Raw genomic sequence first — 56,665 nt, forward strand, 5'->3', positions numbered from 1 at the left:
TGGTTTCAACACAATGTTCGTGAAAATCCTGTTTCTGACGGAAGCTCACGATATAGCGCAGCAACCCTGCCCGATCAATCTTCCTCCCGGAATAGCGAATCAGTACCGTGGCCCAGTCGGGTTGGCCGGTCACTGGACAGTTGCTTTTCAGAAGATGTGAACACAAGCCTTCACTGACCACCGGCTCGCTGGTTGTCAGCGACTCAGGCGCATAGTCGTAGGCCACCTGCTCTAGCGTTTCATCATCGATCAACTCGTATCCTTCGGGCCGGCCGATTGCAGGCGCTGAGTCATCCACACTCAGAAGCGTCACATCCACCGCCGCACCACAGGCACTCGAAAGATCCTGGGTAATGGTCTCGGCCACTTGATCCGGAGACGAGAACACCGCCTGATTCAGAGAGTTCAGATACAACTTCAGGGATTTGCTCTCAATAATGGCAGGCGATGCCGCAGGAAACCGGATTTCTCCCCAGGCCACGGCCGGTACACCGCCGGGCTTCAGCCAGGAGATTTCCCACGCCTGCCACATGTCCTCGCCAAACCAGGGCCAGCGACCATCGTCCAGGCCGATTCGCCGGCGGTTTTCTTCCCGGGCCACCGGGAACAGCAGAGACGGATCATACTGATCAGGGTATTCACTGGACTTGCCCAGTGGCGCGTTATCAAGAGCCATATCAGTTCCGGAATTAAATCAGTGTCGAATGCCCTTGCCACGGGCAAGCATGCGCAAGGCAACCGCCGCCAGCAAGACGATGAAAACCAGAATCATACCAAGAGACACGAACGGATTAACGTCCGAAACACCCAGTATGCCGAAGCGAAAACCGTTAACCATATACAGGATCGGATTCGCCATGGACACGCCCTGCCAGAACGACGGCAGCATGTCGATGCTGTAGAACACACCCCCAAGGTAAGTCAGCGGCGTCAGCACAAAGGTCGGGACAATGGAAATGTCATCAAACTTGGTCGCCAGCATGGCGTTGATGAAGCCACCCAGAGAGAACAGCGCCGACGTGAGAATCACCGTGATGATCACCATCAGCAGGTTATGAATACTCAACTGGGTGAATGCCAGCGACAGCAATGTCACGATCAGGCCAATACTCAGCCCCCTGGCCATGCCCCCGGCCACATAGCCCGCCAGGATGGTCCAGTTCGGCACCGGCGACACGAGCAATTCCTCAATACTGCGCTGGAACTTCATAGAGAAAAAGGACGACACCACATTGGAGTAGGAATTGGTGATCACCGCCATCATAATCAGGCCCGGCACAATGAACTGCATATAGTCGTAGCCGCCCATTTCACCGATGCGGGAACCAATCAGGTTGCCAAAAATAATAAAATACAGCGTCATCGTGACGGCCGGCGGCAACAGCGTCTGCGGCCAGATCCGGGTAAAGCGCCGAACCTCGCGGGTAACGATGGTTGTAAAGGCTGTCCACAGTGCTTGCGGTGTCATGCTGTCACCTCGCTGGCTTTCTCTGCCTCCCGGGCGTTCTCCTCAACCATGCGAACGAACAGCTCTTCCAGCCGGTTGGCCTTGGTTCGCATGCTCAGCACCCGAATACCAAGATTCTCCAGTTCGATAAACAGAGCGTTCAAACCCTGTCCCTTGGCAACTTCCACTTCAAGCGCACCATCGTCATCCAGGCTGGCGTTGAACCCACTCAGTTCAGGGGCCTTCTCTAACGGCTGCTCGGTATCCAGTACAAAGGTTTCTACACTGAGCTGTTGCAGCAGTTCCCGCTTGCTGGTGTGCCTGATGATTTCCCCGTGATCAATAATGGCAATGTTGCGGCAAAGCGCTTCCGCCTCCTCCAGATAGTGGGTGGTCAGAATGATAGTGGTGCCCTGGCGGTTCATCTCTTCCAGGAATTGCCACATGGAACGGCGCAACTCGATATCCACACCGGCCGTCGGCTCATCAAGAATCAGCAATCTGGGCTCATGTACCAGTGCCCGGGCGATCATCAGGCGGCGTTTCATACCACCCGACAACATCCTGGCCGGTGTGTTGCGCTTGTCCCAGAGCCCGAGCTTCTTCAGATACTTTTCCGCAGACACCCGTGCGGTTTTCAGGGGTATGCCGTAATAACCAGCCTGCGTGGTGACGATATCTTCCACCTTCTCGAACTGGTTAAAATTGAATTCCTGTGGAACCACACCCAGGGAGAGCTTGGCGCTTGAGAGGTCTGTATCGATATCATGGCCGAACACTCTGACCTTGCCGCCCGACTTGTTTACCAGAGAGGAAACAATCCCAAGAGTGGTCGACTTGCCGGCCCCGTTTGGGCCCAGCAAGGCGAAAAAATCGCCTTCCCGAACGTGCAGATCAATGCCTTTGAGGGCCTGAAAACCATCGCTGTAGTTCTTGGTCAGCCCTTCAATGTCCAGTGCGTAGGTCATACACCCCACCGTTGTTCAGAAACCGGGCTCCAGAGGAGCTAAAAAGATAGAGAGCTATTTGATTGAGGCAACGCCGGAAAATTCAAGGGACGAAGCCAATTAAAGCCAGGTGCCCCAAACCCTCAAACTGCGACAGGATTCCCGATATAGCCGAAGTGCCATCCCTATAATGCGGTTACAACAACTTACAAATCGGACACCGGCCACCGGATGCTCCAGGTCAACGCGAAGGGATTGTACGAAACGCCATGAAACTCGTTCACCTCACCCGCTTTATTCTGCCACTCTCTGCAGCCATCGCCCTGACCGGCTGCTTCGATAGTGGCAGCAGCTCCGGATCCGACGATACCCGCACCGGGCGAATTCATTTCCAGGGCGTTGGTGGGCTGACCTACCAGACTGCCAGTCAGTCCGGAAAGACCAACACCCGTGGCGAGTTCCGCTATTACCCCGGCGAGACACTCTCGGTCAAAGTAGGCAATCTCCCTATCGCAGAAGGGATTCCGGCAAGGGAATACGTGACCTTCCTGGAATTTCAGGCAGACACCCGCGCGGCCCTGCAAACCCCGGCCGTTGACGATGAAGGACTGAACAGCCACCAGGTCCGTGAACAGCTATTGTTTGAGAACAACACACTGATGAACCTGTCCCGCTTCCTTCTGGCCCTGAACTGGACCGAGAACGTAGACGACGACGAGGGCATCGACATCCGCGAGCGAGTCATCAACCAGCTCAACCAGGCGCTTGATGATCCTAACCTGCCGAACACCATAGATTTCAATGTCAGCATCGGCGAGTTTACCGCCGAGAATTCGCCGGCCAACCAGATCCTGGCGGAGATCTGCTTCCACCCGAAAGACGACCCACTGTGCGGTGAGCCGCCAACCCAGGAGGAAATCGACAACGCCGATGACCGCCCTGTAGATGGTGAGCTGGATCCTGATATCGACTACAAGGAAGATCTGGAGGCGCTCCGGGAACGAATTCTCCAGTCTGTGCGCAACATGGATGAATTCGACAACGAACAGGCCCGCAATTACCTTCGCAGAGAGCTCGCCGCTATAACCCGGAAGTTATCAAGGCAGTACTACCTGTCACCGGAAGACGCCACACACGCCGCCGGCGACACCAGCATCAAGTCCGTGAAAGTCAAAAAGATCAGGGGGGACGCTCAACTGGCCCAGCTGCAGGCCCAAAGCACACGCCCAACCGACGTTTATGTTAACGCCGAAAGCTGGCAAGAGGCAGAAGTGGAGTACGTGGTCGACGGCCCCACAGGCGGTGAATCAGAAATTCTGGTGAACTTCCGGCCGGAGGGCACCTATCGCTGGGTGCGCAAGCAGATACGCGTACTTATCGATTAATCAGTTTACCCAGGGACCAACGGGACTCGACACCGGTTACATCGTAGCCAGCCGGGTCCAGGCCCTCGGTGCCGTGAGGCAAACACTCGCGCACGGTCAGTAACTCCGAGGCGCCTCGGGACTCATTGTGCCGGGCCAGATCAACAATCTTTGCGGATTTCAGCGGCCGATGCTCGGCGTCCTGCATGACCATCACGCTGGGCCACAGCCTCCTTCCCGGTGAGTGGGATACCACAATGCCACGCTGGCCATCAGAAAGCTCCACCAGAGTACCGGTCGGATACACGCCCACACCCTGGATAAAAGCCTCAACAAGATCTTCCTGAAATTCGATATTGCGCATATCGTACAACAGCGATACCGCTTTTGCCGGTGTCATGGGATCCTGATCATCCCTGGGCGCAATCAAAGACTCAAAGAATTCTGCAATACCTGCAACTTTTGCCAGCAGCGGGATACGGTCGCCACGAATTCCCTGTGGAAAGCCGGAACCATTGTGCCGCTCGCGGTGCCCCTGAACCACGCTCATAACGGCTCTGGAGAGACCCGCGCCTTCCAGCATCTGACAACCACGTTCCACATAGGTGCGATAAGTCGCGTATTCTTCAGTGGATAGACGGTGCTCTCGGGCCAGCATCTCTTTAGGCAATGCGGTCTTACCCACCTGCGACAAAAGACACCCTACCCCGAGATGGTTCAGGAGCCCTTCGTTCAATCCTAGCTGCCGGCCACACACCAGAGCCCATACTGCGGTATTCAGGGCATGCCGATACACAAAATCATCATACTGGCGGGTGCGGCTCAGCCACAAAAGCGCGTTCGGCTGGCGAACGACGCTCTCTACCATGCGGCGGGTGACGTCCGCAGCCGGGCGCAGATCCGGCACCTGATCGTCCTGAACGGTCTCGAACATACGGCTTAATGCCAATTCCGCATCGTTCAGGAGCTTGCGGGATGCTTTGAGTTCTTTACGAAGGGGGACATCATTCTTGTAAACAACCGGTTCACGAATACTCAGTGGCGCCAGTTGCATTTCCTCACGACCACCCGCACGGGTGTTAGAACGTCGGGCAAAGGGGCGAACCTTGTCTGGCCCGAGGGTGATTTCCTCGCGGGTTTCCGCCACATCGACCATCACCCACTTACAGTGGGAGACAACGGCTTTCAGATCGTTTTCGGAACGGAGGTAAAAGCCCTGGATGGGAAACGGTGTTTGATGCCAGGGGCGATCAAGATCAGACACGAACATGCCGATCTCAAGATCATGTGCCGCTATTTTTTTCTGACGAACGCCCACTAGACACCTCGGGAACAGGGATTCTTTGACTGTCCCCAGTTTGCCACGTTAGCGGCAAGACTCCATTACGATTTGGTAGCCAAGCGTCACCAAACCGCAACAAGTCGTAACTCAGATTTTCACTCGGCAACGAAATGTATCAGTGTGACCAAACTCACAGGGAAAAGCAGACAGACTTCAATCTTCCAGACATTGTGTCTCGTCGAAATCCGGCAGACGGGCATTCAAAGAGCCCCGGGGCACCTTTCTCGCGTAGACCGTATAAGCGACAGCAGACGGGCGGATGTAATCTACATTCACCTCTTCGCCATCCTTTATCAGGTTGGGCTTTGCTGGCTGGCAGGAAACCAGAAGCTCAAAGCGGCTGCCGACATCGGCAACGCGGCCTTTCCCTTGAGGCATTTTCACCGTTAAACAGGCAGCCTGCTCTGTGGCCGGCGCACCCGTTGCCGCCAGAACGTCCAGCGACGGATCGCCACAAGCACGAATGCCATCACCACAATCACCAGCACTGTCATGGCTGCTGTCGGCAATACGCCAGACCCGTTCACTGCACTGGGTTTCCAGTTTCATGGTGGTAGCCTGATTATTGCCTGGCCACCACTCTGGATATTCCGCGCTTTGCCAGTTCACTCGCACCTGCCGGGTTTCACCCGCAGAGTTCTCCGCAGGGAACATCGCATAGTGGGTATAGTAGCTGACACAGCCCGACAGCATTACCACCGGCACAGCAAGCACCGAGGCCATCAATCTCAGGTAAGTGGGTGAACTCATCAGGCAAGACCTTTTCTTTTAACTGCGTCCATTATCGCCATCATGGAATCCACTTCCGCCAACTATTCGGCAGTATCGGCAAACTGCAACCCAAAGCCATCAATAGTGCGGCGCACCACCACCATATCCAGAATGGGGGCCGGCACAGGAAGCCCCTGCACCTGAACGGTCACGCAATCGCCTATGGAGGGCTCAAACACCTGTTCCCCCAACACAATGAACACACCGCCATCTGAGATGTCACGGGTAGAGAAAACGAATTCTCCCAGCTGCTCATGGACCAACTTCACTTTTGCACTCATTGCCGTGCGGCTATGCTCTCTGCGATCACTACCGACCATGCTCGGAAACCCTGCCATTTGCTGCGTTCTTATAGTGTTATGAAGCATAACACTATTTTCTGAAAAATATCCCCGAAGGGTTATTGACTCATTCGCGGTTAGCAATGAGAATAGTTGTCGTTTTTAACTGCCTGTAACATTCACTTACAGGTGAACGCTCACCTTTTAGCAACGCGACAGAAAGGATCAACATTATGCGAATGAAACTTGCCGCAACTGCCGCCATCGCTCTGGCCGCCATGCCGCTGTCCGCCTCTGCCGACGGCGAGGTCAATATCTACTCCTACCGTCAGGCTTACCTGCTGGAACCGCTGCTCAACGCCTTCACCGAAGAAACAGGCATTGAAGCGAACGTTGTCTTTGCCAAGCAGGGTCTGGCCGAGCGCCTTGAGCGTGAAGGCCGCAACAGCCCGGCAGACGTGGTGATGACGGTCGACATTTCACGGATCAACGAACTGGTTGAGAAAGACCTCGTTGCCGGCGTTGAGACCGACACGCTGCAGGAGAACATTCCGGAGAACCTGCGCCACCCGGAAGGTAAGTGGTACGCCCTGACCACTCGTGGTCGCCTGATCTTCGCATCCAAAGATCGCGTTGAAGAGGGTGAGATCACCACATACGAGCAACTGGCTGATGACAAGTGGGAAGGCCGCATCTGTACCCGCAGCGGCAAGCACCCGTACAACATCGCCCTGATCTCCTCCATGATCGCCCACCACGGTGAAGAAAAGACCGAAGAGTGGCTGCAAGGCGTCAAGGAAAACCTGGCACGCAAACCCCAGGGTGGCGATCGCGACCAGATCAAAGCCATCGCTGAAGGCGTCTGCGACATTTCCATTGGCAACAGCTACTACTACGGCAACATGCTGATGGACGAAAACCAGCGCCCGATCGCCGAACAGGTTAACCTGGTATTCCCGAATGCCGAAGGTCGTGGCACTCACGTGAACATCAGTGGCATTTCCCTCACCAAGAGCGCGCCGAACAAGGACAATGCCATCAAGCTGATGGAATTCCTGTCCTCACCGGAAGCCCAGCGCATCTACGCGGAAGCCAACACCGAGTACCCGGCGAACCCGGAAGTGAAGCCTTCTGGCCTGGTAGCCGAGTGGGGTGAGATCAACCCGGACGATCTGTCACTGCAGGAAATCGCCAACAACCGCGAAGCGGCTGTGAAGCTGGTTGACCGCGTTGACTATGACGGCTGATCAGCCTCACACCAACCGGTAAACCGAAGGGTGTCCTGTCCAGGGCACCCTTTTTTGTTGGCCACAAACATGACCGCAGTCATTGCAGGGAAGCAACGCACTATCTAAAATCGCAACACTTCTCATCACCACTACGCTAACAGGATCACCATGACCGAGGTCGTTTCCAGTGCAAACCCGGGGCTCTCGCAACCGCTACTGGCAAAACGCACCTCAAAACGGTGGCTGATCAGCGCCGTCCTTACCACCGCTATTGTCGCGCTTCCAGTGCTGTCGGTGATCTTCCTGGCCCTGTTCCCGGACGAGAACATCTGGCCTCATCTGATTGAAACCACCCTGCCCCGCTACCTGACCACCACCATCAAGTTGATGATCGGTGTGGGCGCGCTAACCCTGTTGATCGGACTGGCCACCGCCTGGGCCGTGACCATGTGCGAGTTCCCGGGCCGGAAATTCTTTGAATGGGCTCTGCTGCTACCTTTTGCCGTACCGGCCTACGTGATTGCCTATGTCTACACCAGCCTGCTGGATTACGCCGGTCCCGTGCAGCGAGGCCTGCGTGAGTGGTTTGGCTGGCAGAACGCCAGCGATTACTGGTTTCCGGAAATCCGCAGCCTGGAAGGCGCCATCCTGATGATCGGCCTGGTACTCTACCCCTATGTGTACCTGCTGGGGCGAGCTGCCTTTCTTGAACAATCACCCTCACTGTTTGCCGTCAGCCGCAGCCTGGGTCATTCGGCACTGAGCACTTTCTTTCGGGTAGTTCTGCCCATTGCCCGGCCAGCCATTGCCGTGGGCCTTTCTCTGGTGCTGATGGAAACCCTGAACGATTTCGGTACCGTCGATTTCTTTGCTGTGCAAACCCTCACCCGCGGCCTGTTCGATACCTGGATGAACCTGGGTAACCTGGGCGGCGCGGCCCAGATCGCGACCACCATGCTCATTTTCGTGGTGATCCTGGTAACCCTGGAACGTTATTCACGGCGCCGCCAGCAACAATACGCGGCCCGCGACAACCGTGACCCGATTCACCGCTTCACCATGTCTTTCCCGCGCCAGATGATCTGTGTCGTCGTCTGCGCCGTGCCACTGGTATTTGGCTTCATAATCCCCGGAGCCACCCTGGGCTATTACGCCTGGGAATACTTTGATGTCAGCTGGAACCCGGATTTTATTCAGAACGCGTTTAACAGCCTGTTCCTGTCCAGCGCAGCAGCGCTCACCACCCTGATCATCGGCGTTACGCTGGCCTATAGCCGCCGTCTGCACAACACCCGTGGCATGCAAATCCTGATGCGGCTTTCCAGTCTCGGTTACGCCATGCCCGGCGCAGTGCTGGCCGTGGGCGTCATCGTACCGCTGGCCGGCTTCGACAACTGGCTGGATTCCCTGATGCGGGATTATCTTGGCGTGAGCACCGGCCTGCTGCTGAGTGGAACGGCCTTTGCCCTGATTTTTGCCTACACCGTGCGTTTTCTGGCGGTGTCTGCCGGCAGTGTGGAGAGCGCCCTCCAGAAAATCACCCCCAGCATGGACATGGCCTCCCGCTCCCTGGGCCACACTCCGGGCAAAACCCTGATCAACGTACACCTCCCGATGCTGCGTGGAACCCTGGTCACCGCTGCCCTGGTAGTGTTTGTCGACTGCATGAAGGAACTGCCGGCCACCCTGATTCTTCGGCCCTTTAATTACGAGACCCTGGCCACCTACGTGTACCAGTTTGCCTCAGACGAACAGCTCTATCACAGCGCCCTTCCCGCCCTGATTATTGTGGTCGCCGGTATCATCCCCATCATTCTGATGAACCGATCCATCTCCAATTCCAGAACCATGGCCTGACCGCCAGAAATATCGGAACGCCAGAAACAAGAAGGCCCGGCAGCTTGCCGGGCCTTCTTGCACTTACCTTGTAAGCAGTCGCCTTTACTGCCAGATAACCGGCTGCTTCTTGGCGTACCAGCTGTCCACTTTCGCCTGATAGGCATCTTCCACCACGTTACGCTTAAGCTTGAGCGTCGGCGTCAGGAAGCTGTTCTCGATGGACCACTCATCGCTGACCACCGTAATGAAAGCCAGCTGTTCGTGGGGATCTACAGTTTTGTTTACGTCCTGAATCAGCTGCCTGAAGCTTTCTTCCAACTCCTTGCGGAAGCTCTCGTCAGCAGCTTTCGGGCGAATCTCCTCACCCAGAACCACCAACGCGTGGGGCTGGGTCTGGTTGGCACCCGACACACACACCATTTCGATGGCATCGTGAGACATCAGGCGGTTCTCGATCGGCGCCGGCGCAATGTACTTGCCCTTGCTGGTCTTGAAGATCTCCTTGATGCGGCCGGTCAGCTTGAGGCGGCCCATCTCGTCAATCTCGCCCTTGTCACCGGTACGCAGGAAGCCATCCTCGGTGAAAGCTTCAGCGGTTTTCTCCTCGTCCTTGTAATAACCCATCATGGTGGCCGGGCTCTTCACCAGCACCTCGCCCTGCTCGCTGATCTTCACTTCAACGCCCGGCAGGGCTTCGCCGACATAACCGGTGCGGGTACGGCCCGGTTTGTTCATGTGAGAGTAGGCAAAATTCTCGGACATGCCATAACCTTCCAGCAGTTCCAGGCCGAGATTGCGGTACCAGTCCAAAACATCGTTGGACAATGGCGCGGAACCGGAACCGGCCAGTTTCACCTTGTCCAGGCCCAGGCCTTTCAGCACCTTCTTCTTGATCAGCTTGTTCACTACCGGAATCTTCAGCAGGCGATCCAGCTTCTGCTTGGGCACTTTCTGCAAAACACCATGCTGGAACTTCACCCACAGGCGCGGAACCGAAAGGAAGAGCGTTGGCCGTGCCCGCTGAAGATCCTGAACGAAGGTGTCCAGAGACTCTGCAAAATAAAGCTGGAAGCCGGAATACAAAGAGCCCAGCTCCACAAAGGTGCGCTCAAACACATGAGCCAGCGGCAGGTAGGACAACATGCGCTCACCCGGCCCGACACCCAGAGTCTCGATACCGCCAGCAGCGGCGAACGCCATGTTATTGAAGCTGAGCATAACGCCTTTCGGTCGACCGGTACTGCCAGAGGTATACACGATGGTGGCCAGCTCTTCCGGATCACGCCTGGTTTTGCCTTCCAGCGGCGGGTACTTGGCAACAATGTCGTCCCAGGTCTCGAAATCGTTGGGCGGGCTCAGCGGATAGGAAATGCAGCGAACCGATTCCGGCACACCGGATTTCATGCCGTCCCAGTCATCCAGTTTACCCACGAACAACACATCGCACTCAGCGTGGTTGAGGATGTAGTTCACGGTATCGGCGTTCAGGGTGGGATACAGCGGCACGGAAATGTGCCCGGCCATCCAGATGGCCCAGTCTGTCATCACCCACTGGGCACAGTTCTTGGAAATCAGGCCAATCCGGCTTTTCTCCGGCAGGTTCAGTGATTTCAGGTAAGCCGCCATCCGGCGTGCCTCATCTACAGCGCGGCCCCAGGTGTACTCAACCACCTTACCGTCGCCAATGGGCTGCGTCATATAAAGGGAATTAGGGCTGGTGGCCTCCCAGTGGTAGACCATATCCAGGGGGAGCTTTTTCGTTGTGTCCATGGACCTTCCTGATTTGTCGTTATAGTTTCGGATTCGCTTTGTCGCGTTCTCGTATTATTAGACTTTAGTAGCCTATTTCAACACACCAGAGCCCGTCAAAACGTGATCCGTGCAAAATAATTTGCATCTGCAACCACTCAAACGATCGTCGCAACAAACTGCGTCTTCCCCTACACCGATTGTCGCATGGCTGTGTTAAACTTGCGCACCTTGAATTTTTGCCCCCGGTTTCACGGGAAAAAACAGTAACTGACTCGGAGATGGGCATATGGCCAAGAAATCCCTGCGCACCCTGATCGGCGCCTCGCTGCTGGCCGCAGCAAGCCTGGTTCAGGCGGACGACCCCCGTGTTGTTGCCATCACACAGATTGTTGAACACCCGGCACTGGATGCCGTCCATGAGGGCGTTAAGGACGAACTGGCCGAGCGCGGCTACCGCGAAGGCGAAAACCTGCGCCTGATGCACGAAAGTGCCCAGGGCAACTCAGCCATTGCCTCCCAGATTGCCCGCAAGTTTGTGGGTGAAAATCCGGATGTAATCGTGGCCATTGCCACACCGTCTGCACAAACCGTTGCCGCTGCAGCGCGTAACGTGCCCGTGGTCTTCTCTGCCGTGACCGATCCGGTTGCCGCCAAACTGGTACAAAGCTGGGAAGCCCCTGGTGCCAACATCACCGGGGTAAGCGATATGCTGCCCATCGAGAAGCACCTGGACATGCTGCAGCGTGCAATGCCCGACGCCAAGCGCATCGGTACCGTTTACAACCCTGGCGAAGCCAACGCCGCCGCGCTGATTGAACTGCTGGAAGAACGCCTGCAGGCCCGCGGTCTGGAGCTGGTTAAAGGTGCGGCCACCAAGACTTCTGAAGTGCTGGGCGCAGCCCGCTCCCTGGTAGGCAAGGCCGACGCCATCTACCTGACCACCGATAACACCGTGATCAGTGCCGCCGAAGCGGTTATTTCCGTTGGCGAACGGGCCAAGATCCCGGTGTTTGCTGCCGACACTGCCACCGTTGAGCGTGGCGCGGTAGCCGCTTTGGGCTTCAACTATTACAACCACGGCCGCCAGACTGGCGCCATGGTCGCACGCGTACTGGAAGGTGCCGGCACAGCCGACATGCCGGTTGAAACCATGGAAGAACTGGATCTGTACGTGAACCCCGAGGCCGCCGAGCGCATGGGCGTCACTCTGCCCGAAGACCTCATCCAGGAAGCCGTCAAAGTCGTCAAAAACGACAAATAACGCCTGACCAACACGGGCGGACCCCAAAAGGGCCCGCCCGTTTTCTTTCACGGTGAAAAACTACCCATGCTCAGTGAAATCGCATTCTACGGTGCTCTCGAAACCGGCCTGATCTACGGCCTGGTTGCCTTTGGTATCTATCTCTCTTTCCGTGTTCTCGACTTCCCCGACCTGACGGTGGATGGCAGCTTCCCCCTGGGCGCCGCCGTTGCCGCCATGTTGATTATTGAAGGCTGGAATCCCTGGCTGGCAACTGGCTGTGCGGTACTGGCCGGCATGGCCGCCGGTGCCGTAACCGCCATCCTGAATGTCAAACTCAACATTCTGAACCTGCTGGCCTCCATCCTTACCATGATTGCGCTCTACTCCGTGAACCTGCGCATCATGGGCCGGCCGAACGTGGCCTTACTCACAGAAGAAACCGTACTGACTCCCTGGTACGACCTGGGTCTGGCTTTCCATCAGGTGCCGGTGTTGCTGTTTACCCTGGTCGCTATTGTGTCCCTGATTCTGTTGTGGCGTTTCATGAAATCCGAGACTGGCCTGGCCATGCGCGCCACTGGCGCCAACGCCCGCATGGCTCGCGCCCAGGGCATTGCGACCGGCGGCATGATCATACTCGGAGTTGCTCTGTCCAACGGCCTGGTGGGTCTGGCCGGTGCTCTGTTTGCCCAGAGCCAGGGCGCAGCAGACGTCACCATGGGTGTAGGCGTAATCGTGATCGGCCTCGCCTCACTGATTGGCGGTGAAGCCGTCATTACCCCCTCCACCGTGGTACGCGCCCTGCTGGCGTGTGTGGTGGGCGCCATCATCTACCGACTGGCCATTGCCTTTGCCCTGAATGCCGATGTCCTCGGCCTGCAGGCACAGGATCTGAATCTGATTACCGCGGTTCTGGTTACCCTGGCCATCGTACTGCCTGGCGTTCGCACCAAGATCGCCAGTCGTTTCACCAGCAAAAAGGCCTGAGGAGGCACTATGATCAGCGCAACCGATCTGCGGCTTACCTTTGGCAAAGGCACCCCGCTGGAAAACCCGGCCCTTCGGGGCATGAGCCTGACGGTAAACCAGGGCGAATTCGTGACGGTCATCGGCAGCAACGGCGCCGGAAAATCCACCTTCCTGAACGCCCTCGCCGGCGAAGTCATGGTGGACAGCGGCCAGATTATCGTCGACAACCTGGACGTTACCCGGCTGCCCACCCATAAACGGGCGGCGCGGGTTGCCCGGGTGTTCCAGGACCCCTTGGCCGGCACCTGCGAAAACCTGTCCATTGAAGAAAACCTGGCGCTGGCCATCAAACGCGGCCAAAGCCGGGGCCTGACCAGCGCGGTGAAAAAACAGTATCTGGGCCAGTTCCGGGAAAGCCTTGCCACCCTGAAACTGGGCCTGGAAAACCGCCTGGGCGACAAAATGGGCCTGCTTTCCGGCGGCCAACGCCAGGCTGTCAGCCTGCTGATGGCCAGCCTCACGCCCTCCAGCATTCTGCTGCTGGATGAGCACACCGCAGCTCTGGACCCGAAAACCGCAAACTTCGTGCTGGAACTCACCCAGCAGATCATCGAGGAGCAGAAGCTCACCGCCCTGATGGTCACCCACAGCATGAAACAGGCACTGGAAGTCGGCAGCCGTACGGTGATGCTGCACCAGGGCCAGGTGGTATTCGATATTGCCGGTAAGGACCGGGACGGACTGGAAGTGAAAGACCTGCTGGGCCTGTTCGAGAAACAGCGCGGCCTGGAGGTGGACGACGACAGTCTGTTGTTGGGTTGAAACACCCGACAGACAAAAACGGGGCCCACGCGGCCCCGTTTTTGTTTCTACTTAGCCATTTTAGTGGCCGTAGATCACCATCTGGGTATTGGTAATGGCCAGGTCGTCCATAAAGATGCTGCCAATGGACGTACCACCCACCAGCACACCGCCAATGGTCATGTCAGCGCGGAACGAATCCATATCGACCGCAAGGCTGTCGACACCCAGGCTGTTAGAGCCCTTGTAGATATCGAGGTCCACCTTGGCGAACAGGTCCGGAATGTTTTTGTTGCGAACCGGATCATAGGTATCACCGGTCAGGCGCAAATCCCGGATACCCACCGCCAGGAACGGTGCGTCAAACTCCATGTTATCAATGGCGATATCGGCGCGCAGGTTCATCACGTCGGTATCGGCATCAATCTCGATGTTGGCACCGCCCATCAGGATATCGGCAGTGAAATTATCGAGGATGGTCGTGGAGTCCGTAGTGCCGACTAAGTTCCATTGGTCAGTCGAGACCCGCACATCCACCGCACCGAACATCTGCGGTAGCACGTTGATGATGGCATCACCGTCACTGAGCACATCGATTTCAATACGAATGTTATCCAGCAAATCGGTTTCCTGGGCGGCACCGCCCATCAGGTTAACACCCAACTCCGGGAACAGATCGCTACGGTTGGTACCGCCCACAAAGATGTTGTTGATCTCAAGCGAACCTTCATCGGTGTAGATAAACCGATCAATGTTCAGTTTGGTCTCCAGCTCAATGGTCACACCCGCCTGGCCGGTGATGTTTCCCATCGTGGTTTCATCCAACGGTTGAAACGCCAGGGCCGCAGGGGGCGCCCCGGCAATACACAGCGCAAGAACGGTAGGTTTCAGGCCTTTCATTGTTCTTTTCCTTTTATAGTCGTTATCACTTCCTGTGGGCCACTGCAGTATTACGACGCCACTGTCATACTCTACCGACACGTCGTTTTTGGATACGTGCAGAAGTCACAAAAACCTGCATTCCAGAACTTTTCAGACGCACACTTTTTAACCACAAGATGTAGTGACATGCGGAGAATCCGTTAATGGCGCGGCTTCCCGCAGATTCAAGAACTTTTCCATTGATTTTCTTTGCCCACAGGCGCCAATCAATAGTTGCTCTCTTATTCACAGAACACTATATCCTGTTATACTTCCCAAAAAATAAGCCCATATATAGGGTCAGCTACGCCAACACCTACTGATTGTCAAGCAGTAGAAATGCCAGCAGACACAAGGCTGGCTGCAGTGATCAACACAGAATTCCGGTTATGGAAGGCAGTCTTCCCGGCCAGGCACGGACACCATATATAGTGATTCTGCTGGCCCGATAACCCATGAAGTACCAGAAACACACAGGGGTAAGGCGCTGAGGACGGCGTCTTCAAAAAGAGACATACTGAAAACCGAGGGTGGCAATGAACGCTAAGGCACAGGCAGTGATCACAACGATTCCCATGCAGGAAGCTTCGCTAGATATCTGGAGCAGCAAGTACCAGCTCAAGACCAAGACCGGCGAGCCTGTCGACAAAGACATCAACGCAACCTACGAGCGAGTGGCCAAGGCCCTGGCCGAGGTTGAGAAAAAGAATGTACGCGACAAATATATGAAGGAATTCCTGTGGGCCCTGCAGAACGGCGCCATCCCCGCCGGCCGCATTACTTCCAACGCCGGTGCCGAAGCCCACAAGCCGGCCACCTCCACCATTAACTGTACCGTATCCGGCACCATCCAGGATTCCATGAACGATATCCTGGAGAAAAACCACGAAGCGGGCCTCACCCTCAAGGCTGGCTGTGGTATCGGTTACGAATTCTCGACCCTGCGCCCACGCGGTGCCTATGTCGCCGGCGCTGGTGCCACCACCTCCGGCCCGCTGTCGTTCATGGATATCTTCGACCGCATGTGCTTCACCGTGTCTTCCGCTGGTGGCCGCCGCGGTGCCCAGATGGCCACCTTCGACGTACACCACCCGGACGTGATCGAATTCATCCAGGCCAAGCGGGAAGACGGCCGCCTGCGCCAGTTCAACCTGTCCCTGCTGATCACCGAAGACTTCATCGAAGCCGTGCGCAACGGAGACGACTGGCACCTGTCCTTCCCGGTTACCCAGAAAGAAGCCGACGACGAAGGCCTGGACCTGACCGACGCCAGCCAGTTCGTCTACCGTGACTTCCCGGTACAGGAAGGCTACGTGGTGAACAACGAAGGCAAGGTCGCCTGCCGCATCTACAAAACGGTGAAAGCCCAGTTCATCTGGGACACCATCATGACCAGCACCTACGACTACGCCGAGCCAGGTTTCATCCTGATCGACAAGGTCAACCAGATGAACAACAACTGGTTCTGCGAAGACATCCGAGCCACCAACCCCTGTGGCGAGCAGCCCCTGCCCCCGTACGGCAGCTGCCTGCTGGGTTCCGTGAACCTCACCAAGTTCGTTGAGTACCCGTTCACCGAGAAAGCCAGCTTCAACTACGAGAAGTACCGCAAAGTGGTTGGCACCTTCACCCGCATGCTGGACAACGTAGTCGAAATCAACGGCCTGCCCCTGGGCGAACAGCGCCACGAGATCACCTACAAGCGTCGCCACGGTATGGGCATTCTGGGCCTGGGCTCCACCCTCGCCATGCTGCGCATGCCTTACGGCTCTGACGAGTCCGTGAAGTTTACCGAAGAAGTGGTTCGTGAAATGGCGGTAGAAGGCTGGCGCCAGTCCCTGGCCCTGGCCGAAGAGAAAGGCCCGGCGCCAATCATGGACGACGAGTTTGAAGTAACGCCGAAAATGATGACCAAGTGCCCGAAACTGGCCGAAGACGGCATCAAGGTGGGCGACAAGGTCAAAGGCAAGGTACTGCACGCCAAGTACAGTGCCTACATGGGCCGTATTGCCGAAGTAGAGCCGGAGCTGGTAGCCAAACTGGCCGAGAAAGGTGGCCGCTTCACCCACCACACCTCCATTGCCCCGACCGGCACCATCAGCCTGTCCCTGGCCAACAACGCCAGTAACGGCATTGAACCGAGCTTCTCTCACCACTACGCCCGGAACATCATTCGTGAAGGCCGTAAAACCAAAGAGAAGGTAGACGTATTCAGCTTCGAACTGCTGGCCTACCGCCACCTGGTGAACCCGGGCGCCATGCCGTTCTCCGATGAAGAAGACAAGAAGCTGCCCAGCTACTTCACTACCTCCGACGACGTAACGCCCACGCAACACGTCGACATCCAGGCTGCGGCACAGAAATGGGTAGATTCCTCCATTTCCAAAACCGCCAACGTTCCTACAGAATTCCCGTACCAGGATTTCAAGGACATCTACCTGTACGCCTACGACAAGGGTCTGAAAGGCTGCACCACCTTCCGCTTCAACCCGGAAGCGTTCCAGGGCGTACTTGTTAAAGAGAAAGACCTTGAGAACACAATGTATGAGTTCACCCTGGACGACGGCAGCAAAGTGACCCTGCGCGGCAACGAACAGGTAGAGTACGACGGCGAAATTCACACTGCCGCCAACCTCTTCGACGCGCTGAAAGAAGGCACTTACGGCAAGTATTAATCCGGGAACCGACAGACAGGAATTACGAACATGACAGTGAAAATCAGCAACAAGATCGTCGGCTACCGGGTAAAGAAAGCCGACGCCGAGACCACGGGTGAGCATCAGGCGCCGGTGAAAGCCGACACCAAACCGGTGGAGATGAACGAGAACATCGAACGCCCGGATTTCCTCCTGGGCACCACCTACAAGATCAAGCCGCCGGTGGCCGAGCACGCGATGTACATTACCATCAATGACATCCTGCTGAACGAAGACACAGACCACGAAAGCCGGCAGCCATATGAAGTGTTCATCAACTCCAAATCCATGGAGCACTTCCAGTGGGTTATCGCCCTCACCCGCGTTATCTCAGCGGTGTTCCGCAAAGGTGGTGACGTCACCTTCCTGGTGGAAGAGCTGCGCAGCGTGTACGACCCCAACGGCGGTTACTTCAAGAAAGGCGGCGTGTTCATGCCTTCACTCGTAGCCGAAATTGGCGCCGTGATCGAGAAGCACCTGAAGGCCATCGGCCTGCTGGAAAGCGACGAGCTGAGCGAGACCACCAAGCGCATCCTCGCTGAAAAGCGCGCAGAGTTTGAGGCCAGCCAGAACAAGGCCACCAACGACGACAGCGGCAGCGACTACCCCGCCAACGCCACCATGTGCGGCAAATGCAGCACCAAAGCGGTGATTGTGATGGACGGATGCGCTACCTGCCTGTCCTGCGGCGACAGCAAATGCGGTTGAGGTGATTGACCGCTGATTAACGACAAGGCCTGGTTGTGGAAGCTTCCGGGCCTTGCTGTTTAAAGGCAGCACACACAAGGAATGTTCATAGATCATGGCAAGGAATCAAGGCCAAGGTGGGCCGATTGAATCACGGCTAATCAGCTTATTGGCATCGTTGTTTTTCTCTATCCCAACAGCAGCCCTCATTTGGCTCTGGGTCAATTTGGAGTTAGCCATTTACTGGGATTCCTTTCTCAGTAGTGGTTACCTTATCGCCTGTATTATTGTCTTTGCTGTGTTGGCCATACTGCTCCCGCAATTGTTTCCATCCATTCTCGGGTCCGTTTGGCGTGGTATAGCCAAACTATGGAGCTGGTGGGGCTGGTAGCCCTGTGACTCACCTCGCGTTCAGGCTCCAATGGGTTTTCCGCTGCGTCCCCAACTAACAGCAACTGAAGACATTAAATGTCTGATGCAGTCAGCGCACGCTTTGATCAGTTTTAATAGGGACGTTATGAAGGAAATTCTTGTTGTTGGTTGTGTCTTGTTTTTGGCGGCTTGTAAATCAAGCAATTCAGATAATGACCAGCCAGATGTTGCCGCCGAAACAATCGCTCCTGAGGTAGGAAGCTGGATCAGGGCCTGCTCCCCAATTGATGACGTGATCACAGCATCAATATTTGGCGACGCCGAATTCTTGCCCGTTTGGTGGGTAGAACGACTCGACATTACAGAGAACGCTATTGCGGTTTCTCGATCCGTTTACGTCGATGAGATGTGCGAGACGCCTCTGTCCTACGAGGACGGACCCGAAATTGTACTTCAGTGTTTCGGCGAAACTCGTGAAAGAGTGCTGGTACAAGGCGTATACGAGGTGCTGAGCTTTCCCTACATTGATGACCGGTACAATCCCCAGGTTCCCGAAAGTTGTGATTTGGCATCTGAGCCGGGCATGAACGTTTATCCGGTGGGTGATGTGCTCTACAGGGCTTACTATACGGACGCGATGAGCAGTGAACCCTCGGAACTGGTGGTCGATTTCAATCAGGTTTTTGAAAGGGTCCAGTGATCTGAACCGCCCTTTATTCACCGGAAAGGGAACAATCTTTGGAAAGGAACACCGTGCCTGCGTCAGCCCCTCTGGTCAGCATTATCACCCCCACCTTCAACCGTGAGCGCACCATCACGCAAGCGGTCGAGTCTGTGTTGGCCCAATCCTATCCCCACTGGGAGCTCATCATCGTTGATGATGGCTCCCGGGATAGCACCCGTGAGAAGCTGGCCGGTTACCTGGATGATGACCGCATCCACTACCACTTTCAGGAAAACCAGGGCCAGAGCATTGCCCGCAACCTGGCGCTTCAATATGCCCGGGGCGAATTACTGTGTTTTCTGGATTCCGATGACCTGTGGGTGCCTGAAAAGCTGGAACGGCAAGTGGCGCTGATGCAGGCTCACCCGGAGGTGGATGTCCTTCACAGTGATGAAATCATGATCGATGAACAGGGCCGGGAGTTGTCCCGCAAGAATATGCGCCGATACTCGGGCCGGATTGCTCGCCAGATGTTGGTGGACAACAGCGTGAGCATCAACACGGTAATGGCGCGGCGGAAATGCTTCGATGCCATGGGCGGGTTTTCGGGCCGCTACGGCGTTGCCGACGATTACGACATCTGGCTGCGTTTTTCAGCCCGTTTCACCTTCCTGTATGTGCCCGAGTATTGGGGCTATTACCGGGTGATGGCAGACCAGATTTCCAGCGATAAGAAACGCCGATTTGCCGCCAACGAAGCGATCATTCGTGATTTTATAGGGGAATACGGAAGTACACTCCAACCCAGTGACATCCGCTGGGGTCTGGCCCGCTTCTACTGCCGGAAAGCCCGTCATTTTGCATCAGCAGGAGACTCGGCGACGCCCTGGGGCGCGGTTGCTCAGGCGTTGCGGTATGCTCCGCTGGATTCCGTGGTATGGCGCGCCGTTTATCGGGTGATCTTTCCGGGCAAAGGTGGCTAGAGCAATGAACCAAACACGATGGCAAACCCTGATGAGCGCTCTGGGGCTCCCGCTTTCAGAAGAGTGTTATCACGCACTCCATGCCGCCTACTCAGAGAAGCACCGGTTCTACCATACCGTCGATCACATTGATGCCATGCTTACCCACCTTGACGGCGTAAAGGAAATCGCTGAAAAACCGGAAGAGCTGGAGCTGGCCATCTGGTTCCACGATGCCGTCTACAAGCCCCTGTCGAAGACTAACGAGCTGGACAGCGCAAACTGGGCACAGGCGTTCCTGACTGCTCACAGTTACGGTAAGGCAGGCATCGAGCGCGTGCACAACCTCATCATGGCCACTCTGCACAATGGCAACGTGAAGACGCCGGACGAGCATCTGATTGTGGATATCGACCTTGCCATTCTGGGCGCCCCGCCTGAGGTGTACGATCAGTTTGAGCGTAACGTGCGCAATGAGTACAGGCTGGTGCCCGGGTTTATCTACCGCAAGAAGCGAAAGGAGCTGCTTCGGTCCTTTCTGAGTAGTGGCAGCATTTACAACCTTGAGCTGTTTAACGAAAGATACGAAGATCAAGCAAAACAGAACCTCCACAGGGCCATTAGCACGTTATAGACTGCCCTGCGTAATCAGTGGATAAAAAGGACTTTCAATGACTCTCGGATGGGTAATTACCGGCACAATCGGCCAGGTGCTTCTGGCCTACATGCTGTTTCTGCTGGGTGTATTCGGTTTCAGCGCCGTGGGTAACACCCACCGCCCCACTCCGTTCGATTTCTCGGTACTCAACTCGGCCCTGTATGCAGCGCCTGCAAGCTGTCTGATCAGTGCGGTGGTTGTTATTGGTCTCTACCGCTCTGGCGCGGGTGAAATGTCCTATCTCTGGTACGCAGCGCCGATTCTGTTGTTTGCAAGCTACTGCCTGTACGTCAAGCTGTGTATCAAACGCCAGTGAGTGGCGTTGTGTCGAAAATCTTCAATACCCGCTCGCCCGTAGTCATTATTGTGAAACTCCAACACTATTGGAGAACATGAACGATGACTGCACGCGCGAACTATATCGGCCTAGCACCCAAAGCCATGCAGATCCTATTGAATCAGGAAGCCTATCTGAAAGAGCAGTTCAGCGACTCCAGCATCCTGAGCACGGCGTTGTGGGATCTGCTGAAGCTACGGGTTTCGCAGATTAACCAGTGCGCCTTTTGCGTGGATATGCACAGCAAGGACGCCCTGGCCCAGGGCGAAACAGTGGAGCGTTTGATTGGCTTGAGCGCTTGGCGGGATATGCCGATGTACTCAGCCACAGAGCGCGCGGCTCTTGAGTGGGCGGAGCATCTTACCCTAGGCAAGCCGGTGGATGACCACTGCTATGACAAAGCGGCAACGGCCCTTGGCGAAAAAGGGCTGGTTGATGTAACCATCGCGGTGAACGCTATTAACAGCTGGAACCGGATCGTCAAAACCTTCAAGCCAGAGGTAGGCAGTTATAAACCAAAGTAGCCTTCGCAAACCTGCGTTCGACTTTCAGTTGTCGTGCCCATCGGGACCACTGTCGGCCTTTGTTCAGGGGCTTTGGTCTGCGGCTGTCTCAGAATCGGTAGCGGAACCTGTGGTAAAGCTGCTGCATTCTGAGGCGTGCAGCAGCATCTGGTTCAGTCTTGCGGGGGAAGTACGAATCGGGGATATAGCCATTCCTGAAGGGGTGGTAGTTTTACCGGTAGAGAAGGTGGCCGCCCAGGTATCACTGGCGCCGGGATCAGAGCTCGCGGGGATTCGCTTTCAGCCTGCCATCGGCTATGGCCTGATCCGCCAGCACTTTGGCCGGCCCATGGTACTGACCCGCGACCCGAGGCAATTGCCCGGTCTCATTCCGCTCTTTTCCCGCCTCAAAACCTGTTGCAACAACGTAAGCCGCGTGAGCACGATGCAAAGCTGGGCTGAGAACAACTTCCGGCTCACCCGGCTCATTCCGGGCGCGCTGCAGCAGGCTCTGGACTGTATAAGAGACGATGCGGAACCGGGCTCGCTCACGCAACACCTGGAAGTCAGTCAGCGCCATGTGGAACGCCTTTTCAAACACTGGATGGAAATGACGCCCAAACAGTACCAGCGCATTCTTCGGGTGAAACGGGCCATCAATTACATTCGTGAGCATGGCCAGGTTAACCTGGCTGAAATTGCTCATCAGTTCGGCTTCAGTGACCAGGCTCATATGACCCGGGAGTTCCGTACGATTGCTCGCATCACGCCGGGCAAGGTGTAATCACTGGAAATGAGGCATGAGGACTGGAATCCCCCTACTCATTTTTCGTAGCCTGTTACCAGGTTCATATGCAGCCCCCGACCAGTGCAGATCAGCAAACTTGGAGTTGTCTCTTATGAAGGGAATCAAAAGCGCCTGCGCGCTAATCGTCCTCACCTTTTTCTCCGCTCTGACTCAAGCCGCCACCGCCGTCGAAATGGCCAAGCAGGCGTATTTCTTGATTGAGCGTGACCCTCTCGATCTTGATCAACGCAATGAAGCGAGTTACCTGATTCAGCGCGCCAATGTGTTGGATGGCGACGAGCCGTGGGTGGCGGTTGCCCAATCCCGCCTGACTCTGGTGAGCGGCTACAGGGTTGGGCAACGACACGATCGCCGGGCCTACGAAGGAAGCGCCGTCAGCACCGCAAGGCAACAGGCGGAACGCGCAGTTCGTAATGGGCCGAACCTGGCCATGGCACACGTTCAGTTGGCCATGGTGCTCATTATTCAAGGCGAACTGCGTACGGCCTGGGATCATTTGAATACCGCAGACTCACTGGATGAACAGAGCTTCTACCCCTGGTACCTGCGGACGGTTATCGCGATACACCACAAAGACGAAAAATTCGCCGCAGAGGGTTTCAAAGAAATCGAGAGCAGAGCATCCCAGAAGTATCAGAAACGGCTGTTGCTTCAGGAGCGCATGCGGTTGGCCAAGGCTACTAAAAACCTTGAGGAGCGGGATAGGCTGTATCGGGAAATGATCGATCTGGACCCGGACTATGCCTACGCCTGGGGCAATTACGGTTCATTTCTATTGGGCCAGAAGCGTTACCGGGAAGCCGTGCATAACCTGGAGCGAGCCGTAGAGTTGAAACCCTACGGGCTCGCGGTGAGCCAGTTAGCGGAGGCACGCAGGAAGCTGAATCAGGCGTTTTGATTCGCTTCAAACACTCAAAACAATATCCTCATAATCAAACCGTACCTTCGGTAACTGCGCCGTGGTGTCCCAGACACTGCGGTACCCCAGCGCCACGATGGCGGTGCTCTCCAGGCCAAGTTCCGGCAGTCCCAGCACTTCGTCGTAGGCTTTATGATCGAAGCCGGTCATGGGGCAGCTGTCGATCTGCATGGTGGCGGCGGCGGTCAGAAGGGTGCCCAGGGCAATGTAGGCTTGCTGATGAGCCCAGGCTTGTTTCTCGGCCGCTGTTTTGCCCGAAAGCGCCTGTTTCATATGTTCCACATACCCGGCAATGTCGCTGGCCGGGACACCGCGGGTCTTCACGAACTGGTCTACGTAGCGATCAACGGTGTGGTCGCCAATCTCTGTCTGGGCCGCGAAAACGATCAGGTGGGAGCACTCCAGCACCTTTTGCTGGCCGAATGAGTGCGCCAGCAATGCCTGCCTCACCGGCCTGTTCTCCACTACTAGGAGCTTGTACGGCTGCAGACCGTATGACGAGGCGCTTTTCCGTGCCGCATCCAATAGAGTTTCGACAGTACGGGTATCAAGCTTTTCCGGTGAAAATTCGCGAACGGCGTAGCGCCAGTCCAGGGCTTGGTGGATATTCATGGTGAAGACTCCCTTAGCAGTGACGTGTTGCTGACCACTCTAGGGCGCGGTTATCTATCAAAAAACAGAGAATCCTGAAGAATACTCTTTCCAATATGGAAATAGTTGTACCAACACAGTCATCGGGTAATCGTTACCGCTCATTCCCAATACGGCTTGTCACCGAGGTGTTGGTCAATGTGCTCCAGCAACAACCGCACTTTGGTGGGCTGTTTTCGCCCCGGGGGAAACAACGCGAACACGGTATAGGTCTGGGGTGGGTATTCCGAAAGTAAGGCCACCAGCGCCCCATTGGCCAGGTCCTGTTGTACCAGGAAGCGCGGCACCAAGCCCACCCCTGCACCGTTGAGCAGGCTCTGCCGAATGGCCAGACTGCTGTCGGTACGGTAATTGCCGCTCACGACGACTTCTTTATCGCCCAATGCCCATACCCGGGGCCGGTCATGAAGATTGAACATCAGGCAATTCTGTGCGGCCAGGTCGGCGGGTGTGTGAATGGCGGGCGAATGCTCCAGATAGCCCGGCGCAGCACAGACAATATTCCGGGACTGTCTTAGCGGTTTGGCCAGCAGGCTTGAATCTGCCAGAGTGCTGCGAATGCGAATGGCCATGTCCACACCCTGCTCCACCAGGTCCACCATGCGGTCACTGAGCTGAAGATCGATCTCGATCTCCGGATACCGGGCCAGAAAGCTGTCGATGGCCCCGGTAATGTGGGTAAGCCCAAAAGACATGGGAACGTTCAGGCGGATAAGGCCACGGGGTTCCGCCTGAAATCCGCGAGCCTCCAGCTCGGCATCTTCAAGTTCATCCAGCAATGCCTGGGTACGCTTCAGAAAAGCCAGACCAGCATCCGTCAGGCTCATGCGGCGGGTGGTACGGTTGATCAGGCGAGTATCAAGATCTCTCTCCAGAAACGCGATGTGTTTGCTAACGGTGGCTGCGGTGATATCCAGGTCGTCGGCGGCCCGGGTGAAACTGCCCAGTTCTGCCACGCGCCTGAAGATGTTCATTGCGACCAGTTTGTCCGTAGCCATGGCTCGCCCCTCATTATTTCCAATTTGGAAGGAGTATTATTCGAATTAGACTGATTATCAAATCAATCCGAAAGCGCACACTGGTGGTCACCAGACATTTTTCACACATCGGAGTGCCAGCCATGCTTGCCACCACATCAAGATTCAGCCTTCCCCTCCAGGCCGTACTCTGGGGTTTACTGCTAATCAATGGCTTTCTGATTGCACTAATGCTGGCGCTGGCCAAGGCCGCAACGTCTCTCGGCCTGCCGGCCGTTGCCTACGCCTTCTGGCAAACACTCATTGCGGGCGTCGTGCTGCTGTTATGCACGGGGGAGCGCCGGGCGATTCATCAAGCAAGATTCGCCCGCTATTTTCTGGTCAGCGGCCTGACCGGCATTGCCGTGCCCAACGCCATCGGTTTCTTTCTGGTGACAAAGCTGGGGGCCGGTTACACGGGAATTATGTATGCCCTTCCGCCTATCTTTACCTTCCTGTTAGCGTGGGGCCTGGGGCTGGAAAACCGCAACTGGCTCAAGCTCGCCGGGTTGTCCATCGCGGTGATGGCCTGCGGCTGGATTGTGGTTCAACGCCATGCTGAAATGAGCAACGCCAGTCCACTCTTGTTTGTTCTTGGGCTGGCCATCCCTGTGATGTTGTCTGTGGGGAACGTATATCGCTCTGTGGCCTGGCCAGCAAAAGCCAAACCGATGATTCTTGCGGCCGGTACCCTGCTGGCGTCTGCCCTGGCGCTGGCTCTGTTCGCCGCTATGACAAACACCGAACTGCTTCCATCAGGCACATCGCCTCAGTTGATTGGCATTCTGATGCTGCAGGGGCTACTCACGGCCCTTACCTATCTGGTCGCCTTTGAACTGCAACGGCGCGCAGGCCCGGTATTTTACAGTCAGTTAGGCGCTGTCGCCGCCGTGTTCGGGCTGTTGATCGGCGTCGTCTGGTTCAGGGAGCAGTATTCTGCGGCCATCTGGCTTGGGGTATTTCTGGTGATTCTCGGCTTACGAATCAGCAACCATGCGGCGGCACCTGCTCCATCCTGAACGGAGCATTTTTCAGGCATTCAGGGTTACTCGATCGGCTGGCGTAACTTGCGAAGGAAGTTAAAACAGAATAGCTTGAACACCTCTGGTTAAACCTTGAATGGAGCTCAATCATGCAAAGGATCGCATCACTCAAATTCGGTTTGCTTGGCCTTACAACCCTGTCTTTGCTTCCCGGCATGACCCAGGCCGGCGGCCCGTCTCCCGAACACTTCCTCAATGACAGCGCGATGGTCCTGGAGATTCGCTATTGCGAATGCCAGGCCACAGAGCCGGGCAACGCTCCGACCGAATTACGCCCGGCGTTTCTGGAACAATCGCGCCTTCTGAAAGTTGACGTAGACCCTGAAGGCACGGGATTTGTATCTTCACCGGAAATAACATTGGGCTTTGAGCTCAAGGCGCGGCCAGAATCCCCCAGCGACTTCACCTTCAAGTTCGCCGGCCATTACGATCCCGTAAGCCAGAACGTTACCGGCACTGGAGAGGTATTGCTAACGAAGGATCAGTGGCTGAATCTGTTCAGCTCCAGGCATGAGAGAGAAAAAAATACGGAATACCGGGATGTTGCGGTAAGGCTAGTTTCCGGAGACTTGTAAGCCAGTTAGTAGTGTTACACTTGCAACTCGCCATTAAAACCAACTTTAAACGGGTTCCACGAGACACTCATGGTTAAATCGATCGCTTTGGCGGGGCTTCTTGTCCTGCTCCTGGGGCTGATTATCTTTCAGTACATCATAACCTCGGTGCCCAGCCTGGAACCGCCCATCACGGTAAGTGACGCCCGGCGCGTAGATGACAACAACTCCTTGCTGGTGTCGCTCACCGGAAGCGAAGGCCGGCGTTTCACCCTGGGGCTGCGTGGAGATATAGAAGAGAAACCGGAGGAAGCCGCGCTGTTTTTCATCAGCCGCCCGACCCTGGTGCCCTATGTGTACTGGCCAGGGTTCCGCAGTAATGACGAAAAACGGGTTCTGAATTTGCTGACGTCTTGGGAAAAAAACCGAAAGGCGCCTTCTGAAGATTCAGAACACGCGGCGTATCAGATTTATTCAGTGTTAAAGGGTCGAAACTAACCCCGGGCTTCAGCCCGGGGTTAACTTCAAGCTCCGGTTTACGAACAGGACCCGCAGCAGGTACCGCCCTCGCCGTGCCCACCCTTTTTTGGCTCGTCGTTCTGCGTCTCCGCAATACCACTTGCCTCGACGTGTTCAACGCCATTGCTTTCAGTTTCTGCGTCTTCTTTCTTGAAAATATTCACGAATGACAGGGCCATCTGGATACCTCGGTTTGCTACTGGATTTAACATTCATTTTTAATGTATGTTATTGGGTGGACATCTATTTGGTCAAGCGATTTACACCTCAGGTAACGTCAAATTTGATTCCGGTGCCGGAGCCTCTATACAGCGTTATGCGTAAAACAATACCATCGGGGTTTCCCCAAGACTCAGGGAACTCGACGGAAGCCGCACGGATTCCAGGCAGGCTTGCCTGGTTCAATTATTTCAAAGGAAGAAGCCACTACTATGAAAACCATAGGTCTCATCGGTGGAATGAGCTGGGAATCCACCCAAACCTACTATCAGTTGATCAACCAGAGAGTGCGAGACGAGCTGGGCGGGCTGCACTCAGCGCGACTGGTTCTCTACAGTGTGGATTTTGCCGAGATCGAAGCCCTGCAACATCAGGGGGACTGGGCGGCGACCGGGGAAATTCTTGGTGCGGTCGGAAAGGCGTTGGCCGCGGCAGGGGCCGATTTCATTGTGTTGTGCACGAACACCATGCACAAAGTGGCAGATAGTATTGAGAAGGCTTCTGGCCTGCCGATGCTTCACATCGCCGATGCGACAGCTGATGCGCTTCATCGCGATGGGATCCATTGTGTCGGCCTTCTCGGCACAAAATTCACCATGGAACAGGCGTTCTACAAGGAGCGTCTGGAGAACCGTGGCATCCGGGTTTTAGTGCCGGGTGACGCGCAGAGGGAATTCGTGCATACCGTGATTTATGACGAGCTATGCCGTGGTATTATCCGCCAACCTTCAAAACAGGGCTATCTGCAGGTGCTGGACTCACTGGCCGCACGAGGAGCGCAAGGCGTAATACTGGGTTGTACCGAAATTGGCTTATTGGTGCAGCAGGCTGATACTGCCATTTCGCTTTACGACACCACCCGCATCCACGCGGAGCAAGCCGTTGCGCACGCCTTAGCGTGACCAGCACAGCCGTTTCAGCCACCACAGTTTATTTAGCTCCTCATTCACTTGGTGATGGTTTTAACACGTTCTATGAAAAGCTGGCTGCTTCTTGGTCTGGCCATTGTGGCCGAAGTGATTGCTACCTCGGCACTGAAATCCAGCGAAGGATTTACCCGGTTGTTGCCGAGCGTTGTAGTGGTAATCGGTTACAGTGTGGCCTTCTATTTTCTGGCACTGGCTATCAAGGTGATCCCTGTGGGGATAGCCTATGCCGTCTGGGCCGGGCTGGGCATTGTATTAATTTCGCTCATTGGTTGGTTACTGCTCGGTCAAAAGCTGGATTTTCCTGCGGTTGTCGGTATGCTGCTGATTGTAGCCGGCGTATTGGTTATCAACCTGCTTTCCAACACAGGTGCACACTGAACCGACATGAGTACCGTAACTTCGATCACTATTCGTAAATACCGGATTCAGGATCTGAGCCCGGTGGTTCGCCTGTTCACCGATTCCGTGCACGAGCTCACGGCCGGTGCCTACGACGAAACCCAGCGTTATGCCTGGGCTTCACGCACGCCACATCTGGATACCTGGCGCGAACGGCTGGAGTCTCTGGAAACCCTGGTGGCAGAGGAAGGCTCGGATCTCGCCGGTTTCATTTCCTATGAAAAAGACGGCCACATCGACCTGGTGTTTACTGCCCCGAATTATGCTCGTCGCGGCATTGCTTCTGCCCTTTATCACGAGGCAGAGCAGCAGCTCAAAGAGCTGGGCGTCACAGAACTCAAGACCGAGGCCAGCGTGGTCGCTCGGCCCTTCTTCGAGCGCCACGGTTTTGAGGTGGTGGATGAACAGCGTGTCACGGTGCGTGGCGCCCAGTTCCTGCGTTATCTGATGCGCAAAAAACTCGACACCTAACCTTGACTCAAGCGGGCTCTTCGGCCTCTTCGGCCAGAGTCCGCACCCGCTCAAAGTCCTCCTCGGTAAACACACCATTCACGCCGGATATGGCGGCCAGCTCCATGCCGTGCTTGAGCCCGAGCTTGTAGATCTCCCGCACCTTCTCCCATTCAATATTTCGGCCGAGAGTGAAGTTCTCGAATCTAGCTTCCAGCGCCAGCACAATCGTCTCCGCCAGACAGGCGTAGGCGATGCCCCGGGGCAAGCCGATGTCCTTCATGCGCACGTCTCCCGGTAGCTGGATTTCCCCGGATTCGATTACCAGCACATCTGGCCGCTTGGCCACATCCCCCGCCGGGATATCCAATGGCCGGGCCACATCGGTGATCACACAGCCGGGTTTCACCTGCATGATGTCCAGGATGCGTTTACCGGCCCCGGACGTAGCGGTAACCACCATATCCATTTCGGAAAGATCCCGATCCGTGGTCGCGGACACGTGAACGATGGCCCCCGGTGTTTCCAGTTCGATGCTTTCTTTCAGTGCAAGTAACTTCGCCGCCTCCGGAGCAACCATGTAGATTTCATCCACGGCTTTTGCCAGCAGGCGCGCGCACACAGAACCAATGGCGCCTGTGGCCCCGACCACCATCGCCTTACCAGCCATTTTGCCGCTCTTACCAATACTCACGCGGCCGACTTTTTTGGCGGCGTCGTGGGCGGCCCAGAGCGCGCCGGAGGCACTGTAGCTGTTACCCGTGGTGATTGGTAACGGTGCTCGTTTGGCCACGGTGATGCCGGCGTCACCCACCACTTTGGTGAAGGCACCCAGTCCCATAATCTGGGCCCCAAGTTTCTTGGCCAGTTTTGCCGCCGCCAACAACCGGCTGTAAGTAAACTCCGGGCCGTGGGCCATGATTTCCCTGGGGGTGCCACCTACGGTGATCAACCAACCCTCGGCTTCGTCTCCGGTGGGGGATTTGATGCCGCTCACCTTGGAATAAATGAAAGGCGGGGCGTAAGCCACGGCCTTTTCCACCAGGTTCATCACGGTGGGCGGAGAAACATTGGCAATCCAGTCCAGCGGCGGAGTTTTGGTCAGATACTGCTGAGACAACGGATGAATCACGAAGGCAAAGCGGTTTACCCGCCGATAGCCGTTGGGGTACAGAATCCGCGGCTCAATTCCCAGGGTTTGAATAACGTCCAGGAAGTCATCTGCGCCCAGCTGCTCCGGCGTGCGAGACAAGGCCGCACTAATCATCGCCTCCATCACATTCACGCCCACGGGCCGACCTTCCAGCCAGGGACTGTAGTCCACTACCATGGCGACTTTCCGGGAGCGGAACCAGTCCAGGGCAGACTCCGTAACCCGGGAGGTGATCACGGTTTTACCGTCCAGCTCCTTTTCCGAGAAAGCTTCCAGATCTCCCATGGCACCTACAATCACATGGGAATCCTTCACCGACTCATGTAAAGAGCCGCGAATGAGCTTTTCACCCATGCGGTAAATTGGTGTTTTGTGCAGAGCTTCAATGAGCTTGACCGCCGCAGGACGAAAAGTCACCGGAGCGGTCAGCGATGTATAGGTTTCGAGTTGGCGCAGGGAAGTCAGCAGTCTCGGTACACCGAAATCCAGATAGGGGTCGGCAAAAAACAGGTTATCGGTGTGTTCAGACAACGCCTTGGCAATTCGGTAGCCAGCCTGGCCATTCAGAAACAGTACCCGGGCGTTGTCAAAAAAGTGCCCCAGCTCAGTCTGCGTATGGCGTACCGCCCATTCCTGCAAGATACCCCGGAGGCCTGCACCGGTCGTCACCGGTTTGTCCGGAATACAGGCCTCAAGGCGAGCCGTATCGGGATGTTCCAGCTGTTCACGGCCCACCTGGTAGTGATCATGAATCATGCTCAGGCCAATGGCATCGGCCTCCCCGCGAACCGAATCCAGCACGGCTTCGGCACGTTCCAGGTTGCCATCCGTGCCCACCCGAATAATCCGGAACGGCTGTTCCAGGAACGTGGTTTCCAGTTCGTAATCGTATTCCGATGATCCCTGGCTGACACTAACGACCGTTTTCATGGCGGGCATCCTTGTTGTTTTGTTATGCAATCAGTTTAGAAGATGGTGCGCTCGGCTGCTTTAGCTCAGATCAAATAGCGGGCACAAAATAACCGGCTAAACTCATGCTGTATCGAATCCTCAAACCCCAGTCCGATTCAGGGAGGCTCCATGACCATTCAGGAAGAACTTAACGCCACCATTGCTAATCTGGTCCAACCGGGAAAAGGCATTCTGGCCGCAGACGAAAGCTCCCCGACCATTGCAAAACGCTTCAAGGCTGTCGGCGTGGAATCCACGGAAGCCACGCGGCGCGAATACCGAAGCATTATTTTCTCCACGCCCGGTCTTGGCGACCACATCAGTGGCGTGATTCTTTACGAAGAGACCCTGGAACAACTGAGCCTGGAAGACGTCGCTATTCCGAAGCTTCTTTCCAGCCAGGGTATGGTGCCGGGCATCAAGGTTGACCAAGGCAAAGGCCCGCTGGTGAATGCTCCAGGGGACGAGATTACCTACGGGCTGGATGGCCTGGCTGCCCGGCTTGAGCACTACAAGGCCATGGGTGCCCGCTTCGCCAAGTGGCGGGATGTGTACCATATCTCGGACACTCTGCCCTCGTTCCAGGCCATCAAGTCCAACGCCGAGGTGCTGGCCCGCTACGCCGCCGTGTGCCAGTCGATGGGTATTGTGCCGATTGTTGAGCCGGAGGTACTGATTGACGGAAATCACACTATCGAGCGGGCTGCAGAGGTGAGCGAAGACGTATTGCTGGAAGTGTTCAAGGCCCTGCACCGGCACCGGGTGAACCTGGAATGCATGGTGCTGAAGCCCAGCATGGTGACACCAGGAAAGGAATCCGGCAAAGCCACACCTGAACAGGTTGCCGAAGCGACGCTCAGCGTTTTCCGGCGAGTGGTGCCTGCGGCTGTGCCGGGGATTTTCTTCCTTTCCGGAGGCCAAACGCCGGAAGAATCCACCGAAAACCTCAATGCGCTGAACAGCATGGGCTACCATCCCTGGGAGCTGAGTTTCTCCTATGGCCGGGCTCTGCAGGAACCCTCTCAGAAAGCCTGGGCAGGCAAACTTGAAAACGCCAAAGCTGCGCAGGCGGCCATGAAAAAACGGGCCAGACTCAATGGCCTGGCCCGTTCCGGTGATTATCTAGGCTCAATGGAAGCTGATAATTAGGCCGCGTTGGTGTGGCGCTGCGGCAGGTCTAATGGCTGATCCAGGCAGGCCAGCATGGGCTCAACTTCCCGGATTTTACGAGCCTGGGGCCAAAGGGCCTCGGCTTCGGCAAAGCCCTGGCGCAGGTAGTTGAGCCATTGCTTGATGCGGCCGGTCACATATTTGTCTTCCAGGCGGGTTTGCAGGGCGGCCGCGTATTCCCGCACCAGCACGACAGCCTCTGCCCAGCTCATGGGCTCCCGTGTTTCACCGTTCTGGGCAGCTTTGATCTGCGCCGCCAGGTCCGGCCGGGCGATCAGGCCCCGGCCGATCATCACATCGTCACAGCCGGAGACTTTCCGGCAGCGCCAGTAATCGTCTACGGTCCAGATTTCGCCATTGGCGATGACGTGGCTTTTGACCGCTTCGCGTACCCTGGCGATTTCTTCCCAGTAGGCCGGCGGTTTGTAACCGTCTACTTTGCTGCGGGCGTGAATCACGATTTCCGAGGCCCCTGCTGCTTCCAATGCCTGACCACAGGCCACACCCATGGAGCGGTCGTCATAGCCCAGTCGCATCTTGGCGGTGACCGGAACATCCGCAGGCACGGCTTTTCGAACGGCCGCGGTGATTTCATACATCAGCTCCGGCTCGCGCATCAGTACACAGCCGCCCTTGTGTTTGTTCACCGTCTTGGCCGGGCAGCCGAAGTTGATGTCCACCTGCCCTGCTCCGAGCTCCGCAGCCTTGGCACCGTGACGGCCCATCATTTCAGCGTTGGAGCCCAGCAGTTGAACGGCCACTGGCGTGCCCACTTCAGTCAACGCGTTGTTGTAAAGTTCCGGGGCGTACTTGTAGAAAATCCGGGGCGGCAACATGCCGTGGGTCACGCGAATAAATTCCGTCACGCACCGGTCAATCCCGCCGACTTTGGTCAGGGTTTCACGGATGGGTGCGTCGACCAGCCCTTCCATCGGGGCAAGGATGATTCGCATGAAGGCTCCAGAAACTGAGAGAAGTGAATCAGAGTGCGACTGATCAAAAATCAGGCGGAGCGGATTGTAAGGAATTCGGGGGAAAATAGGTAGCCGGGCATCCCGAAACAGGATGCCCGGCTGGGGGCTTCTCAGAACGTTACCGGCAGATTATGCCTGTACGTCAAAGCGGTCGTTGTTCATGACCTTGGTCCAGGCAGCGATAAAGTCCTTCACGAACTTCTCGCCGTTGTCGTCCTGGGCGTACACCTCTGCGTAGGAACGCAAGATGGAGTTGGAGCCGAACACCAGGTCTACCCGGCTAGCGGTCCACTTGGTCTGGCCAGTCTTGCGATCCCGGATCTCGTAAGTACCGTTACCCACCGGCTTCCAGCTGTAAGCCATGTCGGTCAGGTTCACGAAGAAGTCGTTCGTAAGCTGGCCCTCTCGGTCTGTGAACACACCATGCTTGGTACCGCCATGGTTGGTGCCCAGCACCCGCATACCGCCGATCAGTACCGTCATCTCCGGTGCAGTCAGACCCATCAGCTGGGCGCGATCGAGCAGCAGCTCTTCCGGCTTCACGATGTAGTCTTTCTTCTGCCAGTTACGGAAGCCATCGGCTACCGGTTCCAGGTATTCGAAAGACGCTGCATCAGTCATCTCGTCGGTTGCGTCACCACGCCCCTTCAGGAAGGGTACGCGAACATCGTAACCGGCAGCTTTCGCTGCTTTTTCGATACCCACGCTACCCGCCAGTACGATCACATCGGCCACGCTGGCACCGGTTTCGGCAGAGATCTGCTCGTACACCTTGAGCACCTTGCTCAGACGGGCCGGCTCGTTGCCTTCCCAGTCTTTCTGCGGAGCCAGGCGGATACGGGCACCGTTGGCACCGCCGCGCATATCAGAGCCACGGAAGGTACGGGCGCTATCCCAGGCAGTGCTGACCATCTCGCTGATGCTCAGGCCGCTGTCTGCAATCTTCTCTTTGACCACTTCTTCGCAGTAGTCGGTGCTGCCTGCCGGTACCGGATCCTGCCAGATCAGGTCTTCTGCTGGGGCTTCCGGGCCGATGTAACGGCTCTTCGGGCCCAGGTCACGGTGAGTCAGCTTGAACCATGCACGGGCGAAGCAATCCTTGAAGTATTCCGGATCTGCCATGAACTTCTCACAGATGGCGCGGTACTTCGGATCCATCTTCATGGCCATATCCGCATCGGTCATGATCGGATTGTGGCGCTTGGACGGGTCGCTGGCATCCTGCGGCTTGTCCTCTTCCTTTATATTGACCGGTTCCCACTGCCAGGCGCCGGCCGGGCTCTTCTTGAGCTCCCACTCGTAGCCGAACAGAAGGTCAAAGTAACCCATATCGAACTTGGTCGGATGAGTGGTCCAGGCACCTTCAATACCGGAAGTCACGGCATTGGCGGCCTTACCCTTCATGTTCGGGTTGCTCCAGCCTAAACCCTGCTCTTCTACATCAGCCGCTTCCGGCTCAGGGCCGAGGGCACCTGCGTCACCGTTACCGTGACACTTACCAACGGTGTGGCCACCGGCTGTCAGGGCTGCGGTTTCTTCATCGTCCATCGCCATACGGGCAAAGGTTACGCGAATCTGTTCACCGGTCTTGATCGGATCCGGCTGGCCGTTTACACCTTCCGGGTTTACGTAGATCAGACCCATCTGAACCGCGGCAAGCGGGTTTTCCATGGTGTCTGGCTTTTCTACGTCGTCGTAACGCTCGTCAGACGGAGCCAGCCACTCTTTCTCGTTGCCCCAGTAGATGTCTTTTTCCGGGTGCCAGATGTCCTCACGGCCGAAGGAGAAGCCGTAAGACGGCAGACCCATAGACTCATAAGCCACCGTACCGGCCAGGATAATCAGGTCAGCCCAGCTCAGTTTGTTACCGTACTTTTTCTTGATCGGCCACAGCAGGCGGCGGGCTTTGTCCAGGCTGACGTTATCGGGCCAGGAATTCAGCGGTGCGAAGCGCTGGTTACCGGTGCCACCGCCGCCACGGCCATCCTGGATACGGTAGGTGCCCGCTGCGTGCCAGGACATACGAATCATCAAGCCGCCGTAGTGGCCCCAGTCTGCCGGCCACCAGTCCTGGCTGTCTGTCATCAGGGCGTGCAGGTCTTTTTTGACGGCTTCGAAGTCGAGCTTTTTGACTTCTTCGCGATAGTCAAAGTCTTCGCCCAGGGGATTGGTCTTGCGATCGTGCTGGTGAAGGATGTCGAGGTTCAGCGCCTCCGGCCACCAGTTCATGACATCGCGATTTTCAGTTGAATTAGCACCGTGCATAACCGGGCACTTACCACCAGAATTCGTCTCACTCATCGTACTCTCCTGCTTCTGCGTCATTGGCAAAAAGGCGTTTATCATTCAAGAGCAACTATCAATATAGATCATTCACAGTTGGCTGCTTGAATGTTTCCTACCGCCAGAATAGTGAAGGACTATCGACTCTCCCGCTTCACTGGCAAATCTGTAACTCACTGGGCAATCGCATAATTCCCGCAGTAATCGGCCAGAATTCCCAGAGAGTCACTCCATGCTACCGATGTGAGATAGGACAACGCTGACATAGGGCAACTCCTGTGTTAACGAGAACACCGTTACCTTACCGCCGACGCCATCAAGAGGAACAATTAATTAAAAATAAATTTACGAGAGCTTTTATTTATCGACTAAAGGCGCTCGATAGAAGTGAACTTCCCGGCATCGTCAAACAGGATGCGAAAGCTGCCGCGTACGCCGTCATTGAGGAAAAAACGGGAGAGGATACGGGCCGGGAAGCGGACAAAACGTCCGTCCCGGGCCGTGGTGTGAACATCGGTGGCCACGCCCTGATAGAGCTTGATCCACTCATCAGGGCTGATGCTGATGTCCACAATGATCTGCTGCATTGGCGCGTCTGTCTCAGTTGGCCAGTTCGAGCAACAGTCGGTTCAGGCGGCTCACATAGGCGCCCGGGTCTTTCAGCTGCTCACCACTGGCCAGGGTGGCCTGGTCGAACAGCACGGCAGACAGTTCCTTGAAGCGCTCTTCACCCTGCTCGGTTTCCAGCCGCTGTACCAGCGGATGGTCCACATTGATTTCGAAGATCGGCTTGCTCTCCGGCACCTTCTGGCCGGCGGCTTCCATGATCTTCTTCATCTGGGCACCCATATCGAACTGGCCCACCACCAGGCACGCCGGCGAATCGGTCAGGCGGTTGGTTACCCGCACTTCCTGTACCTGGTCTTCCAGGGCGGCCTTGATTCGCTCCAGCAGATCCTTGTGTTCCTTGGCGGCTTCTTCCTGGTGCTTCTTGTCTTCCTCGGTTTCTACCTCGCCCAGGTCCAGGTCACCACGTGCGACATCCTGGAACTGCTTGCCGTCGTATTCGTTCAGGTAACCCATCATCCACTCATCGATACGATCAGACAGGATGAGCACCTCGATGCCCTTCTTGCGGAATACTTCCAGGTGCGGGCTGCTCTTGGCGGCGGCAAAGTTGTCGCCGGTGATGTAGTAGATCTTGCTCTGACCGTCCTTCATCCGGCTGATGTAATCATCCAGGGACACATTCTGGGTGGCTTCACCGGTATGGGTGGACGCGAAGCGCAGCAGGCCGGCGATTTTCTCGCGGTTGCTGAAGTCTTCTGCCGGGCCTTCTTTCAGAACGGTACCAAACTCGTCCCAGAAGCCCTGGTATTCGTCGCCGCCTTTCTTGGCCAGCTTGGACAGCATATCCAGCACCCGTTTGGTCATGGCGGTGCGGATGCTCTCCACGGTGCTGTCGTTCTGCAGGATTTCCCGCGATACGTTCAGGGACAGATCGTTGGAATCGATTACGCCCTTGGCGAACCGCAGGTACAGCGGCAGGAACTGCTCGGCGTCGTCCATGATGAACACGCGCTGCACGTACAGTTTCAGGCCACGGGGCGCTTCCCGGTTGTACAGGTCGAACGGCGCGCGCTTGGGGATGTACAGCAGGCTGGTGTAGTCCAGCTTGCCTTCTACCTTGTTGTGGGACCAGGTCAGCGGGTCTTCAAAATCGTGGGCGATGTGTTTGTAGAATTCCTTGTACTCTTCGTCTTTGATCTCGGTACGAGGCAATGTCCACAGGGCGGTGGCATCGTTTACCGTCTCTTCTTCGCCCTTCTTGTCCTCTTCTTCCGATTCGGCCTTCATTACCACCGGGAACGAGATGTGGTCAGAGTACTTCTTCACCAGGCTGCGCAGCTTCCAGCCATCGGCAAACTCTTTATCCTCGGTTTTCAGGTGCAGCACGATTTCGGTACCACGCTGCTCACGAGTCGCCGGCTCGATGGTGAACTCGCCATCGCCCTTGGATTCCCAGTGCACGCCGTTGTCGGCAGGCTCGCCCGCCTTGCGGGTGAACACTTCCACTTTGTCCGCCACGATGAACGCGGAGTAGAAACCAACACCGAACTGACCGATCAGCTTGCTGTCTTTTTTCTCGTCGCCAGACAGTTGCTTGAGGAACTCGGCGGTGCCGGACTTGGCGATGGTGCCCAGGTTGGCGATCACATCGTCACGGGTCATACCGATGCCGTTGTCGGCGATGGTGATGGTGCCGGCATCTTTATCGTAATCCAGGCGAATCTTGAGGTCGGAATCGCCTTCAAACAGCTTGTCGTCTTTCAGGGCAGCGAAGCGCAGTTTGTCTTCGGCGTCTGAGGCGTTAGAGATAAGCTCACGAAGGAAGATCTCTTTGTTCGAGTACAGAGAGTGGATCATCAGGTGAAGCAGTTGCTTCACTTCGGTCTGGAATCCCAGGGTCTCTTTGTTGGCTTCTACCGTCATGGCTGGTTTGGTCTCCTGCTGTGTCACAAATAAAGAAACAGTTTTATGAGCAAGAGAGTGGGGGTTGGCCGGAGTATTTCAACCCCGGCGAGCACCCAAAATCAGTCTTCGAGCAGGAAGTGAGCTCGGGCGGTGGCGATGGGCTGGGAGCGAGACTTCTGCCAGGCGGAGATCATCACGTTGGCCACGCGGTTACCCTGGCGGGTAAGCCGGCACTCGGCGTAAGTTTCCCGGTTCAGGCCGGCCCGAAGATAGTCGAGGGAGAAATCGACAATTCGGGGCATGCGGAAGGTGTCCTGGGACATAATCAGGTAGATCGCCGCGGACATTTCCATGAAACCACCAATCACACCGCCATGAATGGCCGGCAGGATCGGATTGCCCAGGTTCTCTTCCTTTGCGGGCAGGCGGAAGATCAGGTCATCACCAAATCGGTCGCACTGCAGGCCAATCCAGCTGGCGTACGGGATACTCTCCATCATGCGCGAGAAGTCGCCGGTTTCCTGGGTGTAGCGCAGAATTTCCGGGTCGGTCATTCCTCACCTCCGGTGATCAGGTCGCGATAGGATTTCGGCGTGGCTTCTTTGCCAATGCGCATGAAGGTGCCCACGCAATTGGCGATGGTTTCACCCCCCTCCTGATAGGCCTCGCAGCGCGTAAAGATGATGTTACGGGTGATCTTGTAGGTCTCTGCCCTCGCGTACACCGGCTTCCGGGGCTCCGCCGGGCGCATGTAATCCACTCTGAGATCCAGGGTCGGACACAGCTCAAATTCATCCAGACCACAGATCATTACCGAACCGGAGGCGGTGTCCATCAGGGTCGTGATAGCGCCACCATGGATAACTCCAGTGTCCGGGTTGCCAATAATCCTGTCGCTGTAAGGCAGCTCCATAACCAGATAGCCTTCACCCGCCTCCGTTGCGTTCAGACCCAGTTCCCTTGCCTGGTTGAGCGTACTGATAAACCGGTTAACCCGGTTTATTCGGGTTTCATCATTCATTCAGGACTGTCCTGCAGATCAGTTCTTGGATTTTACGTCCGCATCGGCACGGGCGGGTATGGCTTCTTCGAAGACCTTGCCGTCGCGCAGGGCGGATAATGCATCTGAGTGGAATTCTCGGCGGTAGAGTACGTACACCACCAGGGTTGAGGCAGCCATAAAGGCCACCGGATGAATGAACCAGGCCACCACCGCCAGCGCATAGTAGTAAGAGCGCAGGCCGAGGTTAAAGGCGTCGCCGGCCAGATTACAGATGTTGCCGGCACTGCGGGCAAAAGCTTCCCTGGCTGCCGGGCTGGTTTTGCTGTCATCCGGCAGGGGTGCACTGCCAATCATGACGGCCACAAAGTTGTACATTCTCATGGACCAGGTGAACTTGAAAAACGCGTAAATGAAGACCACCAGCAACACCACCAATCGCAATTCCCAGATTTCACGGCTGGGTACGGCGGAAAATGGCATGGTGGCGAAAATTTCCATGGCCTCGCTGGTATAGCCCAGAGCGGTGATAATACCGGCGAGAATCAGCAGACAGCTGGAGGCAAAAAAAGCACCGTTGCGTTCCAGGTTACCGACAACCGACGCGTCTGAAATGCGGTTTTCACGCTTGAGCATGACCCGCATCCAGTCTTCCCGGTATAAATCCAGGGTGTTCGACAGGCACGAGCGCGAATTGGCGCGATTGCGCGAATACCAGGTATACCCTCCCCAGCAGACAAAAAACCAGATCAGTGCCAGAAATTCCAGATAGTAGCTCATTGGGTGGTTAAAAAGCCTGGATTGGGGAGATAAATGGGGCGATAACTTCCGTTATGATACGCCAAGGGGCGCGCTCCGGCCACTGTCGGCCGGGCGGGGCCGACGACGGAAACCGGTCTGTGCTATAAACTTACCCCAACGCTAAGGAGCCATAAGTGAGACCCGGAATGTTGACCAGATATCTAGCAATAGCGGCAATCGCCCTCGCCCTGACCGGGTTGGGCGGATGCTCGGTGAACCCGGTAACCGGGGAGAAGCAGCTGTCGCTGATTTCCGAGAACCAGGAGCTGGCTCTCGGGGCGGAACAGTACACACCCACGCAACAGACCCAGGGCGGCCGCTTCTATATAGACCCGGAGCTGTCCATTTATGTGCGTGATGTGGGCCAGAAGCTGGCGCGCGTGAGTGACCGACCAGACCTTCCCTATGAGTTTGTGGTGCTCAATAACAGCGTACCCAATGCCTGGGCCCTGCCCGGCGGCAAGATAGCCATCAACCGGGGCCTGCTGGTGGAGCTGGAGGATGAAGCCCAGTTGGCATCGGTGCTGGGCCACGAGATTGTTCATGCGGCGGCCCGCCACAGCGTGCAGCGGATGCAACAGGGCATGTTGATCAGCGCCGGGGTGGCCGGGCTGGGATTCGCCCTTTCAGACAACGAGTGGGCCGGGCTGATCATGGGGGGTGCGGCTCTGGGTGCACAGCTGGCACTGGCGCAATACAGCCAGGGGGATGAACTGGAATCCGATGCCTACGGTATCCGATATATGAAAGAAGCCGGCTATGATCCGCAAGCTGCCGTGGAGCTGCAACAGCTGTTTCTGAAGTTATCCGAAGGGCGCCAGAGCGGATGGCTGGATGGCCTGTTCGCTACACACCCGCCCTCTGCAAAACGGGTTCAGGAAAACCAGGAACTGGTGCAGAAAATCGGTGCCGGTGGTTATCGTGGCCGGGACGTTTACCAGCGCCGTATCGCAAAGCTCAAGGAACTTCAGCCGGCCTACGATGCCCACGATGAAGCCATGAAGCTGGCGTCGGAAGGCAAGTTTGAAGCGGCTCTTGATCAGGTAAACAAGGCCATCAAGCTGGAGCCCCGGGAAGCCATGTTCTTTGCCCTGCGCGGCCGAATCTATCGCGGCATGGAGCAGCCGGAGAAGGCCAAAGCCGACTTTGACAAGGCCGTATCGCTCTACCCGGAGATGTTCCAGTATCAGCTGTACAGCGGTTTGAACGAACTGGAGCTGAACAACCTTGGCAAGGCAAAAACCCATCTGGAGAAAGCCAATCAGGTGGTACCGACTTCCATTGCCTATCTCCGCCTGGGTGATATCGCGCGGCAACAGGGCCAACGCAGGGAGGCAGTAGCCTATTACTCCACCGCCGCTGAGGCCGGTGGTGATGTGGGTGCTGAAGCTCAGCGCAAGCTGGCCGAACTCAACGAATAGCTGTTTGCAGTGTCAAAAAAAGCCGGGCGCCAATACGCCCGGTTTTTTTATGGTTGTCACATTTGCTGACCTGACACAAAAACCGCGTCAACGATTGCATTGACTTCTAGAGCAATAACTCTAAAAATCAGATTAACCAACAACAATCGGATGGCGACCATGATCGTAAAACGACTTCAGCCAATGATGTCCCACGCACGACGCAGCTATGTTGAGCTCATGTTCCAGGTGATGGGGCGCGCACTGCAGGCAATCAGCGAGGTGGATGAAGCCACCCGCAACGAAACCTGCGAACTACCGGAGGGCTTCCTGTTCGAGATGCAGGTTATGCCCAACGGGCCAAAACTCATCGTTGAGCACACCGGCAACGGTAAATTGCTCTTCCACGGGGATGAAGCTCCACGCCCCGTTGACCTCTCGATCCAGTTCAAGCATATCGCCCATGCCTTCCTGGTACTGTCGTTTCAGGAGAAGACCTCCGTTGCCTTTGCCAACGACCGCATGCTGGTGGATGGCGATGTGAGTTACGCGGTGCGGATGACACGGGTTCTCAACCGACTGGAATCGTTCATCCTGCCCCGGCTGATCGCCGAGAGGGCAGTCAAGGAATATCCGACAACCATCAAACTGCCCGAAAAGCTCATCAGCGCCGCCCGTATTTATCTGAAAGTCGCCACCCAATTCGTCGAGACAGTGAGAGCATAATGACCAACAAATTCTACGAGTTCTTCTGCCCGGTAAAAGTGATTGCCGGTAAAGCCGCGCTGGAGCACATTCCCTATGAACTGACAGGCCTGGCAGCCAAACGGCCCATGATTGTGACCGATAAAGGGGTGCGCGCGGCGGGCCTGCTCGACCCGGTGATTGCCGCTTGCGAAGAAAGCGGACTGGAAATTGTCTCCATCTACGACGATGTGCCGCCGGATTCCTCCACCTCGGTGGTGAAAGACATTGCCGGCGTTTACCGTAAGGAAAAGTGCGACTCGATCATTGCAGTGGGCGGAGGCTCCGCCATTGATACCGGCAAGGCGGTGAATATTCTGGTGTCTGAAGGCGGCGACAATATTGCCAAATACAGTGGTGCCGGAGTTCTCAAGCATCCCCTCAAGCCGTTCTTTGTTGTACCTACCACCGCAGGTACTGGTTCCGAAGTGACCTCGGTGGCGGTCATCACCGATGAGAAAAAAGGCGTAAAACTGCCGTTTACCTCATCATTCCTGCTGCCGAACGCGGCCATCATCGACCCGCGTATGACCCTGACCCTGCCGCCCCACATTACGGCAGCCACCGCTATGGACGCGCTCACCCATGCTACGGAAGCGTTCACCTGCATGGCCAAAAACCCCCTGAGCGACGCGTACGCCACGGCAGCAGTCAAGAAGGTGAGCCAATCCCTGCTTTCAGTCATGGATAATCCGAAAGACAGTGATGGCCGACTGGAACTGGCTCAGGCGTCAACCATGGCGGGCATTGCCTTTTCCAACTCCATGGTGGGCCTGGTCCACTCTCTGGGACATGCTACCGGAGCCATCTGCCACCTGCCCCACGGACTGTGCATGAGCCTGTACCTGCCCTATGTGCTTGAGTTCAACCTTGAGAACATTCGGGAGCCTTTGGGCGAGTTGCTGCTGTACCTGGAAGGTCCGGACGTCTACTCCGCCACCCCTGCGAGCCGACGTGCCGAGGCCAGTATTTCAGCCATTCGAAAACTGCGGGATGCCCTCTACAAGCGCTGCGAACTGCCCCGGACGTTGAAAGAAACCGGCAAAGTACTGGAAAATCAGCTGGAAAGCATTGCCAAGCTGGCCCTGGACGACGGCTCGATCATGTTCAACCCCCGGGAAGTGAGCCACGAAGATGCCATGGCGGTGCTTCGTCGCGCCTGGGCCTGATACCTCGGAGGCATATCTCGCCCCGGCCCTCTCTGGCCGGGGTTAGCCTAAAGTCAGATTCACAATGATTGAAATAAAATAGTAAGAAGGTAATATTTAGCGGGCATTCTGGCAGGGAGTTGGCCGGGTATCGATATAACCAGCGTATGGGCCTGTCCTATCCAGAGTTCCGCCATGAAGAAACTCCTTTTCAAGCTCTCCTTTACCGCGATCCTGTTGAGCCTGCTAACCACTTTCAGTGGCAATGCCGCTGCCGAAGTGGACAATCAGGAGCGGGTGTTCCGCTTCAACATCTCTCCTAACGGGTACCCACCTTATCTGATCGTTGATGGCAGCAAGCCCTCCGGTATTATGTGGGACGTGGTAAACCTGATTGTCCCCCGCCTGGGCTACGACGTGGAACCGGTAAAAATCCCCAGAAAACGGGTAGACCCTATGCTTGCCGACGGCTACATTGACGGCACGCCAAGGGCCATAGAGTGGACGGAAGAGCCGGAGAAGTTCCTGTTTACCGACCCGGTTGTTCACGTGGAGGAAGTATTCTTCTTCCCGAAGAGCTCTGAGCTTGAATACAAACACCCCGCAGACCTCTACGGCAAGACGATTGTCACGCCACTGGGATACTACTATCCCTTTCTCGAGCCCTATTTCAAAGATCATCGCATTAAGCGATTTGACGTCTCCAGAGATCGGGAGATTTTCACCTTTGTGCTGCATGGCGAGCAGTTTCACGCAGCGCTTGCGGATCGGTTGGTCGGGCAATGGATTCTCAGGAACGAAGGACTGACCGAGCACTTTCGCTCTTCTGTGGAAGGAATCAGCCAGTTCGGCTTCCGGATCATGCTGCGTAAAGACTGGAAAGCGTTTGCCGAGGCTTTCAACCAGGAGCTGGCAAATATCCAGGAGAATGGCGAACTCGACGCCATTCTCTCAAACTATCGCTAAAACCCGATCACTCGAGGCGACGAAGCAGTAGCATCGGCGATACGCTAAGCACTGGTCGTAATTGCCAGCGGCCAAACAACGCCAACAGAATGGCTGCAATCAGCGGTACTGGCAGCATCACCTGCCAGTGCCAGCGGAAAGTGCCCTCGAACATTCCGGCCTGAAGCGCATATACCGCCCCTTCCGCCGCAATCACACCGAGCGTGCCGGCAAAGAACCCCAACAGTGCGAATTCCAGCATGGTACTGCGTGCCAACAACGACTGCTGGCCGCCCAGGGTTCGCAGCAACGCCCCCTCCCTCTGACGATCCCGCAGGGTGGCACTGACAACCGCTGCCATCACCACCAGGGCGGCCGCGAGAATCAGCGCCAGAATTGCCTCAATGGCCTGAGTTACCTGCTGCACAATCTGCTGGATGCGATCAATGATATGGTCTATCTCCAGCACCGAGACCGTCGGGAACTGGCGCGAGAAGTCGTTAAGAGCCAGTTTATTGTCCGGGTTCAGATAGAACGCGGTAATCCAGGTGGCGGGCATGTCAGTCAGACCGCCATCGGGCGGGAAGGCCATGTAGAAATTGGGTTTCATGCTGTCCCACTGCACGGTACGAATACTCGTTACCGGCTCGGTCACCTTGCTGGAGCCGATGGTGAAGGTCAGCCGATCACCCAGCTGCAAACCGAGTTTCTCCGCCAGCTCAGCTTCTACCGAAACCCCCTCGGTTTCGCCCGGCCCGAACCACTGGCCATCCACAATCCGGTTGTCTTCCGGCAGCTCCGGCATCCAGGTCAGATTCAGCTCCCGGTTCAGCGCACCAACCCGCTCATCCTTGCTGACCGCTTCTTTCACCGGCTCGCCGTTCAGTTCGGTCAGGCGACCGCGAACCATCGGATAAAGCGTCTCCAGGGGCGCGCCGCGAGTGGCCCAGAATTCCTCAACATCATCCACCGCATCCGGGGCAATGTTGATCAGGAAATGGTTTGGCGCGTCGTCCGGCAGCTGGGCCTGCCAGTCGTCCAGCAGGGAGGAACGCACCAACACCAGCGTAGCAGCCAGCATAAGCGTCATGGCAAAAACCGCCATCTGCGCCATGCTGGCACGTCGGTGCCGATATAAGCCCACCAGGGCCAGGCGCCAGGAGTTGCCGCCACCCTTCACTCTGCGCAACAGGGCGACCATGCCCCACCCCAGCAGACCGAGCACACCCAGCAGCAGTACCAGCCCGCCCAAAAGTGCGGCCACCAGCATCAGCTCGCCGGCGTACATCCATACCAACCCAAACACGGCGACCACCGCCAGCAGGATATCCGGAATGGCTTCCCGGCCGGTTTCGCCGGGCTGGGAGCGTAATACCCGCATGGCGGGAACATTACGCAGGCGGCGAATGGGCGGATAGGCAAACGCGAATAGAGAAACCAGTGCCGTTAACAGGGCGGGCGTTAACGCGGAAGGATCCAGGTAGAAATCAACGGGCCGTTCCAGCAGGTCGCTCAGCAAACGCACCAACAGCCAGAACAATGGTAACGCCACTGCCAGACCACCCAACACGCCAACAACACCCCACAGAGTGAGGCGGCGCAGGTAGAGCTCACCAATGCCCCGGCTGGATAATCCAAGGGTTTTCAGCAATGCCACCGTGTCCCTTTGAGACAGAGCGTATTGCCGGCTGGCCACCGCTACGGCTACCGCCGCCAGCAACACCGCAAGACTGCCACCCAGCAGCAGGAAGCGTTCGGCCCGCTCCAGGGAGCGCGAGAAGGTTTCACCGTCTCTGACCCCTTCCCACTCGTGACTGGGCTCCAGCTGTGGTTCCAGCCACTGGTAATAGTCTTCAAGCACACCTTCGGCGCCGGCAAACAGGTAGACATATTCCACGCGGCTACCTTCCTGGACCACACCGGTGGCGGCAACATCATCCACATGCATCATCACCCGTGGCGCCAATGATGACAGCCGGAAGCCCCCATCCGGCTCGCGGATCAGCAAGCGAGTAATTTCCAGCTTCAGATTGCCGACTTCCAGAGTATCGCCGATGTCCAGTTCGAGCAGACGCAGCAACCGTGGATTCACCCACACCTGGCCGGGGCCGGGGCCCTGACTGACAATCTGTCTCGGCTCTTCAGCACCGGGCTGGATCTCGATTTCGCCGCGCAACGGATATTCGTCACTCACCGCCTTGACCGAGACCAGCTGAAATCCGCTTTCTCCGAAGACCATGGTGGAGAACTCCACCATGCGCCCGGTTTCCAGGCCTCGGGACTGGGCATTCTCTAACCATTCCTGTGGGATCGGACGGCCGTTCTCGGCTTCCAGTTGCCGATCTGCCGCCAGAAAAGAACTGGCAGACGATACCAGGGTACGCTGCAACTGGCTGGCGAACAGCGCAATTGTGGCTACGGTGGCAACAGCAATAATCAGCGCAACCAGCACCACACGAACATCGCGCTCTCGCCAGTCTCGGCTCACGGACATGAGTTTGTTGGAGGCTCCCATCAGTGTGCCGGCTCCCCGGCCAGATCCGGCTCAGTCAGCATGCCCGCCTCGATGTGCAGCTGCCGGCCGCAACGTTCGGCAAGGTGTTCATCATGGGTAACCATCACCAGTGTGGTGCCCTGCTCCCGGTTCAGATCCATCAGCAGGTCAGACACCGCCTGCCCGGTCCGGTTATCCAGATTGCCCGTGGGCTCATCTGCAAACAGAATGGCGGGGTCGGATGCAAAGGCACGCGCAATCGCGACCCGCTGCTGCTCGCCACCGGACAACTGACGAGGGGTATGGTTCAGCCGTTCACCCAAGCCGACCCGTTCAAGCAGCTCTCTGGCCCGCTGCTCCGGCGCTTCCATGCCGGCCAATTCCAGCGGCAGCATGACATTTTCAAGCGCGGTTAATGCCGGCAGCAACTGGAACGACTGGAACACAAACCCGACCCGGCGGGCCCGGAGCTTGGCACGCTCGTCTTCACTCAGCTTGCTGATTACCGATCCATCCAGCTCTACGGTACCTTCGGTGGGCGTGTCCAGGCCAGCAAGCAACCCAAGCAGCGTGGTTTTACCGGAACCAGACCGACCGACAATGGCTACGGACTCTCCCCGATTGATTTCCAGACTGACCCCCTGCAAGATCGTGAGCGTATCGGTTTCCAGGCTGACCCGATGGGTTAGATCAGACACCCGCAACATCGGGCTGCTATCGGTTTTACTGAGATCCGTCATCTGGTTCACGGTTGCTCCGTTGTCTGTATTGTTGAATCTGTAAAGGGTATATGAATTTACTATGCATACGATATCGCTGTACGTCAGATCAATCGCACTCTCGGCCCTGCTTCTTATCGCCCTGCCTGTTCTGGCCAGCCAGAACACGGTGCTGGTACTGGGCGACAGCCTGAGTGCCGCCTATGGCGTACCCTCGGAAACCGCGTGGGTAGAGCTGCTGCGGGATCGCATCGAGAGCCAGGATCTGGACTGGACCGTAGTAAACGCCAGCATCAGCGGTGAAACCACCGACGGTGGCCTGCGGCGCCTGCCAGGCCTGCTGGAAGCCCACGACCCAACCATTGTCGTCATTGAGCTGGGCGGCAATGATGGTTTGCGAGGCTTCCCTCCCAACGTAATCGAATCCAACCTGGCGAACATGATCGAACAGGTGCGTGATACCGGCGCCACCCCTTTGCTGGTGGGCATGCAGATCCCGCCTAACTACGGCCAGCGCTACACCACCATGTTCGCCGATATCTTTCCGACCCTGTCTGACCGCTACAATACCGTTCTGGTTCCCTTCTTCCTGGACGGTATCTACGATCAGGACGGGTTGATGCAAGGTGATGGCATTCATCCGACGGAAGAGGCACAACCCCGGCTGCTGGATAACATCTGGCCAAAGCTGGAACCGCTGCTGAACAAACAGGCCAGCAGCTGACGACTCAGATTACCTGCCGGACAAACCCTAAAGCTCGGCGTTCAGACCAGTAGTAACCGTCCCGGGCATGTTGGACAAACCCCACATGCCCACCCCACTTCGGGATTTCCATCTGGACGTGATGTCCCAATACCCGGCGACTGTCCGGAAAACAGCGGGCCGAAAGGAACGGGTCATCTGCTGCATTCACTATCAGAGCTGGCACCCGGATATCACTCAACCGGAACAGAGCAGAACACCGGGCCCAATAGTCGGCCGCGTCCTGGAATCCATGCAGTGGTGCCGTATAGCGATTATCGAATTCGTGAAAACTTCGGATTTCCTCGAAACCCGTGACATCAATCAGATCAGGGAATCTGTCCGCTTTTTCCCGCATCTTGAGGTGCAGATCCGTCAAAAACCGTTGCATGTAAATACGCCGGCTGGGTCGCGCCAGCACGTCCGCGCTGCCCGCCAGGTCCAGAGGCACCGAGTAGGCCACCGCACCACTGATACGGCTGTCCACATGCTCCCCCTGCTCACCCAGGTACAGCAGCGTGAGATTCCCACCCATACTGAAACCTGACAGGAAGAGGTTCTGATACCGCCGCCCCAGCGCGTGACTGACGACGGCATGCAGATCCGAAGTGGCGCCACTGTGATAGAAGCGCGGCTGTTGGTTCATCACCCCGCCGCAGGACCGAAAGTTCCATGCCAGCACATCCCAGCCGTCGGCCATCAATGCTCTGGCCAGACCCAGCACGTAGGGCCTACGGCTGTGGCCTTCCAGCCCATGGGATATCACCGCCAGCCGGTCACTGCCCTGGCGATACCAGTCCAGATGCAGTTCGTCGTCATCGTCGGTGGCCAGTATGTCGGTTTCCGGTTCCGGCAGGGTCACTTTCCGGAACAGGGTCGGCCATACCGACTGGACGTGGCCATTACGCAACCACACCGGCGGACGATAGGGTTCAAGCTTAGCTCTGTGCAAATTTTGACCTTTCATTTCAGGGGGTTGACGAACCTGATTAAAGTACTTAATATGCGCGCCACATTGATGCTGTTCCCCGATAGCTCAGTTGGTAGAGCAACGGACTGTTAATCCGTTTGTCGCTGGTTCGAGCCCAGCTCGGGGAGCCACTTATTCCGAAAGGCCGCTGATCAGATATCAGCGGCCTTTTCTTTTGGGCCTCAGAAAACCTCGGCCCGCTGCATGAACTCCCGCAACACCTGGAACAGCGTATAACCATCCCGTGTACCGATCATTTCACGAATCGAGTGCATGGCAAACTGGGGTACGCCGATATCCAGCGTGGTCACGCCAAGATTTCCCGCGGTCAACGGCCCGATCGTGCTGCCACACCCCATGTCACTGCGCACCACAAATGTCTGGTGCGGCAACCCCAGTTCATCGCTGATGTGGCGATAGAGGGCGGCGGAACGACTGTTGGTGGCGTAACGCTGATTGTGGTTTACCTTGATGACCGGCCCCTGATTCAACAATGGCCCATGATTCTCATCATGTCGGTCTGCGTAGTTTGGATGAATACCGTGGGCGTTATCCGCAGAAATCATCATGGAACGAGCAATGGCACGGCTTTTCCCGGCGCCACACCAGCGGTCCAGCACCGCCGTGAGAAACGGCCCCTGGGCACCTTCGGCGGACATACTGCCCACTTCCTCATGGTCATTGCAGACCAGTAGTGCCGGCTCGTCACCAGAGGTTTCCAGCAGGGCCTGCAGGCCGATATAACAACTGAGCAGATTATCGAGCCGTGCGGAGGCCAGGAACTCTTCACGCAGCCCCACCAGAGCTGCACCCTGTGCATCGTAAAAACTCAGCTCATAGCCCAGAATCTTGCTGGTCTGCAGCCCGGATTCTTTGGCAATCTGCTGTTTCAGCAACTCGGCAAAGGTGGTGGTATCGGTTTCCGGTACCTGCATAACCACCGGCGGAAGATCGGTCTGGGCATTAACGGTGCGACTGCTGTTCGCCTCCCGGTCCAGATGGATGGCCAGGCTCGGAATGATCGCCACCGGCTTGCGGAAATTCACCAGGGTGTCCCGTACTTTGCCGTTGTCGTCCAATACCGTCACACGGCCGGCCAAAGAAAGATCCCGGTCAAACCAGGGGTTCAGCAATACGCCCCCATACACTTCCACACCCAACTGGAAAAAGCCCTTGCGGCGAATCTCAGGGTTCGGTTTGACCTTCAGGCAGGGGCTGTCGGTATGGGCTCCCACCATCCGGATGCCGGAACTGACCACATCCTTGGTGCCGGTACGAAAGGCAACAATAGACGAGCCATTACGGGTTACGTAGTAGCCCTGCCCTGGCTGCAACGACCATTCTTCGCGCTCGTCCAGCGGTTGAAATCCCGCTGCTTCAAGACGCGTTTTCATGGTATTGACCGCATGCCACGGAGTCGGCGAGGCATTCAAAAACTCAATCAAGTCTTTATTGAATTCAGTGTGTTCCATGATCTTCCTGATTGCATGATAATGGCGGCTACAGTATGGCATGAAGCCGCGCCGGCTCCTACCGGGTACGCTGCGCACCGCCATAAGCACTCACCGAAGATTCCGGAGTTCACTGTGTCACTACCCCGCTTTCTGGATATCGAATACTGCCAGACCGACGACGCCCTGTTTCCCACGGCCATCGCCTGGTCCCTTGCAGACGGCCAGATGAAAACCGTGGTAATTGCACCGGAGGATGCCTGGTTGCCCGAAGATGGCGACCTGGGCGATGTAGACCTGCTGTATCTGGAAGAACAGGGGGTCCCCCTGCTGGAACTGGCCAGGGAGCTGCACGAGGATCTGCCGGACCAGACCGTATACGTGGATGGACTGGATCCGGACGAAATCCTGATAGACCTGATCTTCAGTGCCGTTCGCCAGGAGGCCCCGTTTGAAATCGCCCCCATTTCCGAGCTGATTACCGGCCTGGACAGCGAAGCACTGGAAGACCGCCGCCGGCAGTTGCTCTTTGATGAAGGGCTTGAACCGCAGCTGCCGGAAAACGGCGTATATTCCCTGCTGTTGCTGGCCCGTGAGGAAGGCTACCTGGAGGATTGAGGTCCGGCCCCTGATCACGGGGAACTGTGACATGAGTCCGCGTAACATTGCGTTACACAAGGCAGAATCGGGCGTCAGTACCGTTACTGACAGGAAGCCTGATAATAATGAACAAGGTCACACCCCGTTTCCTCACATCCAGCCTGATAGCGCTTGGCCTGTTTTCTTGCGCCGCCTTTGGCCAGGAGACCCCTCGCTCCGATAAACACTATGTCGGACTGTTGGCGACAGCCATTGAACACCGCTCCATCGGGCAGTCCGACGAGGATGGCTGGGGCCAGGCAGCGACACTGGTGATTGGCGGCCACCTGAGCGACCTGATTCATGCAGAGGTGAGGCTGGGGGGCGGCTTGGCAGACGCCGAGATTTCCCGTGGCGACCTGAGCCTGGCCGTCGACTACTTCGGCAGCTGGTACATGGGCCTGCACTACCCCATCGGTGAGCTTGGCAATGTCTATGCCCAGGCTGGCTTTACCCATGTCAGCGGGGAGGCAACCCTCGACAACCGGGATGCCGACGCCAATGCCCAGTTTCGGGATATCGAGGGCGATTACCCGAGCAGCAGTTTCAGCTTCAGCTGGCTGGCCGGCCTGGACCTGGAACTGATGGATAACACCTACCTGGTTTTCGAGGGCGGCAAGCTGTTTGAAGACACGGACACCAGCGCCAATGCCTTCCAGTTCTCCTCAGGTATCCGTTACGAGTTCTGATGCCGGATATGCCAGCACCGATGGATTTTGGGGTTGCGCTGAAAATCCTTGTCCAGAGTGCTGGCACTCACCTCTTTCACTTCAAACTCTGACTCCAGCGCCTCATCCAGCCTGAACTTACGGAAGTTATTGGAGAAAATCAGCAGGCCATCACTGGACAGTCGTGCCATGCACTGCCGCACCAGATCGGCATGATCGCGCTGAATATCGAGAACGCCAGCCATCCGGGCTGAGTTTGAGAAGGTGGGCGGGTCCATGAAAATCAGATCAAAGGTCTGATTCGCGGTTTTTCGGTCTGCCAGCCAGGCCAGACAGTCTGCCTGTTCGACGACATGCTTGCGCGGATCTGCCGAGTTGAGAGCCAGGTTATCCTGAGCCCAGCTGACGTAGGTTTTGGACATGTCCAGGCTCAGGGTGCGGCTGGCTCCGCCAACCGCTGCGTGCACGGTCGCTGCGCCGGTATAACAGAACAGGTTCAGAAAACGCTTGCCCCTGGCATGTTGCTGGATCCAGTAACGTACCGGGCGATGATCCAGGAACAGGCCGGTATCCAGATAGTCTTTCAGGTTCACCTTCAGGGCGCAGCCGTGCTCGTGCACGTTAAAGTACTCGCCGGTCGCCGCCTGTTTTTCATATTGCCGGGTACCGGTCTGGCGCTGACGTTGCTTGCACACCAGATCCTCCGGCGCGACCTCAAGCACTTCCGGGATCACCGCCATGGCTTCGGCAAGGCGCTCTCTGGCTGCCTTTTCGTCAACTGATTTCGGGGCGAGGTATTCCTGAACATGTACCCGCCCCTCGTAGATATCGATCGCCAGGGCATATTCCGGCATATCGGCATCGTATAGGCGGTAACAGCCAATGTTCTGCTTCCTGGCCCACTGGCCAATCGTTTTCAGATTCTTCTTGAGACGGTTACGCAGCATATCTGCCCGTTCGGCGTTGGCGATGCGAGGCATAATCTGCCCCGGCGCGGCCGGATCACGGGGCGTGCGGGCATTCTCCGGCTGTACTTCGAACAGCAACAGCTGCGCCGGCAGCTTGCCATTGAACAACTTGTACTGCTTGAAGCTTCGCAAACCGAGGGATTTTCCGAACTCCGGCGCACCGGTGAACACCCCCAAGCGCCATCCGGTGAGCTCCCGAGCCACAACCTCTCCAAGGCTCTGGTACAGGGCCGCCAGCTCCTTGCGCTCACTCAACCGCTCACCGTAGGGCGGGTTGGTCAGCGCCAGCCCAGTATCGCTCCAGTCATTCTCGCGAGTGAATTCGGAGATCGGCCTGGCTTCTACACGAACGATACCTTCCAGGCCAGCTCGCAGGATGTTCTTCTCCGCAGTCGCAATCACGCGACAATCCTGATCAAAACCATAAAAAGTGGGAATGCGCCCCTGCTTGCCCTCATGGGCCCGACGCTCCGCTTCCTGGCGCAGCGACAGCCAGAGCTCGGGCTGGTGTCCTGGCCACTTTTCGAACCCGAACCGCTCCTGCTTCCGCCCCGGCGCAATGTCCAGCGCCATCAACGCAGCTTCAACCACCAGCGTACCGGAACCGCACATCGGGTCCACAAAGTCACCACCGTTAGCGGCAATCTCTGGCCACCCTGCCCGCAGCAGCAAAGCCGCTGCAAGGTTTTCTTTCAAGGGCGCGATACCCTTTTCAGTTCGGTAGCCCCGCATATGAAGGCTGTGGCCACTCAGATCAATCCCCAACGACAAGCGGCCCCGGTTCAACCGCGCCGATACCGTGACATCCGGGTCTTTCGGTGCAACCGAGGGCCTGGGTGCACCGGCACCCCGAATGCTGTCAACAATGCCATCTTTCACTTTCTGGGCGCCAAACTGAGTGTTCCGGATGGCTTCGTTCTGGCCAAGAAACGTTACCCGGAAGCTCCCCCCCGCGGGTATATGGGCCTGCCAGTCAAGATCCACGACACCGGCATATAGTTCGTCGGCGCTCCGGGCATCCACATCCGCCACATTCAGAATCACCCTGTTCGCCAAACGGGACCACAGACAGGCCCGATAGCCGTTCTCCAGCTCGCCCTCAACCCAGACACCGGCGGGTGCATTCCGCACAAGGTTCAGGCCGAATTCTTTCAATTCATCGGCCAGGAGGTACTCGACGCCTTTGGGGCAGGTTACGAAAAAGACATGCTTGGACAAGATCAACTCCTGGTTTTCTGAATAGGGCCGGTAAGTTTCCGGAATGGCAGTAAAAGCCTTTTAGCGACTGTCATCGTTATTTCACAAAAATATAAAAGAAGCGCCATATAGATGAAATAAATAGTGTACACCGGCGCGAGATTCGTCTTACCTTGTAGTTGACGCGTCGTTCCGGAGGCCGAATAAAAGTCTCCGTTAACAGGATCCTGACTGCTCTGACCGGAGCTGGCAATAGTGGGTTGTCCCGGAGAGGCTCCCGACTGCCAAGGTCACTGCAGATGTGTACACGCTTGTTCTGTTAATCCATCAGTGAGGAACGGCATGAAAAGACAGAAGAGAGACATGTACGCTCGTGCATTCAAGCGGGGTTATCTCGCTGGCGTGTCCGGCAAATCCAAAGACAGCTGCCCATTAGAACAACCGGAAGTCCGCCAGGAATGGCTGAACGGGTGGCGAGAAGGCCGCACAGATAACTGGGAGGGCATGACCGGCGTCTCCGGCATCCATAAACTGGCCAACGTAACCGCAACATAATGGCCAACCCCGTTTAACCCTGATCTGTTTTTTTCAATTTTTACACACAAATCACAATCAGAGCAGTAACCAGAGCAACCCAAACGGGGCCTCCCGCCCCGTACCATGCGAAAAAGCGCTACGGGGTTTATTCCCCGCAAGGGCCCGCTCAGCGGGCCCACCTTCTTTCTGCCTCAGCTGATTTCTTTCCGGATCGCTTCCACTGCTTCGTTGATCAATGACGGGCCACGATAAATAAACCCGGTATAGATCTGCACCAGCTTTGCGCCTGCGCGAATCTTCTCTGCCGCACTGTCGCCATCCGTGATGCCGCCCACGCCAATAATCGGCAGCCGATCGCCCAGCTCAGCATACAGCCCCTGAATCACTTTCACAGACGCTTCCCGTACCGGTGCACCGCTGAGACCGCCCGCCTCCTGCTCGTGAGCGTGCCCCTTCACCGCCTCCCGGCTGATCGTGGTGTTGGTGGCAATCACACCATCCAGGCCAGCTTCGAGCAATGCTGCAGCCACAAAGCGAATGCCCTGCTCGTCCATATCCGGGGCGATCTTTACAGCCACCGGCACATAGCGGCCATGCTTTTGCTCACACGCTGCCTGCTCTTCCTTTATGGCGTGCAAAAGCTGCTTGAGCGAATCGCCAAACTGCAGATCCCGGAGGCCCGGCGTATTGGGAGAAGATACATTAACGGTGATGTAGTCGGCATAGGGGTAAACAGCCGCTATTCCTTTACGGTAGTCCTGTTCAGACTGCTCATTCGGGGTGTCTTTGTTCTTGCCGACATTAATGCCCAGTACGCCCCGGTAACGGCGGTGGCGGACATTGGTAATGAGGTGTTCCAGGCCTTCATTATTGAACCCCATGCGGTTAATGATGGCCTGGTGCTCCGGCAACCGGAACATTCGGGGTTTTGGATTACCGGGCTGTGCCAGAGGCGTAACAGTGCCCACTTCGATAAACCCGAAACCAAGAGCACCAAGAGCATCAATGTGGTCGGCGTTTTTGTCCAGCCCAGCAGCCAATCCAACCGGATTCGGGAATTCCAGGCCCATCACGTTTACCGGGCAAGGCTCCGGCTGTCGGGTAAATGTATTCAGGATGCCCAGTTTTTGAGCAACATCCAGGCTGCCAAGGGCAACATTATGGGCCCGCTCCGGTGGCAATCGGAACAGCAGGTTTCTCAGAAGGCCGTACATCGTCAAACTCCTTTCTCCGGGTGGCAGGAGTATACCGAAAGTTTTCCACACCATCTTGTGTAAACCCCAATTAGTCCCGAAAACCCCGCCCTGTATAGCCTCCCGACGCTTTTCCACGGAATCTGTGGATAACCCTGTTGAAAATTGCCGAGCAAGCGCCCCGACCCCTTGATAACTGCGCCAGCCTACAAATTGATCATTTTTTGATCAGTTATTTTCCCTATATTTATCAATAGCTTAAATAGATAAAATTAACATTTGACGGCTTTGGTAACAAAATGCTAACGGATAACCAATTCGTCATGATGTGCATAAATCGATCACAGCCAGGCCATTAATTCCACCCATTTCTACGGTTATTCCCGTTATACTGCCCTCATCGCGAAAAGCCCGGAGTGAATCCAATGGAACAGCCTGATCAACCCAGCCAGCAGCGCCAGAATAATCTCGAATCCGAGAAGCATGCGGCGACCCGGGTCACGATCATTGGCATGATTCTCGATGCCGTTCTGGGCATCATAAAAGTCATTGGCGGCACTCTTTTTAATTCCCAGGCGCTACTGGTGGATGGTATCCATTCATTTACCGATGTGGCATCGGATTGGGTGGTTCTGGCGGTCATGCGTCTGTCCCGTAAGGAGCCAGATGCGGACCATCCATACGGACACCAGCGAATCGAAACCCTCGGCACTCTGGTACTGGGCAGCATTCTTATTGCCGTGGGCGCGGC

Annotated in this window: 57 protein-coding genes and 1 tRNA gene (2 of these 58 only partly in view); 32 read left to right on the forward strand and 26 right to left on the reverse strand. The window is 56.5% G+C overall.

Annotation, left to right across the window (positions count from 1 at the left end):
- The 3 genes in view from queF to Q675_RS26940 are tightly spaced (at most 18 nt apart) and all read right to left on the reverse strand, a layout consistent with a single transcriptional unit that may run on beyond the window.
- Nucleotides 1-676 carry the 5' portion of an NADPH-dependent 7-cyano-7-deazaguanine reductase QueF gene (gene queF, locus Q675_RS26930; protein WP_014421759.1) on the reverse strand. Its footprint begins 143 nt before the window's first position, so only the first 676 of its 819 coding nucleotides appear in the window; its start codon is at nt 674-676; the stop codon falls past the left edge of the window.
- Between the two features lie 18 nt (nt 677-694).
- Nucleotides 695-1,468 (reverse strand): ABC transporter permease, encoded by a 774-nt coding sequence (locus tag Q675_RS26935; protein WP_022992510.1) that lies wholly within the window; start codon nt 1,466-1,468, stop codon nt 695-697.
- On the reverse strand, nt 1,465-2,415 hold the full coding sequence (locus Q675_RS26940; protein ID WP_023011070.1) for an ABC transporter ATP-binding protein: 951 nt from the start codon (nt 2,413-2,415) through the stop codon (nt 1,465-1,467). Before Q675_RS26940 ends, Q675_RS26935 begins: the two co-directional genes overlap by 4 nt.
- Nucleotides 2,416-2,663: 248 nt before the next feature.
- Here Q675_RS26940 and Q675_RS26945 point away from each other — a divergent pair, with 248 nt between their 5' ends.
- Nucleotides 2,664-3,779 (forward strand): hypothetical protein, encoded by a 1,116-nt coding sequence (locus tag Q675_RS26945; RefSeq protein ID WP_023011071.1) that lies wholly within the window; start codon nt 2,664-2,666, stop codon nt 3,777-3,779.
- Here the strand turns inward: Q675_RS26945 and Q675_RS26950 are convergent.
- From Q675_RS26950 to Q675_RS26960, 3 genes are all read right to left on the reverse strand, one after another.
- On the reverse strand, nt 3,769-5,076 hold the full coding sequence (locus Q675_RS26950) for an HD-GYP domain-containing protein (protein ID WP_031211277.1): 1,308 nt from the start codon (nt 5,074-5,076) through the stop codon (nt 3,769-3,771). The two genes, Q675_RS26945 and Q675_RS26950, sit on opposite strands and share 11 nt — an antisense overlap.
- A 177-nt stretch (nt 5,077-5,253) precedes the next feature.
- Complete coding sequence (locus Q675_RS26955; protein WP_051995607.1) at nt 5,254-5,850, reverse strand: hypothetical protein; 597 nt, start codon at nt 5,848-5,850, stop codon at nt 5,254-5,256.
- 62 nt (nt 5,851-5,912) lie between these two features.
- Complete coding sequence (locus Q675_RS26960; RefSeq protein WP_011784602.1) at nt 5,913-6,191, reverse strand: PilZ domain-containing protein; 279 nt, start codon at nt 6,189-6,191, stop codon at nt 5,913-5,915.
- A 194-nt stretch (nt 6,192-6,385) separates the two neighbouring features.
- Between Q675_RS26960 and Q675_RS26965 the strand changes: the two genes are divergently transcribed.
- Nucleotides 6,386-7,399, forward strand: a complete 1,014-nt coding sequence (locus Q675_RS26965) for a Fe(3+) ABC transporter substrate-binding protein (protein ID WP_014421765.1) — start codon at nt 6,386-6,388, stop codon at nt 7,397-7,399.
- Nucleotides 7,400-7,549: 150 nt separating this feature from the next.
- Nucleotides 7,550-9,238 (forward strand): ABC transporter permease, encoded by a 1,689-nt coding sequence (locus tag Q675_RS26970; RefSeq protein WP_023011075.1) that lies wholly within the window; start codon nt 7,550-7,552, stop codon nt 9,236-9,238.
- Between the two features lie 84 nt (nt 9,239-9,322).
- Here the strand turns inward: Q675_RS26970 and Q675_RS26975 are convergent, their stop codons facing one another.
- Nucleotides 9,323-10,990 carry an AMP-binding protein gene (locus Q675_RS26975; RefSeq protein WP_023011076.1) on the reverse strand — a complete coding sequence of 556 codons (1,668 nt, stop codon included), beginning with the start codon at nt 10,988-10,990 and terminating at the stop codon, nt 9,323-9,325.
- A 268-nt stretch (nt 10,991-11,258) separates the two neighbouring features.
- Here Q675_RS26975 and Q675_RS26980 point away from each other — a divergent pair, with 268 nt between their 5' ends.
- From Q675_RS26980 to Q675_RS26990, 3 genes are all read left to right on the forward strand, one after another.
- Nucleotides 11,259-12,233, forward strand: coding sequence for an ABC transporter substrate-binding protein (locus tag Q675_RS26980; protein ID WP_014421768.1), 975 nt, complete (start codon nt 11,259-11,261; stop codon nt 12,231-12,233).
- A 66-nt stretch (nt 12,234-12,299) separates the two neighbouring features.
- Nucleotides 12,300-13,202, forward strand: coding sequence for an ABC transporter permease (locus tag Q675_RS26985; protein WP_014421769.1), 903 nt, complete (start codon nt 12,300-12,302; stop codon nt 13,200-13,202).
- Nucleotides 13,203-13,211: 9 nt separating this feature from the next.
- The gene (locus Q675_RS26990) at nt 13,212-14,006 is read left to right on the forward strand and encodes an ABC transporter ATP-binding protein (protein WP_011784596.1); all 795 of its coding nucleotides are present in this window, start codon (nt 13,212-13,214) and stop codon (nt 14,004-14,006) included.
- A 60-nt stretch (nt 14,007-14,066) separates the two neighbouring features.
- Here the strand turns inward: Q675_RS26990 and Q675_RS26995 are convergent, their stop codons facing one another.
- Both Q675_RS26995 and Q675_RS38110 read right to left on the reverse strand, forming a co-directional pair.
- The gene (locus Q675_RS26995; RefSeq protein ID WP_023011077.1) at nt 14,067-14,885 is read right to left on the reverse strand and encodes a DUF6160 family protein; all 819 of its coding nucleotides are present in this window, start codon (nt 14,883-14,885) and stop codon (nt 14,067-14,069) included.
- Between the two features lie 64 nt (nt 14,886-14,949).
- Nucleotides 14,950-15,156, reverse strand: coding sequence for a hypothetical protein (locus tag Q675_RS38110; RefSeq protein WP_147232538.1), 207 nt, complete (start codon nt 15,154-15,156; stop codon nt 14,950-14,952).
- 286 nt (nt 15,157-15,442) lie between these two features.
- Between Q675_RS38110 and Q675_RS27000 the strand changes: the two genes are divergently transcribed.
- From Q675_RS27000 to Q675_RS27045, 9 genes are all read left to right on the forward strand, one after another.
- The gene (locus Q675_RS27000; RefSeq protein WP_014421772.1) at nt 15,443-17,581 is read left to right on the forward strand and encodes an adenosylcobalamin-dependent ribonucleoside-diphosphate reductase; all 2,139 of its coding nucleotides are present in this window, start codon (nt 15,443-15,445) and stop codon (nt 17,579-17,581) included.
- 30 nt (nt 17,582-17,611) lie between these two features.
- A complete protein-coding gene (locus Q675_RS27005; RefSeq protein ID WP_023008181.1) occupies nt 17,612-18,310 on the forward strand; it encodes an NrdJb in 699 nt (232 codons plus the stop codon).
- A gap of 496 nt (nt 18,311-18,806) precedes the next feature.
- Nucleotides 18,807-19,361, forward strand: a complete 555-nt coding sequence (locus tag Q675_RS27015; RefSeq protein ID WP_152525360.1) for a hypothetical protein — start codon at nt 18,807-18,809, stop codon at nt 19,359-19,361.
- A gap of 38 nt (nt 19,362-19,399) precedes the next feature.
- Entirely contained in the window at nt 19,400-20,308 is a 909-nt protein-coding gene (locus Q675_RS27020; protein WP_031211279.1) for a glycosyltransferase, read from the forward strand.
- 4 nt (nt 20,309-20,312) lie between these two features.
- A complete protein-coding gene (locus tag Q675_RS27025; RefSeq protein ID WP_023011082.1) occupies nt 20,313-20,921 on the forward strand; it encodes a hypothetical protein in 609 nt (202 codons plus the stop codon).
- Nucleotides 20,922-20,958: 37 nt separating this feature from the next.
- Nucleotides 20,959-21,261 carry a hypothetical protein gene (locus Q675_RS27030; RefSeq protein ID WP_011784581.1) on the forward strand — a complete coding sequence of 101 codons (303 nt, stop codon included), beginning with the start codon at nt 20,959-20,961 and terminating at the stop codon, nt 21,259-21,261.
- Nucleotides 21,262-21,344: 83 nt separating this feature from the next.
- A complete protein-coding gene (locus tag Q675_RS27035) occupies nt 21,345-21,806 on the forward strand; it encodes a carboxymuconolactone decarboxylase family protein (RefSeq protein WP_023011083.1) in 462 nt (153 codons plus the stop codon).
- A gap of 109 nt (nt 21,807-21,915) precedes the next feature.
- Nucleotides 21,916-22,569 (forward strand): helix-turn-helix domain-containing protein, encoded by a 654-nt coding sequence (locus tag Q675_RS27040; protein WP_023011084.1) that lies wholly within the window; start codon nt 21,916-21,918, stop codon nt 22,567-22,569.
- Between the two features lie 115 nt (nt 22,570-22,684).
- Nucleotides 22,685-23,491: a tetratricopeptide repeat protein gene (locus tag Q675_RS27045; RefSeq protein WP_023011085.1), complete on the forward strand. Its 807-nt coding sequence runs from the start codon at nt 22,685-22,687 to the stop codon at nt 23,489-23,491.
- A 6-nt stretch (nt 23,492-23,497) separates the two neighbouring features.
- On the opposite strand, the gene Q675_RS27050 is transcribed toward Q675_RS27045, so the two are convergent.
- Nucleotides 23,498-24,124: an NAD(P)H-dependent oxidoreductase gene (locus Q675_RS27050; protein ID WP_023011086.1), complete on the reverse strand. Its 627-nt coding sequence runs from the start codon at nt 24,122-24,124 to the stop codon at nt 23,498-23,500.
- Between the two features lie 140 nt (nt 24,125-24,264).
- A complete protein-coding gene (locus Q675_RS27055; RefSeq protein WP_011784576.1) occupies nt 24,265-25,161 on the reverse strand; it encodes a LysR family transcriptional regulator in 897 nt (298 codons plus the stop codon).
- Between the two features lie 122 nt (nt 25,162-25,283).
- Between Q675_RS27055 and Q675_RS27060 the strand changes: the two genes are divergently transcribed.
- The 3 genes from Q675_RS27060 (at nt 25,284) to Q675_RS27070 (ending at nt 27,274) form a co-directional block, all read left to right on the forward strand.
- On the forward strand, nt 25,284-26,198 hold the full coding sequence (locus Q675_RS27060; protein WP_023008170.1) for a DMT family transporter: 915 nt from the start codon (nt 25,284-25,286) through the stop codon (nt 26,196-26,198).
- A 113-nt stretch (nt 26,199-26,311) separates the two neighbouring features.
- Nucleotides 26,312-26,797 carry a hypothetical protein gene (locus Q675_RS27065; protein WP_023011087.1) on the forward strand — a complete coding sequence of 162 codons (486 nt, stop codon included), beginning with the start codon at nt 26,312-26,314 and terminating at the stop codon, nt 26,795-26,797.
- A 69-nt stretch (nt 26,798-26,866) separates the two neighbouring features.
- Nucleotides 26,867-27,274 (forward strand): hypothetical protein, encoded by a 408-nt coding sequence (locus Q675_RS27070; RefSeq protein ID WP_022992529.1) that lies wholly within the window; start codon nt 26,867-26,869, stop codon nt 27,272-27,274.
- Nucleotides 27,275-27,312: 38 nt separating this feature from the next.
- Here the strand turns inward: Q675_RS27070 and Q675_RS38630 are convergent, their stop codons facing one another.
- A complete protein-coding gene (locus Q675_RS38630) occupies nt 27,313-27,507 on the reverse strand; it encodes a CCGSCS motif protein (RefSeq protein ID WP_081432062.1) in 195 nt (64 codons plus the stop codon).
- Nucleotides 27,508-27,726: 219 nt separating this feature from the next.
- On the opposite strand from Q675_RS38630, the gene Q675_RS27075 reads away from it, so the two are divergent.
- From Q675_RS27075 to Q675_RS27085, 3 genes are all read left to right on the forward strand, one after another.
- On the forward strand, nt 27,727-28,416 hold the full coding sequence (locus Q675_RS27075) for an aspartate/glutamate racemase family protein (RefSeq protein ID WP_022992531.1): 690 nt from the start codon (nt 27,727-27,729) through the stop codon (nt 28,414-28,416).
- Nucleotides 28,417-28,488: 72 nt separating this feature from the next.
- A complete protein-coding gene (locus Q675_RS27080; RefSeq protein WP_022992532.1) occupies nt 28,489-28,821 on the forward strand; it encodes an SMR family transporter in 333 nt (110 codons plus the stop codon).
- A 6-nt stretch (nt 28,822-28,827) separates the two neighbouring features.
- Complete coding sequence (locus Q675_RS27085; protein ID WP_022992533.1) at nt 28,828-29,313, forward strand: GNAT family N-acetyltransferase; 486 nt, start codon at nt 28,828-28,830, stop codon at nt 29,311-29,313.
- A 7-nt stretch (nt 29,314-29,320) separates the two neighbouring features.
- Here the strand turns inward: Q675_RS27085 and Q675_RS27090 are convergent, their stop codons facing one another.
- Nucleotides 29,321-31,375, reverse strand: coding sequence for a dehydrogenase (locus Q675_RS27090; protein ID WP_023011088.1), 2,055 nt, complete (start codon nt 31,373-31,375; stop codon nt 29,321-29,323).
- A gap of 150 nt (nt 31,376-31,525) precedes the next feature.
- Here Q675_RS27090 and Q675_RS27095 point away from each other — a divergent pair, with 150 nt between their 5' ends.
- Nucleotides 31,526-32,545, forward strand: a complete 1,020-nt coding sequence (locus Q675_RS27095; protein WP_023011089.1) for a class I fructose-bisphosphate aldolase — start codon at nt 31,526-31,528, stop codon at nt 32,543-32,545.
- On the opposite strand, the gene Q675_RS27100 is transcribed toward Q675_RS27095, so the two are convergent.
- The 7 genes from Q675_RS27100 to Q675_RS27130 form a co-directional block, all read right to left on the reverse strand.
- The gene (locus Q675_RS27100) at nt 32,542-33,519 is read right to left on the reverse strand and encodes a tRNA dihydrouridine synthase (RefSeq protein WP_023011090.1); all 978 of its coding nucleotides are present in this window, start codon (nt 33,517-33,519) and stop codon (nt 32,542-32,544) included. The genes Q675_RS27095 and Q675_RS27100 overlap by 4 nt on opposite strands.
- 150 nt (nt 33,520-33,669) lie before the next feature.
- Nucleotides 33,670-35,841 (reverse strand): catalase/peroxidase HPI, encoded by a 2,172-nt coding sequence (gene katG / locus Q675_RS27105; protein WP_022992537.1) that lies wholly within the window; start codon nt 35,839-35,841, stop codon nt 33,670-33,672.
- A gap of 350 nt (nt 35,842-36,191) precedes the next feature.
- Nucleotides 36,192-36,410, reverse strand: coding sequence for a DUF2835 domain-containing protein (locus tag Q675_RS27110; RefSeq protein ID WP_022992538.1), 219 nt, complete (start codon nt 36,408-36,410; stop codon nt 36,192-36,194).
- Between the two features lie 13 nt (nt 36,411-36,423).
- Nucleotides 36,424-38,316: a molecular chaperone HtpG gene (gene htpG / locus Q675_RS27115; RefSeq protein WP_023011091.1), complete on the reverse strand. Its 1,893-nt coding sequence runs from the start codon at nt 38,314-38,316 to the stop codon at nt 36,424-36,426.
- A 101-nt stretch (nt 38,317-38,417) separates the two neighbouring features.
- The gene (locus tag Q675_RS27120; protein WP_011784563.1) at nt 38,418-38,852 is read right to left on the reverse strand and encodes a PaaI family thioesterase; all 435 of its coding nucleotides are present in this window, start codon (nt 38,850-38,852) and stop codon (nt 38,418-38,420) included.
- A complete protein-coding gene (locus Q675_RS27125) occupies nt 38,849-39,319 on the reverse strand; it encodes a PaaI family thioesterase (RefSeq protein WP_011784562.1) in 471 nt (156 codons plus the stop codon). The genes Q675_RS27120 and Q675_RS27125 overlap by 4 nt, the downstream gene beginning before the upstream one ends.
- An 18-nt stretch (nt 39,320-39,337) precedes the next feature.
- Nucleotides 39,338-40,078, reverse strand: coding sequence for a DUF599 domain-containing protein (locus Q675_RS27130; protein ID WP_014421798.1), 741 nt, complete (start codon nt 40,076-40,078; stop codon nt 39,338-39,340).
- Nucleotides 40,079-40,245: 167 nt separating this feature from the next.
- Here Q675_RS27130 and Q675_RS27135 point away from each other — a divergent pair, with 167 nt between their 5' ends.
- The 4 genes from Q675_RS27135 to Q675_RS27150 all read left to right on the forward strand — a co-directional run bounded on the left by Q675_RS27135 (nt 40,246) and on the right by Q675_RS27150 (nt 44,357).
- A complete protein-coding gene (locus Q675_RS27135) occupies nt 40,246-41,520 on the forward strand; it encodes a M48 family metalloprotease (protein WP_031211286.1) in 1,275 nt (424 codons plus the stop codon).
- A gap of 159 nt (nt 41,521-41,679) precedes the next feature.
- Complete coding sequence (locus Q675_RS27140; protein ID WP_031211289.1) at nt 41,680-42,225, forward strand: hypothetical protein; 546 nt, start codon at nt 41,680-41,682, stop codon at nt 42,223-42,225.
- Nucleotides 42,225-43,412, forward strand: a complete 1,188-nt coding sequence (locus Q675_RS27145; protein ID WP_023011093.1) for an iron-containing alcohol dehydrogenase — start codon at nt 42,225-42,227, stop codon at nt 43,410-43,412. Before Q675_RS27140 ends, Q675_RS27145 begins: the two co-directional genes overlap by 1 nt.
- A 174-nt stretch (nt 43,413-43,586) precedes the next feature.
- Complete coding sequence (locus Q675_RS27150; protein ID WP_011784557.1) at nt 43,587-44,357, forward strand: substrate-binding periplasmic protein; 771 nt, start codon at nt 43,587-43,589, stop codon at nt 44,355-44,357.
- Nucleotides 44,358-44,364: 7 nt separating this feature from the next.
- Here Q675_RS27150 and Q675_RS27155 read toward each other — a convergent pair whose 3' ends face one another.
- Nucleotides 44,365-46,851 (reverse strand): ABC transporter permease, encoded by a 2,487-nt coding sequence (locus Q675_RS27155; RefSeq protein WP_023011095.1) that lies wholly within the window; start codon nt 46,849-46,851, stop codon nt 44,365-44,367.
- On the reverse strand, nt 46,851-47,570 hold the full coding sequence (locus Q675_RS27160) for an ABC transporter ATP-binding protein (RefSeq protein ID WP_081698857.1): 720 nt from the start codon (nt 47,568-47,570) through the stop codon (nt 46,851-46,853). Before Q675_RS27160 ends, Q675_RS27155 begins: the two co-directional genes overlap by 1 nt.
- A 61-nt stretch (nt 47,571-47,631) precedes the next feature.
- On the opposite strand from Q675_RS27160, the gene Q675_RS27165 reads away from it, so the two are divergent.
- Nucleotides 47,632-48,273, forward strand: coding sequence for an arylesterase (locus tag Q675_RS27165; protein ID WP_022992546.1), 642 nt, complete (start codon nt 47,632-47,634; stop codon nt 48,271-48,273).
- 4 nt (nt 48,274-48,277) lie between these two features.
- On the opposite strand, the gene Q675_RS27170 is transcribed toward Q675_RS27165, so the two are convergent.
- Nucleotides 48,278-49,243 carry a YheT family hydrolase gene (locus tag Q675_RS27170; RefSeq protein WP_227499530.1) on the reverse strand — a complete coding sequence of 322 codons (966 nt, stop codon included), beginning with the start codon at nt 49,241-49,243 and terminating at the stop codon, nt 48,278-48,280.
- Between the two features lie 73 nt (nt 49,244-49,316).
- On the opposite strand from Q675_RS27170, the gene Q675_RS27175 reads away from it, so the two are divergent.
- Nucleotides 49,317-49,392: transfer RNA gene (locus tag Q675_RS27175), tRNA-Asn, on the forward strand.
- A gap of 51 nt (nt 49,393-49,443) precedes the next feature.
- Here the strand turns inward: Q675_RS27175 and Q675_RS27180 are convergent.
- Nucleotides 49,444-50,733: a M18 family aminopeptidase gene (locus tag Q675_RS27180; RefSeq protein ID WP_022992548.1), complete on the reverse strand. Its 1,290-nt coding sequence runs from the start codon at nt 50,731-50,733 to the stop codon at nt 49,444-49,446.
- A 114-nt stretch (nt 50,734-50,847) separates the two neighbouring features.
- Between Q675_RS27180 and Q675_RS27185 the strand changes: the two genes are divergently transcribed.
- Both Q675_RS27185 and Q675_RS27190 read left to right on the forward strand, forming a co-directional pair.
- Nucleotides 50,848-51,330, forward strand: coding sequence for a hypothetical protein (locus Q675_RS27185; protein WP_014421807.1), 483 nt, complete (start codon nt 50,848-50,850; stop codon nt 51,328-51,330).
- Nucleotides 51,331-51,437: 107 nt separating this feature from the next.
- On the forward strand, nt 51,438-52,040 hold the full coding sequence (locus Q675_RS27190; RefSeq protein WP_022992549.1) for an outer membrane beta-barrel protein: 603 nt from the start codon (nt 51,438-51,440) through the stop codon (nt 52,038-52,040).
- Here the strand turns inward: Q675_RS27190 and rlmKL are convergent.
- Complete coding sequence (gene rlmKL, locus Q675_RS27195; protein ID WP_022992550.1) at nt 52,028-54,205, reverse strand: bifunctional 23S rRNA (guanine(2069)-N(7))-methyltransferase RlmK/23S rRNA (guanine(2445)-N(2))-methyltransferase RlmL; 2,178 nt, start codon at nt 54,203-54,205, stop codon at nt 52,028-52,030. The two genes, Q675_RS27190 and rlmKL, sit on opposite strands and share 13 nt — an antisense overlap.
- A 321-nt stretch (nt 54,206-54,526) precedes the next feature.
- On the opposite strand from rlmKL, the gene rmf reads away from it, so the two are divergent.
- Nucleotides 54,527-54,739, forward strand: coding sequence for a ribosome modulation factor (rmf, locus tag Q675_RS27200; protein ID WP_011784548.1), 213 nt, complete (start codon nt 54,527-54,529; stop codon nt 54,737-54,739).
- 173 nt (nt 54,740-54,912) lie between these two features.
- Here the strand turns inward: rmf and Q675_RS27205 are convergent, their stop codons facing one another.
- Complete coding sequence (locus Q675_RS27205; protein WP_014421811.1) at nt 54,913-55,935, reverse strand: quinone-dependent dihydroorotate dehydrogenase; 1,023 nt, start codon at nt 55,933-55,935, stop codon at nt 54,913-54,915.
- A gap of 404 nt (nt 55,936-56,339) precedes the next feature.
- On the opposite strand from Q675_RS27205, the gene Q675_RS27210 reads away from it, so the two are divergent.
- On the forward strand, nt 56,340-56,665 hold the 5' portion of the coding sequence (locus Q675_RS27210; RefSeq protein WP_014421812.1) for a cation diffusion facilitator family transporter. The gene runs 838 nt beyond the window's last position; 326 of the gene's 1,164 nt are visible here — the first part of the coding sequence; the start codon lies at nt 56,340-56,342; its stop codon lies beyond the right edge, outside the window.

It is taken from the genome of Marinobacter sp. EN3 (genome assembly GCF_000475315.1).
Taxonomy (GTDB): Bacteria; Pseudomonadota; Gammaproteobacteria; order Pseudomonadales; family Oleiphilaceae; genus Marinobacter; species Marinobacter nauticus.

Bases quoted from the DNA above. Each gene is read 5' to 3' on its own strand.
- Q675_RS26935 (WP_022992510.1), bottom strand. From the start codon at position 1,468: ATGACACCGCAAGCACTGTGGACAGCCTTTACAACCATCGTTACCCGC.
- Q675_RS26940 (WP_023011070.1), bottom strand. From the start codon at position 2,415: ATGACCTACGCACTGGACATTGAAGGGCTGACCAAGAACTACAGCGAT.
- Q675_RS26945 (WP_023011071.1), top strand. From the start codon at position 2,664: ATGAAACTCGTTCACCTCACCCGCTTTATTCTGCCACTCTCTGCAGCC.
- Q675_RS26955 (WP_051995607.1), bottom strand. From the start codon at position 5,850: ATGAGTTCACCCACTTACCTGAGATTGATGGCCTCGGTGCTTGCTGTG.
- Q675_RS26960 (WP_011784602.1), bottom strand. From the start codon at position 6,191: ATGGTCGGTAGTGATCGCAGAGAGCATAGCCGCACGGCAATGAGTGCA.
- Q675_RS26965 (WP_014421765.1), top strand. From the start codon at position 6,386: ATGCGAATGAAACTTGCCGCAACTGCCGCCATCGCTCTGGCCGCCATG.
- Q675_RS26970 (WP_023011075.1), top strand. From the start codon at position 7,550: ATGACCGAGGTCGTTTCCAGTGCAAACCCGGGGCTCTCGCAACCGCTA.
- Q675_RS26975 (WP_023011076.1), bottom strand. From the start codon at position 10,990: ATGGACACAACGAAAAAGCTCCCCCTGGATATGGTCTACCACTGGGAG.
- Q675_RS26980 (WP_014421768.1), top strand. From the start codon at position 11,259: ATGGCCAAGAAATCCCTGCGCACCCTGATCGGCGCCTCGCTGCTGGCC.
- Q675_RS26985 (WP_014421769.1), top strand. From the start codon at position 12,300: ATGCTCAGTGAAATCGCATTCTACGGTGCTCTCGAAACCGGCCTGATC.
- Q675_RS26990 (WP_011784596.1), top strand. From the start codon at position 13,212: ATGATCAGCGCAACCGATCTGCGGCTTACCTTTGGCAAAGGCACCCCG.
- Q675_RS26995 (WP_023011077.1), bottom strand. From the start codon at position 14,885: ATGAAAGGCCTGAAACCTACCGTTCTTGCGCTGTGTATTGCCGGGGCG.
- Q675_RS27000 (WP_014421772.1), top strand. From the start codon at position 15,443: ATGAACGCTAAGGCACAGGCAGTGATCACAACGATTCCCATGCAGGAA.
- Q675_RS27005 (WP_023008181.1), top strand. From the start codon at position 17,612: ATGACAGTGAAAATCAGCAACAAGATCGTCGGCTACCGGGTAAAGAAA.
- Q675_RS27015 (WP_152525360.1), top strand. From the start codon at position 18,807: ATGAAGGAAATTCTTGTTGTTGGTTGTGTCTTGTTTTTGGCGGCTTGT.
- Q675_RS27025 (WP_023011082.1), top strand. From the start codon at position 20,313: ATGAACCAAACACGATGGCAAACCCTGATGAGCGCTCTGGGGCTCCCG.
- Q675_RS27030 (WP_011784581.1), top strand. From the start codon at position 20,959: ATGACTCTCGGATGGGTAATTACCGGCACAATCGGCCAGGTGCTTCTG.
- Q675_RS27035 (WP_023011083.1), top strand. From the start codon at position 21,345: ATGACTGCACGCGCGAACTATATCGGCCTAGCACCCAAAGCCATGCAG.
- Q675_RS27045 (WP_023011085.1), top strand. From the start codon at position 22,685: ATGAAGGGAATCAAAAGCGCCTGCGCGCTAATCGTCCTCACCTTTTTC.
- Q675_RS27050 (WP_023011086.1), bottom strand. From the start codon at position 24,124: ATGAATATCCACCAAGCCCTGGACTGGCGCTACGCCGTTCGCGAATTT.
- Q675_RS27055 (WP_011784576.1), bottom strand. From the start codon at position 25,161: ATGGCTACGGACAAACTGGTCGCAATGAACATCTTCAGGCGCGTGGCA.
- Q675_RS27060 (WP_023008170.1), top strand. From the start codon at position 25,284: ATGCTTGCCACCACATCAAGATTCAGCCTTCCCCTCCAGGCCGTACTC.
- Q675_RS27065 (WP_023011087.1), top strand. From the start codon at position 26,312: ATGCAAAGGATCGCATCACTCAAATTCGGTTTGCTTGGCCTTACAACC.
- Q675_RS27070 (WP_022992529.1), top strand. From the start codon at position 26,867: ATGGTTAAATCGATCGCTTTGGCGGGGCTTCTTGTCCTGCTCCTGGGG.
- Q675_RS38630 (WP_081432062.1), bottom strand. From the start codon at position 27,507: ATGTTAAATCCAGTAGCAAACCGAGGTATCCAGATGGCCCTGTCATTC.
- Q675_RS27075 (WP_022992531.1), top strand. From the start codon at position 27,727: ATGAAAACCATAGGTCTCATCGGTGGAATGAGCTGGGAATCCACCCAA.
- Q675_RS27080 (WP_022992532.1), top strand. From the start codon at position 28,489: ATGAAAAGCTGGCTGCTTCTTGGTCTGGCCATTGTGGCCGAAGTGATT.
- Q675_RS27085 (WP_022992533.1), top strand. From the start codon at position 28,828: ATGAGTACCGTAACTTCGATCACTATTCGTAAATACCGGATTCAGGAT.
- Q675_RS27090 (WP_023011088.1), bottom strand. From the start codon at position 31,375: ATGAAAACGGTCGTTAGTGTCAGCCAGGGATCATCGGAATACGATTAC.
- Q675_RS27095 (WP_023011089.1), top strand. From the start codon at position 31,526: ATGACCATTCAGGAAGAACTTAACGCCACCATTGCTAATCTGGTCCAA.
- Q675_RS27100 (WP_023011090.1), bottom strand. From the start codon at position 33,519: ATGCGAATCATCCTTGCCCCGATGGAAGGGCTGGTCGACGCACCCATC.
- katG (WP_022992537.1), bottom strand. From the start codon at position 35,841: ATGAGTGAGACGAATTCTGGTGGTAAGTGCCCGGTTATGCACGGTGCT.
- Q675_RS27110 (WP_022992538.1), bottom strand. From the start codon at position 36,410: ATGCAGCAGATCATTGTGGACATCAGCATCAGCCCTGATGAGTGGATC.
- htpG (WP_023011091.1), bottom strand. From the start codon at position 38,316: ATGACGGTAGAAGCCAACAAAGAGACCCTGGGATTCCAGACCGAAGTG.
- Q675_RS27120 (WP_011784563.1), bottom strand. From the start codon at position 38,852: ATGACCGACCCGGAAATTCTGCGCTACACCCAGGAAACCGGCGACTTC.
- Q675_RS27125 (WP_011784562.1), bottom strand. From the start codon at position 39,319: ATGAATGATGAAACCCGAATAAACCGGGTTAACCGGTTTATCAGTACG.
- Q675_RS27130 (WP_014421798.1), bottom strand. From the start codon at position 40,078: ATGAGCTACTATCTGGAATTTCTGGCACTGATCTGGTTTTTTGTCTGC.
- Q675_RS27135 (WP_031211286.1), top strand. From the start codon at position 40,246: ATGTTGACCAGATATCTAGCAATAGCGGCAATCGCCCTCGCCCTGACC.
- Q675_RS27140 (WP_031211289.1), top strand. From the start codon at position 41,680: ATGATCGTAAAACGACTTCAGCCAATGATGTCCCACGCACGACGCAGC.
- Q675_RS27145 (WP_023011093.1), top strand. From the start codon at position 42,225: ATGACCAACAAATTCTACGAGTTCTTCTGCCCGGTAAAAGTGATTGCC.
- Q675_RS27150 (WP_011784557.1), top strand. From the start codon at position 43,587: ATGAAGAAACTCCTTTTCAAGCTCTCCTTTACCGCGATCCTGTTGAGC.
- Q675_RS27155 (WP_023011095.1), bottom strand. From the start codon at position 46,851: ATGGGAGCCTCCAACAAACTCATGTCCGTGAGCCGAGACTGGCGAGAG.
- Q675_RS27160 (WP_081698857.1), bottom strand. From the start codon at position 47,570: ATGACGGATCTCAGTAAAACCGATAGCAGCCCGATGTTGCGGGTGTCT.
- Q675_RS27165 (WP_022992546.1), top strand. From the start codon at position 47,632: ATGCATACGATATCGCTGTACGTCAGATCAATCGCACTCTCGGCCCTG.
- Q675_RS27180 (WP_022992548.1), bottom strand. From the start codon at position 50,733: ATGGAACACACTGAATTCAATAAAGACTTGATTGAGTTTTTGAATGCC.
- Q675_RS27190 (WP_022992549.1), top strand. From the start codon at position 51,438: ATGAACAAGGTCACACCCCGTTTCCTCACATCCAGCCTGATAGCGCTT.
- rmf (WP_011784548.1), top strand. From the start codon at position 54,527: ATGAAAAGACAGAAGAGAGACATGTACGCTCGTGCATTCAAGCGGGGT.
- Q675_RS27205 (WP_014421811.1), bottom strand. From the start codon at position 55,935: ATGTACGGCCTTCTGAGAAACCTGCTGTTCCGATTGCCACCGGAGCGG.